This window comes from Polaromonas sp. P1_G1, from assembly GCF_056405595.1.
Genome location: NZ_JBFUBU010000010.1, coordinates 52,860 through 108,841, shown reverse-complemented (window position 1 = coordinate 108,841; position 55,982 = coordinate 52,860). Strand labels below are relative to the sequence as shown.

Genomic DNA, 55,982 nt, shown 5'->3' with positions numbered 1-55,982 from the left:
TCTTCGAAGCCTGCTGGCCCGACAGCGACGCATGCAGCGTGAAGCCGCCCGGCAGTGCCTGCAGGCGCGAAAGCGCCCAGTTGAGCTTGTTGAACTTGCCGGCCGTCTGGGCCGCGCGCGCGTCGAAGGCCGCGTCCGACATGGTGTCGCGGCTCAGGCGGCCGCGCGTCAGGCCCAGGGAATAACTCGTCAGCGCGGGGTTGCCGGTCACGCCGTCGCGCCAGTCGCCGTAGAGGTCCAGCCTGGCCAGGGTCGACGACTTCTTGACGTCCAGGCCGGCCTGGTTGACGCGGTCTATGTAGTTCTTCTGCTCCAGCGTCAGCTGCCCGGTCAAGTTGGACTGCCTGCCGCGCATGAAAGGGTAGGCGACAAAACCGCTGAGGCTTTCGCCCTCGCCGCTGGCATCCAGCGGCGCGAAGTCACGACCAATTTTATAGAGCAGGTTGGTGTAAGCCAGGCCCGCGCGCAGGCCGGAGCCGCCCAGGGGCGCGGACACCCCCAGCGTCTGGGCCGTCAGGCCCTCGAAGCTCGTGATGCCTTTTGCGCTCCAGGYCTCGCCCAGCCCCAGCCAGTCGTTGGCCGACAGCTCCACCGTGAGCCGGTTGCGGCCGGTGTAGCTGTTGCCCTGGTTGTCGAAACCGAAGCGCGCCTGCGCCAGTGGGCTTTCATTGACGCGCACCACCAGGTCGGCCGTTCCGGGCTGGGCGCCCGCGCGCAGCACCGAACGCACGGTGATGCCGGGGAGGTCCGACAGCAGCAGCAGCGCGCGCTCGATCTCGTCCTCACGGATCACCGCGCCGGGAACCAGGCCGTCTATGAAGCGGCGCGCGACCTCTTTGTCCAGGCGCACGTTTTTGGCGGGCTCCACGCTCACCGTGCCCAGCCGGCCCTCCTGAATGTCCAGCCTGACCGTGCCGCCCGCAATGTCCTGCGCGGGCAGGTTGGCGCGTGCCACCAGGAAGCCGCGCGAGCGGTAAAAGCGGGTGATGCGAGCGGCGGCCTCGGCCAGCGCCTCGAAACCGATCTCGCGGCCGGTGAAACCCTGCAGCTCTGCGGCCAGGGCCTGCGCGTCGATGGAGTCGTTGCCGCTGAACTCGAAGCGTGTCACCACAACACGCGCGCCGGTGTCGGTGGACACCGCGCGGCTTTCTTCCGCGGGCTTTTCAATCACAGCCGGCGCCGGGTTGCTGATGCCCGGCGCGCGTTCGCGGATGGACTCCAGCATGCGGCCGGCGTCGGGCGCCTGCGCGAAGGCGCCATAACCGGAAAGCGCCAGCAAGCCGCCGATGACACTGGGTTTGAAAGGCCGGCTTCTGGATCTGTTCACGTTGGTTGCTTGCATCTGTAGTTTTTGAAAGGCTCTCCACCGGTCCCGTGCCGCGCATGAAAGCTGGTTTCCCCCGCCGGATATTTGACTTGTATTTATCTGTAAGGGCCAGTTCGAAATACCCGCCCATATCCATAACCTGAGGTTATTTATCTACGCAGAAAATATGTATCCGCGTGCGCAAAGCGGGGGAGTGTGGCATCACGGTATGGCTCCTTCCCCCGCTGGGGGAAGGCTGGGATGGGGGCCCGCGGCGTCTGATGTTGCGCCGTGTGTGTATGCAGGCCGGCGGCCCTCACCCTAACCCTCTCCCAGAGGGAGAGGGAACAAGATGAGAGGACTTTGTGAGCGGTGCTCTGGAGCCCGTTAACGCGCGAGGAACTTGCCGAAAAAGGCTTCGGCGCGCTGCTTGCTGTCCTCGGCCGCCAGCTTGTTGGCCTGCACGGATTCGCGCTTGCGTGTGGGCGTGTCGTAGGAGTGCTCGACACCGGGATACAGCACAAACTGCCAGTCGCTGCCGTTGCGCTCGGCGATCCCGGAAAGCTGCGCGCAGCGTTCCGGGTTGACCTCCTCGTCGTCCGTGCCGATCAGCAGCAGCATGGGCGCATAGCTGCGGTAGCTGCTGGTGAACCTGCGCATGACCTGGGCGCAAGCCGGGTACATGCTCAGGAAGGCGCGGAAGCCGGTTGTCTCGGTCGGCGCCTCGATACCGGGCGCCGTGGTGGAGGCCGCGGACAGCGCCGTGCTGCCGCCGTTGGACCAGCCCTGCAAGAACACCTTGTCCTTGATCACGCCTGGCTGGCCGCGCAAAAATTTCAGTGCCGCGTAGGCGTCCAGCGGCCGCACCGTGATCTCGTTGACGCTGGCCGGCCGGCTACCGTCGTTGGTGCCGGCTTCAAAACCGCGCGCATAGCCACGGGGTCCGAAGGAGTCCACCAGCAGCGCGACATAGCCGCGCTCGACCCAGAACTTCACCCACATCACATGGCGCGAGGACAGCGAGTCGGCGTCAAAGGTCTGCTTGAGCGTCGAGTACAAACCGCCGCGCCCGTGCAGCATCACCACCGCCGGGTGCGGGCCCGGCGTATCGGGCGCGTACTGGTAGGCCACCAGCGTCGTCTTGCCGTCCTCGCTGGGGAAGTTCACGGTTTTCGCTTGTTGCGCCCACGCGGCCTGGCCCGTCGCCAGCAAGGCGAATACCAAAGCACAAAGTTTGAAACCGGCACGGAAAATAAACCGGAAGGCGGGCATGTTCATGAGGGCTCTTTCAGGCAAGCAGCAACGCAAAGGCGGAGTGCGCGGCCATCATGGCAAACGAAGCCCCGCGGCGTCAAGGCTTGCGGCCGCACGCCGGCCGCCATGCGCATCGGCTCACCAGAGGGGCCCATAACTTCAGGTTATCGGGCTCGCAGAAATGTGATGAGGGCGGGTCCGCAGGCCAACTTAGGATGAACTCATCCTCGGCCCCAAGCTCGGCTTTATCCGGCCGGGCCCTCTTTTCTGAAAGTACTTTTCATGATCCACACCTATAGCGATGAAGACGTCGCCCGCACCATCAGCTGGCGCGAAGTCCTGCAGGACCTGCCCGCCGCCTTCGAATCCCTGCGCAACGGCGACGCGGCCATCCAGGCGCGCCAGCGCATTGACTGCGGCAGCTGGAAGCTCAGCGGCATGGGTGCGCTGTGGGAAAGCCGCGGCGTCGCCGCGTACAAGACCTACACCAGCCTCAACGGCCAGTTTGACTTCCTGGTCAACCTCTTCGACCTGGCCCGGCAGGACCACCATGTCATGCCGGCGGCAGAGATCACGCGCGCCCGGACGGCCGCGATGACGGCCTGGGTGGCGCGTAAGACCACTCGCCTGGGCGCAAAAAAGATGGCGCTCTTCGGCCTGGGCATCCAGGGCCGCACGCACCTGGAGGCCCTGCAGGAAACGATAGGTTTTTCCGAGATCGCCGTCGTCGACACGGCCGACGTCTCACGCGCCTGCGAAGCGCTTGCCGCGCGTTACGGCATAGCGGTGCGCCAGGTGTCGCCACAGGAGGCAGTGGCCGGCGCGGACCTCGTCGTCACCGTGACGCGCTCCAAGCAGCCGCTGTTTGACGGCGCCTGGCTGCAACGCGGCGCGGCGATCTGCGCGGTGGGCACCAGCCTGCCCAACGGCACCGAGATCGACCAGGTCAGCCGGGCGCGCAGCGACCGCGTGATCGTCGAGTGGAAGCCGCAAAGCCTGGTGGAAGCCGGCGAGATCGTGATGGGCCTGGCCGACAAAAGCCTGGATGCCTCGCAGATCAACGACCTGCCGGAGTTGCTGGGCAGCGAAGCTCCCTGGCGCCGTTCGCCCGAGGAAATCATCTTGTTCAAGGCGGTCGGCGTCGGCCTGAGCGACCTGGTCGCCGCGCGGCGTGTGGTGGAAGGTTTGCGCGGGCAAATCGTCGCGAAAGATGCCGTCACCGCCAGCCAGTACTAAGGCTCGCTAGCCGGCCTCTCAAGCTCGCGGTCGCCAGGTTGCGTCCTGGACTTTCTGGAGTTCATCGCTCACGCACTGCGTGAGCGCACGCATGATGTCGGTGACGGCCGCCGCCTTGAGGTACATCGCGCAGACCGGAAACTCGGCGCGCGGCTCCAGCGGCAGGACCTTGAGCTTGTCGGAAAAGAAGTTGGCGCTGGCCGAATCCACGATGGCCACGCCCTGGTCCAGCTCGGCCAGCCGCACCGCCATCTGGTAGGTGCGCACCGCCGTCTTGCCCTGCTGCCAGCTGAAGCGGTTGGCGTACCGCGAATAGATGCGGCCCAGCGGGTCCTTGCCCGAAAGTTCTATCAGTTCCATGGTTGCCAGCGCTTCGGCCGAGATCGATTTGTTGCGTGCGTATTTGCCGAGTCGCGCGGGCAGGCTGGCAGCCACCAATTGCAGGTGGCCTATCTCCACGCAGTCCAGCGAAGGGTGCAGCGGCGGGTCGAAGGCGATCGCCAGGTCCACCTCGTGCATGAGCAGCTTTTGCATCATGTCCTCTGTGTGGCCGGTGTTGAGCTCGCTGCGCATTTTGGGAAACAGTTTTCGGGCGGCCAGCACCGCGGACGGCAGCACGCTGTTGGCCAGCGACGCGACGGCCGCCACGCGCACCGCCTTGTCGGCGCCCAGCTTGAGGTTGCGCGCGAGTTCGCGCACCGCGTCGAGGCCGCCCGTGGCCTGTTCCACGACGGGGGCCAGGGCATGTGTTTCCTTGGTCGCCACCAGCCGCTTGCCTTCGCGGTTGAAGAGCGCGAAGCCGACGGTCGCCTCGGCGTGCTGCAATGCCTTGGTCACGGCGGGCTGCGACACATGCAGCAGGCGCGCCGCGCCGCTGATGGTGCCGGTGCGCAGGATGGCCTGCAGGACTTCAATGTGGCGGGTTCTCATAGAAACAAGCGTTGTGGTTGGCGGCGTCCACGTTGGAAGGCAAAGGCCTGAAGCCGGGCAAGCCCGTCAAGGCATTTTGCATTGAAATCCGCGAGGGGCCGAGGTATTTGACACCCGCACGCTCTCGCGCGCCCTCAGGCTTTGTGTTGCCGCGCCAGGCTCTTGGCCAGGTCCATGAAATTCTTTTCGGCCGGCGAGTTGCCGTCGTCCCGGCTCACCAGCGTGATGGGCGCCACCAGTGCGGGCCTGGCATTGCGGATGCGGCAGTACACCACGCTCTCACGGTGGAAATCCTTCATGGATGCGGGAACGACCGAGACACCCGCGCCCGCCGCGACCAGGCTGATGTTGGTCAGCATGCGCTCCACCTCCGAGGCAATCCTGAGCGTGAAGCCCGCGTTCTCGCAAGCCTCGATCAGGTTCGAGTACATGCCCGGCGCGCCGTGCCTGCGCACCAGGATGAACTGCTCATCGGCCAGGGACTTCAAGTCAACGACCGGCATCTTGCCCTTGGCGGCACCCGCCACCAGCGCGTGGCCCACCGGGAGGACCAGCAGCATCTCTTCTTCGAGCAGGGACACAAAGCTCACGCCGCGCGGATGGCTGACGGGCGTGCGCAGCATCGCGACATTGACCTTGCCCCTGTCTATGCCCTCGGTCAGCTCGGCCGCATTGGCTTCCCTGAGGTCCAGGTGTACGTCGGGATAGGCGCTGCGGTAAGCCCGGATGATCCCCGGAATCAAGGGATGGGCCGCGGCCGAGCTGGTAAAGCCTATGGCCAGCGTGCCTTCAAAGCCCTGCGCGGCGCGCGCGGCGCGTGCCGCGCCCTGCTCGACGCCGCGCAGGATGGCCTGGGCCTCCTGCACAAACACCGCGCCGCCGGCCGTCAGCGCCGCGCCTTTGGGGTGGCGGCGGAACAACTCGAAGCCCAGTTCCTCTTCCAGCAACCGGATCTGGTGGCTCAGTGGCGGCTGCTGCATGTTCAGCCGCTCGGCGGCGCGCGTGAAATGCTGTTCCTCGGCAACCATCAGGAAGTAGCGCAGGTGTCTCAGTTCCATGAGGTCGGCCTATCTTTAAAGAACCTGTTCCAAGTATCGAAAGCCTTGCATCCAGAGTTTATGCATATACCGGCGGCGCCGGGTGACACCTTGGCGTCTTTGCGCGCACCGTCCATCCGCGAAAACCCACCGTATGGCGCGGCACCCGGGCCGCAGCGGCAGGTCACCCGTAGACTGGCTCATCGATGACCAGAACCAGAAGAACGCTTCGCCATCCCATTGCGCAGATGGCCCTCGCTTTTGCCGCCGGCATGCTGCTGGGGCACTTTTTCCCGTCAGCCGGCACGCAGATGAAGCCCTTTAGCGACGGCTTTCTGCGCCTGGTCGGCATGCTGATCGGCTTGCTGATTTTTTGCCTGGTGGTGTCCGGCATCGCCGGCATGCGAAACCGGCTGCAGGCCACGCAGGTGGGTGTCAAGGCCATCGTCTACTACGAGACCATGACCGTGATCTCACTGGCGGCGGGCATTCTGGGCGCCACGCTGCTGGCGCCCGGCAAGGGTTTTGCACCGATTTTTTCCGATGCCGCGACGGCCGCTGCCGCGCCGGCCGCCGCGGACAGCAAGACCGGCTTTTTGCTCGACATCATTCCCTCGACATTTACCGGCGCCTTCACGGGCGGCAACAGCCTGCAGATTCTGCTGCTGGCGCTGCTCTCGGGCATCGCGCTGGGGCGCGTGGGCGAGCGCGGCCGCGGGCTGCTGGAACTCATAGAGTCGGTGCAGCAGGTACTGCAAGGCATGGTCGGCATGGTCCTGAAGCTGGCACCGCTGGCGGCCTTCGGCGCCATGGCCTTCATGATAGGCCGCTACGGCATCTCCTCCATGCTGCCGCTGCTGCATTTTGTCGCGGCGATCTACCTCGTCAGCATCCTGTTCGTCTGCCTCGTGCTGGGCACGGTCGCGCGCGCCGCCGGCTGCAACATCTTCCGCCTGATCGCCTATGTGAAGGACGAGCTGCTGCTGGTCTTCTTCACCAGTTCATCGATCGCCGCCCTGCCGGGCCTGGTCGGGAAACTGGAAAAAATGGGCTGCGCAAAACCGGTGGTGCGCCTGATGCTGCCGACCGGCTACAGCTTCAACCTGAACGGCAGCAACATCTACATCGCCATGGCCGCGGTCTTCCTCGCGCAGATATCGCACGTCGAGCTGGGATTCTGGCCGCTGCTGTCCTTGCTGGGCATCTCGATGCTGACGTCCAAGAGCGCCACCAGCATCGCCGGTTCCGCTTTCGTCGCCCTGACCGCGACGCTGGCCAGCCTGAACATTATTCCGGTGGCCGGCATTGTCCTGTTGCTGGGCATAGAGCGGCTGATGAAGTGCCGCTCGCTCACCAATGTGATCGGCAATTGCGTGGGCTGCATCGCCGTGTGCGCCTGGGAAAAAGCGCTGGACCGCCAGGCCATGCATCAGGCCCTGACGGGCAAGGCCGCCTCCTCGCCCATCGCCGACCAGATCTGATACAGGCGATCGCCCAGGCAGTCCGCGCGGCCTTCGAACAAGGTGTTCAGGCATTCGGGCCGCTCAAGCCGCCGGTAGAGCTCAGCCCGTTCCGCGTAGCCGTCGGCCATGCGGATGGCGGCCGCGATGTAATCCTCCACGCTGGCGGCAATGCTCCAGTCCGGCAAGCCCAGGCGCCGGAACAGGGCTTCGTCGATGTGTTCGAACACCTCGGGCCCGGTCTTGCACACACCGGGCAGGCCGACCGTCACCGCGTCGGTGATGCCGTTGGTGTTGCCGAAGGGAAAAGGGCTCAGGAACATGTCGCAGCGGCTGAAGATGGCCAGGTAATCCGGATAAGGCTGGTGCGCGTAAATCTCGGCGTCCGGCAGGTAGCGGCGTATCAACCTGCGGACCTGCGGATAGATCAGGCCGGTCGCCTGCCCGATCAGGAAATGAAAGCGGACCTGCTTGCGCGCGCCCGCGCGTATCTTCTGGCAGGCCAGCAAGAACTTCGGGTTGAGCTTCATGGTGGTCGCAGCCACGGCGATGTTGACCACCGGCAAATCCTGCCGCTGCGGCCGCCCCAGCGAGACTTCGATGGCGGACGGGCGGTAGGGCTGCCCGTCTTTCGGCAGGCGCAGCAGGGTTTCGCTGAAGCAGGCGGGATCACCGACAAAATCGTCTTCCACGCTGATGTAGTCGATGCGGTCGGAATGCGTGGTGGCGGGATGGCCCAGCGCGGCCACCTGCAGGGGCGCCAGGCGCTGGTTGGCCGCGAACATGGTGATGGGAAACATGCCGACGCTGGGCATGTAAAACACGGCGGGCCTGAGGGCGCCGGCCAGCGCGTGCAGCTGGCGCAGGCAGGCGATCATGTCGTTGGGCGCGGCGAAATCAATCACCTCGTCAAACACCGCCCGGCCCAGTTCGTCGATGTTGCCGGGGTAGGCAATGGCCACCAGGCGGAAATGCCGGCGCGCGGCCGCCAGGCTCCTCGAGTGCGTGCGGTAAATCGAATGCCCGCCCGAGAACCACTCGAGCAGCACCAGCATGATGGGCTTGTCCACACTTTGCACGGCGAGCGCGGACGCAACGCGCTCCAGGCCCAGCGCTTCGAGCTTCTTGCGGACCAGGCGGTTGATGGGGCGCTTGATCTCGTGGCGCGCCGGCAGGTCGGCGTAGCTGCAGTGCATGTACACGTCGTGCAGGATACCCACCGGCAGGATGTCCAGGCTTTCGATTTCCTCTAGGTGGGCGGGCAGCCAGGCCAGCAGCGCCTCGCGCTTGGAATGCGCGGCAGGCGAGCCGAGGAAGCGCGGCGACAGCAGGGCCACAAACAGCGCGGCGGCCAGCTGTTTGTTCTGCCGCCACAGCAGTTCCACGTCCAGCGGGATTTCCGATTCGGGCGAATACAGGATGCAGAACTTCACGAGGTCCCGCTCGCTCACGTGAAACTCCGGCGAAGCGGAGCCCAGGAAGTTGAGCGACCTCAGGATGTGGTCGCAATGCACAAAGGCACTGGCGGCGAACAGCGCCGACAGCCAGCGCTGGAAGTTGATGAGCTGGCCGAAGCCACCGGGGGAGACGTGAAAGCTCGGGTCGGAAAACAAGGCCGAGATGGCGCTGGTGAGGCGGGTCAGGCCGTGCGCGTCGCGCTCCTGCGCGCCTATGGCCGCCGACAGGCTGAGCGCGAAATTTCCGTCGAGGTTGCCGTAATTCCTGTCGATGAGCAGCAACAGCTTGACCAGCTCGCGCGCGGCCGGCTCCTGCTGCCGCGAGTAGCACAGGTATTCAAAATTCTCGAGCGAAAAGATGTCATCGGTCATGTACGCCCCTGACGCGGAAGGCCGCAGGCCGCCGGCCCGGCAGCGCCAGTATCGCCGCTGCCGCCCATCCCGACTACCGCGCCCTTCCCGCTCACTGGCCCAGCCTGGAAAAAGTGCGGTCCAGGGTGTCCTGGGCGCGCGCGAGTTTGWCCTGCTGCGCCTTGAGCCAGGCCGCATCCTGCTCCAGCCGCTTCTTCTCGTCCGCCAGCATCCTCACGGTCTCCGCGCGCTGCGGGCCGCCCAGGCCCTTGCTGGAGGCCAGCATGTTCTGCGCGGTCAGCGAGGTGCGGAAGCGCTCCTGCGTCAGCGGAAATTCCGCCCGCGGGAAATCAAAGGCCTTCACCGCTTCGGCATACAGCTGCTTGACGACGTCGAAAGGGATCTCGGCCGGCTTGAGCTTGTTGGCGCGCCCGTAGTTGACCAGGTCCGAGGCGAAATGGTGGCCGACGCGGAAAGGGACGTCCGCGTCGCGCTGCAGGATGTCGGCCAGCTCGGTGGTGGTGGAGTACTCGGCGTCGACTTCCTGCAACGCGCGCTCGCGGTCGATGACGAGGTGGTCCATCAGGTCGGCCAGCTTCGCGAAGGCACCGGCCGTGAGGTCCAGCGTTTTTCCGACCTGGTCGCGTTTGTAATCGGGCATGCCGGGCGTGACGTTGTGCGCCTCCAGCTGGAAGGTGAAGGCCCCGCCCACCACTTCGCTGGCCTGCAGCCGCAGCACATTGAGGGCATAGGGGTTGCGCTTTTGCGGCATGATGCTGCTCGTGCCGGTGAGCCGCCCCTCCTGGATGGTGATCCACGGAGACACCTGGTGGTACTGGGTGTGCATGTCCTGCACCAGCAGGCCTATCGTCAACGCCGCGTTGCTGCACAGGCCCACGAGCTCCACGCCCTGGTCGAGCGCCCCGAGCTGGGCCGCGTCGTAGGAGTTTTCCACCACGCCGTCAAAACCCAGCAGTTCCGCCAGGCGCTGGCGATTGACCGGAAAGCTCGAGGTGCCGAGCGCGCCCGCGCCCAGCGGGCTCATATTGAGTCGCGCATAGGCCTCCTTCAGGCGCGCGCTGTCGCGCCCGAAAACCGAGGCAAAGGCCAGCAGGTAGTGCGCGTAGGTAGTGGGCTGGGCCTGCACGCCGTTGGTGTAGGCCGGCACGATGGTGTCCAGGTTGTTCCCGGCCACGGCCAGCAGCCGCGCCTTGGACTCAATCATCGCCGCCATCAGCGCCAGCGTGCGCTCGCGCTGCATCAGGCGCCGCGTGGTGGACAGGATGTCCTGGCGGCTGCGGCCTGAATGCATGCGCGAGCCGTCGGGGCCGGCCAGCGCCAGGATCAGCGGCTCATACTGAAGATAGTCCCCGGGGCGCTTGGCGCCGGGCTGGTTGCCGTCCCTGATCACCTGGTCGACCGCCCGCGCGATCTTTTTGCCAAGCTCGGGCGGGACGATTTTGGTCTCGACCACCATGACAGTTGAGGCCTTGTTCATCTCGCCGAGGAAATGAAAATTGTCGTGCTCGGGCTGGCCGGCCTGCTTGTCCGCGGCGATGGCGGCGGCGGACAGCGACAGCATCAGCAGCGGGATCAACGCCAGCCGCCCGGCGCGCCGTGACAGCCTGGAGAAACCGGCAGCCGCGGCGAATGAGGGTTCAAGAAGCTTCATTCTTCGCCTGTGCTGGGCAGACTGGATGAAAGCACGGAAATGGTGAGCTTGTCCGGGCCAGTGCCCGGAGGGGAGAACGCGCTGTCGGCCAAAGGCGCCATCCAGTCGCCGCCGGCCATGTCCGACTGCAGCGCGGCGGTGGCGGCGGCCGACGCCGCGCTGGTCAGGCTGTTATTTATCGTGCCGCCGAGATTGCGCAACACGGTGCCGGAGCCGGTGGCGGCAATCGTTGTCACATCCGAGGACTGGCTGAAGGGCTGCCCGTTGGGCGCGCTGGCGTTGATGAGCAAGAGGCCGTTTTCCACCTGCAGCTTGTTCCGGGCCGCTACTGCCGGTGACCGAGAGCTTGCCCGACACCGTCGAGATGGCGGCGGAACTCGTCGCCGTCGAGGGATAGATGGTGACGCCGCTGCCGTAGGTGGAACTGCCGGCGACGCTCACCGATCCACTGCCGGTGGCGCGAATCACGTTGTTGCCGGTCAGCACCCCCACGCCGTCGCCGTAAACGCTGCTGCCGGTGATCGCAAGCGCGCCGTTCTCTACGCTGAGCAAAGCCTTGCCGCCGCCGTAGATGCTGACACCGTTGCCCTGGTCGGCGGCGTTGCCGGTCAGCGTGACGTTGCCCGCGCCGGTGGTCTGGATGCGGTTGGCGACGTTCTGGATGGCAATGCCGTGGTCCAGCTCCGCGATGTTCGGCGAATGGAAATTGCCGACCAGCGTGATATTGCCGCCCTGCGAGGCGATGTTGTTGACCGAGTTGGTGCTGGTGGCGCTGCCACCCAGGGAAATGGCGTCCGAGGTGCCGATGGAATCGCCCCTAAAGGTGATGTCGCCGGTCACGGTGCTGACGTTCACGCCGCTCGAATTGCCGGTGGAGTTCAGGTAGATGCCGTAGCCGCCGAAGCTGCTGGTGCTGTTGCCGTTGACGGCAATGGCGCCGCTGCCGGTCGTGATGTTGATCGCCGCGTTGGCGCCGGAGGGCGCGATGTCCACGCCGCGCCCCGAGTAGCTGGTGCCGTCCACCGTGAGCGCGCCCGACTGCGTGCCCAGGTTGATGCTGGCATAGGCGCCGCTGGCGTCCAGCGACACGGCCTTGAACGAACCGGTGGTGGGATTGACCACGCTGTTGTTGGCCAGCAGCTTGAGCGCGCCCGCCGTGGTGTTGATGTTGATTTTCGAGGCGGTGGCCGCGCTGGCGCCGCTACCCGAGCTGAGCAGCCCCAGCGCGGGCGTCGTGCCTCCTGAGGTATTGCCGGCCACCGTGATGTTGCCGTCGGAGAAGATGCTGATGGATGAGCCGGTCCCCGTCGAGTTGAGTACCGTGCCGTAGCTGCCGGTGCTGCTGCCGCCCAGCGTGATGGCGCCGCCCGCCGTGGCATTGAGCACTACGGCGCCGTTGGTGCCCGAAGCCGCCAGGTAGACGCCGCGGCCGGCGCCGGCAAAGCCGTTGGCATTGGCCTGCACGGTCAGGTTGCCGCTGCCCACGGTAAGTGTTTGCGAGGAGCCGCTGGCTGTCGAGCAGATCAGCACGCCGAAGCCCGAACTGGCGTTGCCCCTGATCGTCAGGTTGCCCGAGCCGCTGGCGGCCAGGGTGTTGTTGGTGCTGAAGATGCGTGTGCCATTGCCGCTGCCCAGGTTGGTGCTGTCCACCGTGATGGAGCCGGCGCCGCTGGTGAGCACGTTGCTGCCGCCGGTGAGCACAAAGGCGTCGCCGGTCGCGGTAGTGCTGGCGACATTGGCCGTGATGGAGATATTGCCGCCACCCGCATTGAGCGTGGAGGCGCCGGCGATCTGCACCGCGCTGCTGTTGGAGTTCCCCGCGCTGGCGGCGACTGCGCCGCGTATCGTGATGTTGCCGCCGCCCGTGCTCAGCGTGGAGCCGCTGATGTTCACGCCGGCGGTGCTGTTCAGGATGGTGCTGGCCGAGCCCACCAAGGGGTCGACGCCGCCTATGGTGATGGAGCCGCCGTTGGTGGTGATGCTGCTGCCCGTCAGGGAAACCGAGCCGTTGCCGCTGTTGTTGTAGTTGGAGAACAGCGAGACGTTGAGGGTTTTGCCGGTACCGTTGGAAATGGTGCGGCCGCTGCCGATGATGATGTTGCGATGCGCCTGCAGGGTCAGGGAGGCATTGCCCACGCCCTTGACGTTGTCCAGCACGTTGATGTCGCCCGAGGTGCCGCCGAAGCTGTTGGTGGTCTGGACGATCACGTTGGCGCCTGTGGACAGCGAGGCGTTGAGCACGGCCGAACTCAGGTTGGAACTGGCCGCACCGCTGGAGGTGAAGGGGGAACTCCCGGTCGCGCCTACGCTTGCCGTGCTCGTGATGTTGATGTTGAAGGGGTCTATCAGCCAGGTGCCGCCCTTGCCGGAGGCCGCGCTGATATCCACCGAACCCGTCGCCTCCAGGCTGTGGCCCGAGGTCTCGACCAGGCCGCCGCTGCCGGTCTGCCCGCCGCCCAGCACGGTGATGCCGCCGTGAAACTGCGTGCTGGCGGTGGACCAAAGGATGACTTTTCCGCCATCGCCGCTGCTGAGCGCGTCGGCGTTGATACGGGCGTCTTCGCCCATGTACGTTCCGACGGCCTGGCGCTCGCTACCGCTGCCCTGGTAGTTGCCGCCCACCAGCACGCTGCCGCCGCCGGCGTCGCCCGAAGCATCGATGCGAGCAGCGTCGAACACGCCGACGTATTGGCCCAGGACCTTGACGCCGCCGCCGGTTTCGCCGGCGTTGCGGCCGGAGACATCGATGCGGCCGCTCACGGCGACGATGCCGGCATCGCCGCCATCGAGCAATACCGCGCCGTTGCGGCGCTGCAGGCTGGTCGCCTCGATCACGCCTTCGTTGTTGACCACGTTGGACAGCAGCGCATCGCCGGACCGCGCCGACATGACAACCACGCCGCCGTTGGCCTTGAGCAGCCCCTGGTTCACCACGCTGGCGCCCAGCGAAGGGTCGCTGACCTGCATGTTGATCAGGCCGTCGCCGTTGAAGTCCAGCGTGATTTTCTCGCCGGCGCCCAGCATCACGCTGCCCAGGCGGGCCGTGATGCTGCCTTCGTTGCGCACCTGCGCGCCCAGCAAGGCCACGTAGCCGCCGTCGGCCGCGACGATGCTGCCCTGGTTGATCACGGCGCCGCCCATGCCGCCTGCGTCAAAACGGTTGCTGCCGGCCATGAAGTTGGCGTCGGAGAGATTCAGCGAGCTGGCCACCAGGCCGCCGACGTTGACGGCCGAGCCCTGGCCGAACAGGATGCCCGAGGGGTTGATCAGGAAGACCTGGCCGTTGGCATTGAGCTGGCCCATGATCTGCGAGGCGTCGCTGGAGGTGACGCGGTTGAGCGCCACCGACGAGGCCGAGGGCTGCACGAAATTCACTTTCGCCGCGCTGCCGATGTTGAAAGTGTTCCAGGTGGCGGCCATGCGGTCGCTGCCCTGCACCACATTCATGACGTTGCCGCTCTGGCTGATGCTGCCGCTTCCGGCCGTGACCTGGCCGTTGGTCGGCAAGGCGCCGGCGTCCAGCGCATGCGCGTGCAGCGGATAGATGCCGCACAGCGCCGACAGGATGGCGGCGCACAGCGGCGTCAGCGCCGGGCGGTTTTTCCGGGTGAAGGGCAAGGAAGAGGCCGGTGAAGATTGGTGTGCCATGCGAGCTCCTCAGAATGTGTAGTTGATGCCGACACCGATCGCGCGGATCGTGGTGCCGACGCCTGCGGTGCCGAAGACGCCGGCGACGGCGTAGTTGTAGTTGGCCAGGGGCTGGTTGCGCAGCAGAACGAACTGCCCGAAGATCCTGACCTGCTTGCTCCAGGCATAAGAAAAGCCAACGGCCTGGGAGGTTGCGCCCATGCCCTCGGTCGAGCAGTTCACGCCGTTGCCGGAAATCATGCTGCAGTCGCCCGCGAAGGCCTTTGCATGGCTGGCGCGCAGCTGCCAGGCGCCTATCTTGTGCGAGATACCGAGCATGTAGGCGCGGCGGCGGTAGCTGGACATGTCGCTCGAGGTGACGCTGGTGTTGACCACGCCGGACTCGGCGTAGTTCAGCTCGTCGGCGATCAACGATACCTTGGTGGCGCCGAAATCGTAGGCCACGCCGACGCGCACGCTGTAGTCGTTGGACGACGTGCCCTGGGTCACATGGGTGTTGGTGCCGACGCCGCGCGCGTTGCGGCCCAGGCTGGCGATGCCGAAATAGTTCACGTGCTGCTCGGCCGCCACCACGGCGGAAAAGCCGCCGTTCTCATAGGACAGGCTGCCGCCGTAGAGATAGCCGGTATCGACGTCGGGTGCGGCCTTCATGCCGTTGTTCGAATACGCCAGCTTGAGCTGGAAACCGCCCATCTTCGGCGTCCAGTAGCCGTACATGCCGGCCTGGCGACGGTTGAAAGCGGTGTCGTCGTTGTTGTTCACCGCCGCCGTACCCACCGGCCCCGAGTTCCGGGTGATGCTGGTGGCAAAGCCCGGCGAGCCGATGATGTTGTAGTGAGCCGCGCTGGTGGTGCCGCCGAAAGGATCGAATGACGTGGTGCTTTCCTTGAGCGGCATGTCCCAGTTGCCGTACATCGCGGTGCCGGCGTCGGGATGGGCGAGGGCCACACCGGTGTTGCGCAACTCCTGCCGGTGTGTCCAGTCCGGCGTGGCGTCGACGCCGGCGGCGCCCGCGCTCAGCGACAGGCCCAGCTCCAGTTGCCACAGCGCCTTCCACTGTTCATAAATCGGGATGCCGCCGCGTGCGCCTACATACGACACGTTGTCGCGCGCGCGCCAGAAGCCCGACATGTTGCGCCCGTTGGGCGTGGCGAGTTTGCTCTGGTCGGCGGGCGCCGCGGGCGTCGCGCCCGAGCGGCTCACGTATTCGGGGATGATGCCCAGCGAGCCGTACAGCAACATGCCGTCTTCGGCTTCCTCGAAATCCTCGCCCCGGCTGCCGCTGCTGGAGGCCAGGCCGGTGAAGGCCTGCGGCGAACCCGAGACCGACAGCCACAGGCGGCGCGCGCTTTTCGGTTCGCTCGTGGGGTTGACGCCGGGCGAGAACGCGAGGCTCGCGTTGAACACCAGGTCCTTGTTGTAGACATTCAGGCCGACACCGTAGCCGTAGCGGCTCGCGCGGTTTTCGCTGTTGTCCCAGGGCTTCTTGTTGATCGTGACACGCCCCGCGTCGGCGAACAGCGCGCCTTCCACGACGGAGTTGCCCACCACACCCAGGGTCTTGCGCAGTTCCAGCCGCGCCAGCATGCCCTGGTCGCCCGCGGCTTCGCCGGCCGGGTAGGCGCGTACGCCGCTGGAGCCGCCCAGGCTCATTTTTTCCGACGCGTCCAGGTTCTTGTCGGCGTACTGCGCGCTGACCGAGCCCAGCAGGGAGAAGCCGCCGCCCAGCGGCTGCTGGCGGCTGAACGACAGGTTGAGCTTTTTGTAGCCGCCGGCCGCGTTCGCCGTGAAACGGTCCAGCGCGGCATCGTTGGGCGTTTCCTTTTTCAGGTGGCCCATGCCCAGGCGCGCACTCCAGCTGTTGCCGGCCGCCGCGCCCGTCCATTCGTCACGCCAGTCGCCGGACAGGCCGGCGCTCAGCACCTGGGCGGACTTGTCGACGGTGGTGCCGCTGGTGGTGTCCTGGAAATGCCGGTATTCCGCCGCCACCGACAGGTTGACGTTGGCGCGCCGGCTGCGCAGCAGCGCGGCGTTCAGGAACAGGGTGCTGATGCGGGCTTCGCCGTTGGCTTGCACCTCTTTGAGGTTTTTGCCGATGTTGTATTGCAGGCCCGCGAAGTTCGCGCCCACCGTCAGGCCGGTCGTGCCCAGGGGCTGCTGGTAGCCGACGCCGGCGATGCGCAGGCCTTCAAAAGTCTGCTGCGTGTTCAGGCTGAAGCTTTCGCCCATGCCCAGCGCGTCGTTGAGGTTCAGGCTGACGGACAGCCGGTTCGCGCCGGTGTAATAACTGCCGCCGTTGTCTATGCTCACGCGCGAGGTGATCGCGCTCATCTCGCTGAGCTTGACGATGATGTCGGTGGCGCCCGGCTGCGCCGATGGGCGCAGCACCGCCTTGACCGACACGCCGGTGATGTCGGACAGCCGCAGCAGCGTGTTTTCCAGGTCGAGCTCCTGGATCACCTCGCCCGGCCGCAGCCCCGCGAGATGGCGGTCTACCAGGTCCCGGTTCAGGCGCACGCTGGCGTCGGGCTCGGCCGTCACCCGGCCGATGACGCCTTCACGGATGCCGAGGGCGACCACACCGCCCTGTATTTCCTGCGCGGGCAGGTAGGCGCGCGCCACCAGGTAGCCCTGGGCGCGGTAGTAGGCCGTGATTTTGGCGGCGGCTTTGCCCAGCCCGGCGAAGTCCAGCTCACGGCCGACAAACTCCTGCAGTTGCTCCTGCAGCATGGAGGCCGGCAGGGAGCGGTTGCCGCTGAGCACAAAGCCCGTGACCTGGATGCCCGGCCCGCCGGCGGGCAAACCCTGGCCCTCATCGCTGCCCTCCGTCTCTTTCTCGATGCGCGCGGGGCGCTGCACCGCAGCCGGCGCACCGGTGCTTTCCGTGGGCGAGAGCTGCTGGCGGTTGGCGTCAAACAGGGTGCCGGCGCTGGGCGGGGTTTGCGCATGGGCGGTGAAAGGCGCGGCGGCCAGCATCGCGCAGATTTGCGATGCGAGGATTTTTCGCCGGTGCGTGGCAAGGCGTGGGGATTCCATCATGGTGTTCGTCTTCTGTCTTGTTGTTGTGTTCGCGCCTAGTTGCCGGCGGCCGGGAAAATTTTTCCGGCGACGTCGCGCGACTCAAAGATGTCGGCCGCCTCGTGGCCCGCTTGCGGCACGACCATGACCTCGCGCGTCACGGGTGTCTGCCACTTCCGGGCCAGAAACTGTTCGTAGCGCATGTAGTTCCTGTGCCGGTCCAGCCGGTCCGTGCCCTGCATGGCGGCGCCGCAGGATTTGTCGAGCGACTCGTAGGCGGGGTCGTTGTCTTCCGCGCCCACCAGGTAGAGGACGTTGCGCGCCGCATAACGCTTGAACAGCTGCTCGCCGTCCAGGCCCTGGCCGTAGGGAACCATGTTGGCCAGCCCGTAGCGGAAATTGTTGTAGCCGGGGCACAGGACGCTGGTCACCGGCTTGAAGTCCCCGCCCTCGGGACGGCTGGGGTCCAGGTACAGGTAGGAAGACGGGCTGGAGACCACGTAGCGCACGCGGATGCCCGCCTTGCGCAGCGCCTCCTCGCTGTTGTTCAGCACGGCATAACGCTGCATCAGCTGCCCGCCGGCCGAGTGGCCTATGAAGACGATTTCCTTGAGCAGGGGGAAACGCTTGCCCGTGCTCAGGTAGCGGGCGATGTCGTCCAGCACGCCGCAGGAATTGATGGCTTCCTTGCCGCGGGAGTCCTGGCACTGCATCCAGTTGCCGCCGCGCCAGAGCGGAATCTTGCCGTCCGGCGACGGGTCCGATGCCGTCAGGAAATGGGGCACCAGCAACAGGGTGCTGGATGCGTCGAGTTGCGCGGCCTTGAGCAGGCCCTGGCCCACGCCAAAGTAGCGGTCGGCATCGCGCTGCACACCATGCACAAAAATGACCGCGCGGCGGATGCCGGCGTCCGGCCGATGCATGTCGATGTTGGCGTAGACGGCGAAGGGATACGCGGCGCCCGCCGTTTCCAGATCAATCACCTGCTCCCGGGGCTGCTCGCCGGCGGCTTTTTCCGCCGCGGCAAAAAGACGCGCACAAAAAAGCGCCAGGCCTATTGCCACGATTACTTGTAACCATCTATTACTGATGCACGTCATAGCTGATCCCATCTTGTCGAAATTCGAATCAGAAAGGCTTGACGCGCGGTGTACGAATGCCCGGCTTCCGGGTATATGCAACACAAATGGATTACAAATCCAGCGTTCCTTCGCGACCTTCTGTTTGGCTACGGGAGAGGCGGTTTGTAACAACCTGCTAATCCCGGCGCCGTTTTTCGCGATTCTAGGAACGCATTTGCAGCATGTAAAATATCTTGATTCGCGTTATTTGATACTTTTAAAGTATTCAATGAGGTGAATTCCGCAGCCCGGGCCGCTAAAAATTCGTCCTCGCGCAGGGGACGGCTTAAGGGTCGACCCCAAAAAAAAAGGAGCACTCTCGTGCTCCTTTCCTATTGCCTTCAGGTTTTTCCTGCCCCTTCATTTCGTGAGATAGAAAACCTCGTGGGCCTCCCAAGGCATGGGAATTTCCCACCGGTGCAGCATGCGCGCCAGGTCTTTATTGGTGAGGGTCGTATCGCGCTTGCTGTTACGCGAAAACACCACCGACTCAGCGGCCTCCAGGTAGACAAGCTTGACGCGCGCGTTGTAGGCGTACAGCAGGTCCAGGGTCCTGGTCCGCATCTCCAGCGACAGGTGCGTGGCATTCCAGACAAACGGCAATCGGCCCCGCAGCAGGTCCTTGGCCTTGTCCACGGCATAGTGCGCGGCCTTTCCGTCGTTCTGCCCATGCTTCAGGCCGAGGTCCGCCTTCGCATCATCGAATGACACGACCGGCAGTTCACCGGCGTTGTTGCGCACCCAGGTGTCTTTGCCCGACGCCGGCATGCCGCACATCACAATGACTTCGCTGCCTCGCTCCTTGTGAAGCGGGAAGCTGGGGTCGATCTTCTTTCCCCTGGCGTACAGCAGGCGCGTGTGCGCATCCGCCGCTTCCCAAGGGCGATCCCAACAGCCTTGCTCGCGCGCCAACTCCTCGAAAAGCTCAATGTCGGCAAGATGGCTTGCCTGGTCTTCGCAGATGCGGCCGCGCATATCGGCCCGGGCCATGCAGGTGAGCTCGGAGACATCGAGTTCCCAGGACAGCCGTCGCACGATGAATTCAGGAGCCTCCGCGCGCCGGCTGTCAAACGCCCAGAATGGCAGCTGGTGAACGCTGATGATGCGGCAGGCCGCTTCACGAAGCTCGAATGGCATCTCCGCTTTCCACAGCAGGATCCGGGCATCGACGGCGCCACGTTTGGAATGGCCAGGCTGGCCAATGGCGCCCGTCACCGGATCGATGACCGTGGTATCCGGCTTCGCGATGTCGTGCAGCAGTGCTGCAATAAACATCACCTGTCGGCGAGGCTCTGCAGCGTTCTGCCACGCGTGATCAGACAGCAGCGCGTCAAGGACAAGCCGGGTGTGAATCCCAACGTTTCCTTCGGCGTGGTGGCGTGCGTCCTGTGGGGTGTGCTCAAGCGCAAGAAGCGCCGGGACCAACTCACAAAGCAATTGCCAATCGTAGGTGCCACCCGGCTCGGGAATCAGCGTTTTCAAGTCTTTCCAATTCATGATCTTTCTCCTTTCGGTACGACGCCTTGATCAGCGCCAACCACATCGCGAATGCACTCAGTCACTCGCGTCCAATAAATCCGTCAAGTCCGCTCACGGCATCGTCTCCACGAAAACCTTGGGATCGAACTCGCGCAGCTCTTCGAGGGACGTGATGGTCTTCAGCCCGAGCTGTTCCCAGCCGACGGTTGGCACCGGCGCATAGAGATCGGCACCTTCGGCCAGCAGATTGGGAAACATCGGCCTGGCAAGATGATGTGATCCCGAATCGAGAATGGTCTGGGTGAAACCTCGCCTCACAAACTTGTAGCGGGCCTCAACAAAATCGTCGTTCTCCACCTTCAGGTACAGGCCTTCGGACTCGTCCTGCGGGTTGGTCTGCTTCCATGTCAACTCGAGAGGCAGCCCTTCGCGCAACACCTGTCGCTCGAAGTTCACCCGCCAGTCGCGGCTCTTCGCCAGTGACCTGTAGATCAGCTTTTTCAGCTGCTTGAGGTCCGCAGGCATCGCGCCAGCGTAGAGCACCGGCACCGATACGACGGGCTGCCCCCCGAGCATTTCATGCCGGCGCTTCGTCGACAGAAATTTCCCTGTGCGTCGATCCAGCAGGTCGAATTCAAGCAGCATGTGCGGCAGCCTGTCATACCAAACGGAGTGCTTGGCATACATGGCTTCACCGTACAGCACCCAGCGGTCTTCGAGCTTGGACAGCAGTGCGTCGGCATGGGCATGAGCCCATGGCTTCAGCCAGTTGAACTGGCGTTCACTCCAGCCTCCCACCAGATAGTGGCCGCGAGACTGCAAAAGCAGCTCGCCACCATCGCTGAATGAAATGCCGCAGTTCGCCGCATCCATTTTTTCCTCAATGACAATTTGCTTTCCAGCCAGGGCCGCAAGCGGGATCTGGTCCGATCCGTCGTCGCCCTCTTGAAGGCGCGACCCCTCCAAATGCGCAGTACGCGGGTATTTCGCCAGTTCTAGCGATTGAATATGTTCCATGGTCGTCTCCATGCGGCAGTCCGCCGGCAACGCAATGAGTGCGTGCAGGAACGGGAAAGCCGCGGTTCAGTGATATGAACCGACGACGGGGAGTAGGAAAGGACGCTGGTGCGTCCCGGTCAATCATGGCGGCTAACGCACCATGTTGCTCATGTGTCTCGTCCGGGTCGCGAACCGTTTCAACTCCCACAGGTGCATGGCGTGCCTTGTGGAACGGTGAGGGTTCGCGTCTGGTAAAGACGCGGTCGTCGGTTAGGCGGTGACGGTTGCGCGAGACACGTTGAGCTCCAGGCCTCAGAGGGCGTAGGTGAATGAAGGCCGTGATCATAGCGGCTGCCGGAAGAAAGGAAGCGATGATCGTGCGTTGTGTGTCTAACTCGCCACAGGCGATGCAGCGCGTCTTCTATTTAGTAAATTGCCGGAATCCACAGCTTGGTCTGTATCCCTGGAACCAATAACCGTTCCGCCTTTGGAAGCAGAACCGTGCCCCGAGTAACCGAATCGCGCAATCGTTCCTGATCGCCTGAGACTCTGCCAAAGCTGTCGCCGATGGCAACCCTTGTTTGCCGCACAGCAAATAAGGGGCTATCGCTAACGTATACCGGCAAACCGCTACATTCCTAACATACCAGTCATCCGAAAGTCGAATTTGCATGCTGTCTAAGCTCCATCCCGACCAGCCAACGTGCCTATCAAACGCTGCGACCCCGGCTACGCCAGCCGGCTGGTATATCGCCTGCCGATCTTTCGAATTGAAGCGCTCGCCACTGGGTTTAAGGATTGCCGGTCGCTCACTGGTGTTTTTTCGGGATGACCAAGACCAACCCGCTGCGCTCGACGACCGCTGCGCACACCGCAACGCACCCTTGTCCGCCGGCAAGGTGTGTGACGGCCGCCTGCGCTGCGCGTACCACGGGTGGGAGTACACAGCGCAAGGTGAGTTGGCACGCATACCTGCATTGCCGACAACTGCTGTAGTAGCGCACATTCGGGTTGCTCACTACGTCGTTGAAGAGAAGCAGGGCTTTGTCTGGATCTGGTTGCCCAATGCGATACAACCTGCACCAAAGGCCGGTGCACCTCTATTCCCCCATTACAAGGAGCCTGGCTGGACCAGCTTTGTGATGCACACCCGGTTTGAAGGGGGTGTCGAGGCCTGTCTGGAGAATTTTCTGGATTGTCCCCATGCAACGTTTGTGCACCGCTACTGGTTTCGTTCACCGACGGCGAAAGCCGTCAAGTGCGTGGTGCGCACATTGGCGGACGGGGCGAAGGCGGAATATTTTGAAGAGCCACGGGAAAAGAGCCTGGTTTGGTGGGCGCTGGCGCCTGCCCGAGGCAACATGCGCCACACCGATCGCTTCATTGCGCCCAACACCAGTCAGGTGGACTATGCATTCCCGGGTGGCCTGCACTACACCATCACCTCTTCTTGTACGCCCATCCATTCGAATGCGACCCAGGTTACGACCGTCATCAGTTTTCGCTATAAGAAGATTGGTTTCCTGGTTCGCTTATTCTTTGAGCCCTTGTCACGTTTGATTATTCGGCAGGATGTCAAAATGTTGCGCTTGCAGGCGCAAAACATTCAACGCTTTGGGAAAGCTGAATTTTGTAGCACCCCTGCAGATCTGCTCGGCCCCCACATTGTTGCCTGGCGTCAAGCGCTGTCCCGTGGTGAACCAGTACCCCAGGAAGCAAAAGAACGCAATGTTGAAATTTTCCTCTGAATCGACGCTACGACTGGCCGTGTGCATTGTGTTGCTACTGCTCGCGGGGCTGACCGTGGGTTTCTACCTCATGCAAAATCACACCGGCTTGATCGGTGGGGAAATCGCTTTATCAAAGGCCGTTTGGCTGGCGCTTGCGATTTTGTTCTGGTTGCTGTTGCCAGCCTTGATACTGATGGACGGAAGAACGGTCAACGCATGTCGGCTGCCGTTTGCCTGGCTGCTGGGTCTCATGGCGGCGCGTGGCGTGATTGAAGGCTTGATGCTGTATGTTTACAACAATTGGTCGCCGCTGTATGGTATCGCTCACGATGCGATCTGTCTTGTGGTGATGGGCGCATTGGCCTTATCAATGTATGGCCGGGGAAGGCAGCATCAGCCGACGTCGACACGCCGCCTGGGGTTGCACGCCATGGTGACAGGCCTGATGTTTTTGCCGGAAATGTATTACGCTTGGTACATGCGGGCAAACTTCCATACGCAGGGCAACCATGCCATCTATTTTGTGCCGGATAATGGCCAGCATACGCTGGTGCTGGGCGTCACCACAACGGTCAATCTACTGCTGATTGCCTATCTATTCTGGTTCGTGCCTCGTTGGCTTCATGACAAAACTCAAAGCGACAATCCGCAAGCGGTGTGAACTCAACGCGCGGGATGTGGCTGCGATGTATGCACTCTACCGTGCGTATTACGCGCAAACCGATGAGCGTCTTTTCGAGCAGGATATGGCTGGCAAAAGCCATGTCATTGAACTGCATGGCGACACTGGGCTGCAGGGTTTTTCCACGCTGGAACTACTGCGCCTGGAATCGGACGGAGCGTGTCAGATGGTAGTTTTTTCCGGTGACACCATCATTGACCAGGCCAGTTGGGGTGAACAGGCGTTGTCGCTGGCGTTTTGTGAGTTTGCCGGGCGCGTCAAAGCCACATTTCCCATTGACCCACTGTACTGGTTTTTGATATCCAAAGGCTATCGCACCTATCGCTATTTGAGTTTGTTTGCGCGTGACTACTATCCCAGTTACACGGCCCCGACACCGCACGCGATGCAATCCCGGTTGGATACCATTGCACGGCATAAATTTCGCAGTGCCTACGACGCCGCGTCCGGCCTGATTCGGTTTCAGTCCCCCCACGGACATTTGAAGCCGCAGTGGGCTGGGATTCGCGAAGGATTGCGCCGACGACCCGAAATCCAGTTTTTTCTGGAGCGCAATCCGCACTACGAGCAAGGGGATGAACTGGCCTGTCTGACCGAACTTGAAGCCGGCAATCTGCGCTCACTGGCACGGCGCGCTTTTGTGGCAGGTCTGGCCCGCCCGCTGACGCAACTGGATGTCCATTAGTCAAGCCGTAGCGGGTCACGCTGCGCGATTTCATTATCTGCTGGATGATCCCGCGGCCGTTCAAGCACGCCAACTTGCCACACTGGTGGCAAACAACGCACAGTCGGCCTGGGGTTTGCAGCACCAATTCGCGACTATTGGGGACTACCGTCAGTACGCGCAGAACGTGCCAATTTCGAAGTGGGACGATCTGGCACCCTGGGTGGACCGTGTCGCAAAGGGAGAGCGAGCGGTCTTGACCAGTGCCCCGGTTCTGGTATTTGAGGAAACCGGTGGCAGCTCCGGGGGCGCCAAGTTGGTGCCCTATACAGAAGATGGTCTGGCATCATTCCGCAAAGGCCTGTTACCTTGGTTGGATGATTTGTTGGTGTCGTACCCAGCCCTTGGGCAGGGAAAGTTCTACTGGGCCATTTCACCGGCCTGCCGCGTCCCTCGAACGACCCCTGGAGGCGTACCGGTGGGCCTGGCCAGTGACGCCGCCTATTTTGGCGCCGAACTGGCACCCTTGGTGATGGACGCGCTGGCGGTGCCGCCCACAGTCGGTGCGATTGCTGACTTTACGCAATGGGTGGCTGCGACGGTTGAGCATCTCATGGCCTGCAGGGAATTGACCATGATTTCCGTTTGGAGCCCGACCTTTTTGTCTGAGTTGCTGCGCCTGGCGGGGCCCGGGCTGGACTACAGAACATTGTGGCCCCAGCTGAAAGTCATCAGTTGCTGGGATCAGGCGAGCGCGCGGCCGCAAGCCCAGGCATTGCAAGACTTGTTTCCGGGCGTCGTTGTGCAAGGCAAGGGCTTACTCGCGACCGAGGGGCTGGTCTCGATTCCGCTGGTGGGCTTTGAATTTCCGGTGCTGGCAATAGAGTCAGGCTTCTGGGAGTTTCTCGACGCGAGCGGCCGCGCGCTGCGCGCGCACGAAGTCGAGAAAGATGCCGACTATACGTTGGTGATGAGCACCTCGTCCGGGCTGTACCGCTATGTGCTGGGCGACCGCGTCAGAATTCCGGGCTTTGCCGGGCGTACGCCGATGATTGAGTTCATTGGCCGCGGCGACACATCGAGTGACTTGTGTGGCGAAAAGCTGGTTGACGAATTCGTGGCCCGGGCATTGGCGCCGCTGGCCTTGCGGTTCGCGATGCTGCGCCCGGTTTGCGCACTGGGCAATACGCCAGGATACGCATTGTTGTTCGACGTCGATGAGGTGCCGGAGCAGACGGCCGTGGCATTGGCGCACCAGGTTGAGCAAGCGCTGTGTGCCAATCCCCAATATGCCTACGCGCGCAATCTGGGGCAATTGGCGGCTCTGATACCGGTTGGTATCCACCAACCACTTGCGCGCTGGCTTGCTCGCGGGTTGGCCCGTGGCCAGCGTCTCGGCGATATCAAGCTGCCCGCGCTAGGACCCGACGATGATTGGTACCGGCCATGAGCCGCTTTGCCTTTGCGCTGGCAACGCCCGATGACGACGCACAACTGCGTGCGCGCATGGCTGCAGACTGGATGGAAGGTGACATTGCCGTGAGCTTTCGCCGCGAACCGTCCTACTTCGCGGGTTGCAGCTTGCAGGGCAGCCTTGCACAGGTGATCAAATGCACCGAGCTGTCCAGCGGACGCATCGTCGGGATGGGCGCACGACTGAAGACCATGGCCTTCGTCAATGGCGCGGCGTGCCAGATCGGCTATCTGAGTGACCTGCGGGGTGCGCCAGAGTACAGGCGCGGAACGCTGCTGGCGCGTGGCTATCGTTTTTTGCAAACTTTGCATGAAGCCGATCCGTTGCCTTTCTACTATTCGATCATCTTTGCCGGCAATGACGCAGCCACACGCAATCTGGTAGGTGCGCGCGCAGGATTGCCGGAATACACCGACAGTGGCGCAATTTTGACGCCAGCACTCCACCTCGATCTGCCAAAACGGGTCTTACAGGTCCCTGGCGTTGAATTCAGCCGCGGCAGCGACGCGCAAGGCGACGACATTGTGACCTTCTTGAATCAGCAGATGGCGCGCAGACAGTTGGCACCGTGCTATGCGGTGGCCGACTTTCTAGCCGGGGGTCGTCTTGAGAATCTGTCGTTTTCTAATTTCTTCATCGCCCGGCGTGGCCCGAAGATCGTGGCTGCATTGGCCGCCTGGGACCAAGCAGGCATTCGTCAAACGCATATTGAGCGCTACTCGCCCGGCCTGCGTGCGCTGCGCCCGCTGTACAACGTGTTGAGTGCGCTCACTCCGTTAAAACCTTTGCCTGCGCCCGGCGACAGAGTGCCCTATTTGTACTTCTCCTGCGTTGCAGTGGCAGAAGATGACGGCGCATTGTTTGCTGGCCTGTTGCGCCATGCGTATCGTGCATTGCGCACCGGGCCCTGGCACTATGCGATCATAGGACTGCATGAACGTGATCCGTTGCTTGAGGTTCTCGATGGCTACCGCGCTATTGCAGCCGCGGGTCGTCTCTACGTCGTGCGCTATCCGCAGGCCGCAACGGAAATCATGGCTTTGGACGCCAGGGTTCCGTATGTGGACATGGCGCTTGCCTGAACGGAAGCTGCAATGAAAACTTGGCTGCGTGTACCTGATTGGCGCGACCCACGGCTTCCGGTGGCTGCCATTTTGTTGACCTATGTGCTGTTGGGCATGACGGTACTGGGCTTTAACCGCAGTCCACTGCAGGTTTGCACCACGGTTGCTGCCGCGGTTCTACTTGACATGGTTTTCCACCGCATTTTTCGCCCTCAGGAACCACCGTTGTTCCCGTTCAGTGCGCTGATCACTGGGTTGGGGCTGAGTATTCTGGTCAACTATGCGCATGGTCTATGGCTGGCAGCAATGCCGGCTTTTTTTGCGATCTCGTCCAAGTATGTGTTCACCTGGCGTGGTCGCCATCTGTACAACCCAGCCTTGTTTGGTGTGGTCGCCAGCTTGTTGCTGACCGACGGCTTGATCAGCGACTCACCCGCCTACCAATGGGGTGGCTCCTACGCCATTGCGGCCTTCATCGTCACGCTGGCACTATTTTTCGTGTTTCGGATCCAACGCTTTGCCCTGATTGGCTCGTTCCTGCTGTTCTACGCCATCAGCCTGTGCGTGCGTGCTTGGTTTACGCGTTGGCATATGCCGATGGAAACCTGGTTTCTGGGAACTCTGACCTCGCCACCTTTTTATCTATTCACCTTTTTCATGGTGACGGACCCACAGACTTCACCTGCCACGCGGCGCGGCCAGGTGCTGCTGGCGTTTTGCATTGTTGCAGTCGATTTTCTTCTGCATTTGCGCGAGACCTTGTCGACACTTTTCTACGCGGCGTTTTTGTGCGCAAGCCTGCGATTGCTGTGGACGCACGGCCAGGCCATTCGCGATGGGGTCGGCGCCTTGCGCGTTCGGTTGGCATTCAGCTACAGACGCTGGGCGATGGTCGGCTGCATGGGGGCGGCTGCCTGGCTGGGCGTTCACAGCCTGTTGGCCACAGACAGCGATTTTTCGCCGGATTTTGAATTCAAGGAGATCATTGCCGAGCAGGCTGGCATCAGCTCCCAGCCGGGGCAGGTGCTGCATTCGGTGGACCCGCGCATTGCCCATATTGCGAAATGGGTGCTGTCGGTGGGCGATGCGGTGGCGGCGGCGGACGTCGACAACGATGGCTTGCAGGATATTTTTCTGACCTATCCGCTCAAGGATGGGCGCGACCGGGCGGCGCTGTACCGCAACCTTGGCAACTACCAGTTTGAGCGCGTCGCCATACCTGCATTGGATGGCATCTTCGACCACCCTGAGATTCACGGCCTGCCGTCGGGGGCCATCTTCTTTGACTACGACAATGACGGCGATCAGGACTTGCTGATACTGGTGGGCTATGGCAAGGTACGCCTGCTGCGAAACCGCCTGGTCGAAGATGGACATTTATCCTTTGTCGATGTCAGCGATGCGATGGGGCTTGGTGACTACGGCATCAGCGTTGCCGCAAATGTGGCGGACTTTGGGCATTCGGGCAAACTCGATGTGGTGATTGGCAATGCATTGAACCCCCTGTTGCCGGACTATGCCAAGCCAACACCGTTCAATATTTTCAAACTGCCGCAGCCCGAGTACCCCGGGGACCGACGGATGTTCAATTTCATGCACCGCAATTGGCACAGCGCCAACAACGGCGGCGGCATGATCCTGTTTCGCAACCAAGGTGGGCGATTCGAAAAGGCCGATGCACAGGCCTTGGGGCTGGCCGGTGAAAAACGCTGGACCACGGCCATAGGCGCGGCTGACCTCAATGGGGATGGCTGGCCGGACCTGTATGCGGCCAACGACTTTGGACCGGACCAATTGTTGGTCAACCAACGCGACGGCACGTTTACCATGGTCAAGGGCAATGTCGCCGGAGAGATTGGCCGAGACACCTACAAAGGCATGAACGTGTCGGTAGCCGATTTTGATGGCAGCGGTCGGCCTGGTATTTACGTATCCAATGTTCATGAAAAATTGCAGGCCGAAGGCAGCCTGCTGTGGATGAACAACGGCAAAGGTGACACAGCGTCCAGTTGGGTCGACCAGGCCATGCAAAAAAACGTGCTCAATGAAAAGCGGTTTGGCTGGGGCGCGGCTGCCGGCGATCTGGACTTGGATGGTCGGGTCGATATCTTGCAAGCCAATGGCATGGTCGACAACGCCTACGACAAAATCTACCCCGACTGCCCTGACTACTGGTATTGGAACGACAAAATTGCGTTGACGCGGCCCGATGTGCATGGCTACGCGGACCGTTGGGCCGACCTGCGCGGCCGCTGCATTTTTCCGTTTGAGCGCAACCGGGTGGAGCTGAACCGTGGGCGCCACTTTGTCGACGTCGCCCAACGTGTGGGCTGGGACAAGCTGGGAAATTCGCGTGGCATTGCGCTGGTCGATCTCGACAACCGTGGCCGGCTGGACGTACTGGTGACCCACCAGTTCGCGCCGCTATCCATTTACCGCAACCAGTCCGTTGCGGGCGCGGCGCCAAAATCCTGGATTGGCCTGTCACTGGCAGGTGATGGCCAGAGCTGCAACCGCGACGCCATTGGCACCCGTGTGGATATTGAATACACCGCCCAGGGCACGCTGCATAAGCAATGGCGTGAAGTATTGGCTGCCAACGGTTTTTCGGCGCAAAACGATAGACGCCTGTTGTTTGGCCTGGGTGATTACCGTGGCGTCGTCAACCTTTCGATTCATTGGTGCGGTGCCCCCACGTCACAAAAACTGACGCTGGAGCCTGGGCGATACCATGCGCTGAAAATTGCCGCGCAAGACACGCTTGCCGCGGTCGGACAGAAAAAGTGAGCATGCTCAAGCACCGTGCCGATGTTCGTAGCCTGGCATTTGCCATGGCGGCGTTGCTGCTGTTGGGGTTGCCGCACGCGTGGCTGCCAACACCGGGCCTGGCTGTGCCGTGGATTGCGTGCGCCAGTCTGGCCTGTTTCATTGCCAGCATCATCAACCACAACCACATGCACCAGCCCGTGTTCACGGATCGCAGGTGGAATATTTGCTTCAACCTGGCCTTGAGCCTTGCGCGTGGACACAGTGCCAGCGGCGTCATCGTTCCGCATAACCTGAACCACCATGTGCAAGCCGGTGCCGAAGACGATTGGATAAGTCCACGACTTGCAGGCCAGGGGCTGGGATGGTGGCGTTTGTTGCGCTACGTCGTCGTGGCAAGCGGCAACATGATGATTCAGCGCCAACGCGCAGATGCCCCGCGTTTACCGAAGTCCATGCGTGCCAGCCTGATACTGGAAAAGCTTGTTTTGGCTATCGTCGTGGCGTTGGCGTGCCTGCATGACTGGCAGATATTTTTGGCCTACAACGTTGTGCCCTGGCTGCTGGGCCTGGCGCTGTTGGTGGGCGTGAATTTGCTGCAACACGATGGTTGCGATCCAGGCTCCGTACTGGGAGAGTCGCGAAACTTCACCGGAAAATGGGGGAACTGGATGTTTTTCAACAATGGTTTTCACAGTGCACACCACTACCAGCCCGCACTGCATTGGAGCCGACTGCCGGCCCTGCATGCCACGCTTGCGCAGCGACTGCCTGGCAATGACCTGACGCATGCCTCGATTGTTGTCTACCTGTGGCATTTTGGTTGGTCACGTCCCGGCGTGCGTTGATTCATGGGCAAGCTGTACATATCCGCTCCGGTTGACGACGTTCAATTGGCCACTCACGTCGCACCAACCGTTGCCGAACTGGCTGGCCGTTTGCCCACCGAACAAGAGCTGTGCCACTTGGCGCGTGCGCAGGGCCTTGATTACGCGACCATGGTGTTGTACCAGGCGCTGCATGCATCGGCAGAGCACCGCCCATTCATTGATGCCGTGAACGCCGAGCCGGTTCACACATCACATCCGCCATTGGATGCCAAGGTCCTGATCATTCCCGCTTTGTTCCATGGCCACTTTCCGGAAACCGGTGCCGACGCCAAGTTGGTGGCCGATATTGCGCGCCACTGTGGTTTTGCCGTTGAGACGCTGCCCATTCGCAGTGTTGCGTCCAGCACGGTGAATGCGCAGATCATTGCCGAGGCGCTCAGTCGCGAAACGGCTCGCAACCTGTGGATTTTTACGGTAAGCAAGGGCACCGCGGATTTTCGACTCTTCCTGCAACGTCATCCGGACCATCCGGTCATTGACCGGTTGAGTGGCTGGGTGAACGCCTGTGGCATTGCCGGCGGCTGTGAAATCGCCGACTACGACACCGCAACAGCATGGCGTCGCCTCAAATACTGGTTTATTTGCCGCCTGTTTGGCAATGGCCCGGAGTTGCTGCGAGAAATGCGCACCGACCACCCGTATTGGCAAGTGCCGATTCAACTGCCCAAGAGCATGCAAGTGTTCAATTTTTCCGCTGTGCCCTTGGGTGCCCACATGCAGACTTCCTTGATTGGCCGCTATCAGGCGATCAGCCAGTTGGGTCCCAACGACGGCATGGTGCTGTGCCGCAATTCCATGTTGGAGCACGGTCCCTGCTATCCTGTGTGGGGATGTGACCATTTCTTTCGCAGCCCATTGGTGGCCCCGTTGTTGTATCGCTTTTTCGGTTTTTTGCGACGGCAGTGATCGTTCGTTATAGTTCACCATCTTCCAACAGGAGAACACTATGCGGCAAATTGGCATTGGGAAACTGACCCGCAACTTTTTGCTGGGTGCGCTGCTGGTGTCCTGTGGGTGGACCTGGGCTGCGACAGCGCCAGTGCTCGATCCCAGTGCGGGCAGGGTCGAAGACCGGCTGCAATTGCGAACGCTGCTGGACCAGATGGAAAAAGCCATCAGCAATCTGGACGTAGAGGCCGCCATCAAGCAGATGCAGCCGGACGCGGTGGTGACTTGGCAAAACGCCGAAGTGTCACGTGGCCCCGAACAAATTCGCGCGTACTACAACCGCATGCTCAAGGGCGGCGCCCCTATCGTGAAGAAATTCAGCACCAAGGCGACCTTGGGTGGGCCCGCCGTGTTTTACGGCGACAGTGCGGTGGCCTACGGGACCACGGTGGACACCTATGAACTGTCCGATGGACTGAGTTTTCAGTTGAAGGCGGCGTGGAGTACCACTGTCACCAAGACCGATGGGCAGTGGAAAGTGGCGGCACTGCATTTTTCAACCAACCTGTTTGACAACGCGCTGCTCAACAGTGCCGAGCGATTGATCTGGATTGCCGGTGTCGCGGCCTTTGCGGCCGGTCTGCTGCTGGCTTGGCTTGGGCTGCGGCTGACACGCAAGAAATGAATGCGGTGCCGCAGTTCCGCGTGAACAACGCTGACAAAGTGGCGATCCGGCCATGGATTAACCTGGCGATCATCGGCACCGTCTATGCCGCGGCGTTGTCCTTGCTATGGCTGGGATCACGGGCAAACCTGGAAGTAACGCTGCTGTTGGGCATCGCCTTTTCGTTTGTGCTGCTTACCAATTACGCGCTGATTCACGAAGCCACGCACGACAACTTGCATCCCAATGCCCGTTGCAACCAATGGCTGGGGGTTGTCACTGCCTTACTATTTCCAATACCCTTTTCCATGATCAAGGTAACCCACACGGTGCACCACTGCTGCAACCGCACGGATCATGAGATGTTTGACCTGTACTACCCGGGCGACAACATGTTCCTTAAACTGGGCCAATGGTACGGACTGCTCTCCGGGTTTTTCTGGCCCACCATTCCGGTGGGCATGGTGATCCTGGCGACTTGCCCGGCGCTGCTCAAGACGGCACCCTTTCGCAAGGCGCGTACCACGGCCGTACTGTTTGATGATTTTCAGAAAAAAGGAGTGGGTCGCATCCGTGTGGAAGTGTTGCTGCTGATAGGTTTCTGGGCTGCAATGTTCGTGCTGCTGGATTTGAAATGGCAGAGCGTCTTGTTGATGTACGCCTGTTTTGCTTTTAACTGGTCAACAAGGCAGTACGTGACCCATGCCTTCACGCCGCGCGACGTCGTCAACGGGGCCTTGAATCTGCGTGTCAGCGCGCCGATGTCGTGGCTGTTGCTCAAAGGCAATTGGGACTTGGTGCACCACCAAAAACCGTGGCTGCCGTGGACAGCTTTGGCAGAAGAAGGCCGGCGCAGCGTGGCACCCGTTGGTTTTTGGCGGCAGTATGCGCGCATGTGGGGCGGGCCCGTGCCGACGCATGAACCCTCACCCGAGCGTCTGCCGAATACTTCGGCTGTCGCCAACCAAGGGCACCAGTCGCCACCGAGTAGGGCCAGCAATCTTCCGGGTTGATGGGCTTGGCGTTCGTCCGTTCGTGGGTTTGCATGGTGCTGCTAGCTTTCGTGGGCAGTACCGCCGCATCGGCCGTACCTGAAGACCAAGCGTCCGAGGTTGAGCGTATCCATGCCTTGTTGCATGAAATCGAGGAAGCCACCAATACCCGGGATATCCAGCGCCTGTTACGCCACGCTACCGACGATATCGTCATGCTGTCCAAGAACGGCGAGACTCTGGTCGGCAAGGCCGCAGTGGACGCCTATGTGAACAAGATGCTGAGCGCAGCGGGGCCAGTTCTGACAGGCATGCACACTCGGGTGATACAGGACGGGCCACCACTGATCCATGGTGCAGTGGCCATGGCCCACGGAACGTCTGACGATGCGTACGAGTTCCAGGGCGGCATGCGGCTAGCCATCGTGACATCGTGGTCGGCTACCCTGGTGCGCCAGGATGGGGAGTGGAGAATAGCCAGCCTGCATTTCTCCTTCAATCTGTTTGACAACCCCTTGCTCAACGCTGCGCGCTTTAGTGTCATCGTTGCCTCTGGCATAGGTTTGGTGTGCGGACTGTTGACCGGTGTTCTTTACATGCGCAGGCGGGTTAGATTCAGATAGCGGTTGTAGCAGTAGCGGCCCAGCGCAAGGCCCGCCAGAACGTCCAGCAGATGATGTTGGTGTACCAGCAGCACCGAGGCTGCGATCAAGGTCAACCAACCGCGCAGTAAGGTGGTCCATAGACGGCCGCGCTGGCTATCGGCCAGCGCATGGGCGATCACCCAGACGATCAGACTGCTGTAGGTAATATGCAAGGACGGGACCAGGTTGTGGCTGAGGTCTAGTTGGTACATTGCCTCAAAGACCGGTGCAAAGTCGGGAACGGTCGTCGGGCGGGTGTGCCCCAAGTGGCCAGGTATCAGCAAGAAACAGATGCCGCCGATGACGGTGGCCAGCGCAAATACTCGGGCCAAGGCGCGCATTTGTGCTGGGCTCAAGCAGAACATCGGTAGCCAGAACAGCGCCGAAATGGAGAAGTAAACGAAGACCATGGACGGAACAAATGGGATGGCCAGTTCCCACTGCGTGTACATTCCCCACGTCGATTCACGTTGTGCCGACAGCCAATTGCAGCCACCATAGACCAGTACAAACAATATGCTCAATTGCACCAGCAGGCGCACATACAACATGGCGCTCGCCCTGTCTGGTGTGGCAAAGGCGCTCTTCGTCATTGCGCGCGCCAACGTGCCATGTCGCGGAGCAAATGCCGGTCCAACCAGGCATTGGCGAGGTTCATCGATTGTGTAACCACAGGATGTTGCGTTGCAACGCGGTGCTGAAAATCCAGCAGGTCGCTACGCTGCTCGGGTCTATACCCCAACAGACCGGCATAGAAGAGTGGCGCATTCAGTGAAATTTTCTCGGCCATGATGCGTTGATGCAGATGGCGCACATGGTTGCCGACGTCAGCGGCCGACATCGTCGCATGTTCCCAGTACGGTGCCACGGTATGGGGGTTGCTGTCCGTGCGCAGGTCGAAGCGGTCGCGGTTGAAACTGTTGAGAATCGGAACACCGGCAACGCGCGTGCTAAAAGTGGCCAAGAAATAAAAATCTGGGGGCGTGGCAGCTAGAAACGCCAAGGTGGTGTCCATGGTTTGCGGCGTTTCGCCCGGGAAGCCGACTATCAGCGACACCACGCTGGTCAAGCCCACGGCGCGACAATTGACCAAGGCCTGATGGTTGGCCTCCACCGTGCATTGCTTGTCCATGTTGTCGAGGATGCCTTGATCGCCGGATTCCACGCCAATCTGCACCTGGTGTGCGCCGGCCTCTTTCATCATGGCGGCAATCTCCGGGTGGGCCAGATCGTCGGCGCGGGCATAGCAGATCCACTTGAGCCCAAGCTGACGTTTCACCAGTTCACCGCAGAGTTCAACCAGCCGACGCCTGGGCATGGTGAACAACGAGTCCAGGCAAGTCACATATTGCGCACCAGTTTCCTCGCGATAGCGTTGCCAGTCGTCAGCGATTTTTTTGGCGCTTTTATAGCGAAACCGCGTGTCATCGAACAAATAGGGATAGTTGCAAAAGTTGCAGCGGTAGGGGCATCCGCGTACGCTTTCGTAATACACCATGGGAAATTTTCTACCGTGGTCTCGCTCGGCTTGGGCCCAGTCTGGTGTGGGTAGAAAGTCCAGGTCACTGCCCTTTGGTACGCCGCTGCGCAAAACGTGGGTACTTGCGCGTTTCTCCAGGCTACCCGATGCGGGTGCCACAAGCTTGGTGAATCCTGAGCGGATATAGCGCACCAGCTCCGGCACCAGCATTTCGCCATAGCCTACTGCCAATACATCGACTTCCGGCATGCCAGGCCAATCGTGTACCAGCGTGCCACCCAGGGCGCCACCGATGACCACGCGATTGTGCGCACGCTTGAGGCGCTTGACCAGCGGCTCCACCTCACTCAGATCGCGCAGCAAGGTCGCGGACAGAAAGACACAGTTGCACTCCGCCAGCAAGGACCGGGCGTGAGTGGTATTGGCAAATACTTCGTCGACGGTAATGGCGCCATAGGCCATGCCCTCCTGCGCCAACAGGGTCTGCAGCACCACCTCGGTCAGTTCCGGCGCTGACAGATTTTCTGTGTTGGCGAAATATTCGCGAACCAAAGGCGACAGACGTCGCCGGCCGAGCAGGCGCTCGACTTGACCAGCGATCATGGGCTCGGCCATCACCAGCTTGATTTTCAAATCCAGCCAGGCGGCCTGTGCGGCGCGCCATTGCAGCGACTGCTTGCGCAAGGCGCGCAGCACAGAAGTTTCCTTCTCATTGAGCAGGCCGCCAGTCACAACCAATACTTTTTGCATCATCGCACCCTGCGCAGCGTGGGCCCACCCGAGGGCACGATGAGAACCATTTTTCGCACCGGTCTGACTTTTTCCGGCTCTACCGTCTCCATTTGGCTATGTGTCAACAGCGTGGCCGCGATCAAAGTCATTTGCCGTTGGGCCATGGGCATGCCCGCGCATAACCTTTGACCCAGACCGAACGGAAAATAGGCATGGCGCCATTCTGGCTTGGGGTTGAGAAACCGTGTCGGTTGGTATTGCGTAGCTTGCTCAAAGACAGCCGGATTGCGATGCGCCAAGTACTGGCATGGCAAGACCCTGCTGCCAGCGTGCACGACGTGCTCACCGACCGCCGTGTTGGCTGTAGCGTGCCTGGTCAAGTGAACCACGACCGGACACAGCCGTAAACTTTCCTGAATCGCCGACTGCAGCAACGGCAAGTTTTCCGGCAGTGCTTCTGCATGGGCGTTGGTCAGGGTGCTGACCTCGTTCTGCACCGCGGCCAGGGCGTCGGCATGATTCCACAGATGGTGAAAGACCCAGCCCATGGCCTCAGCGCTGGTGTCGTGGCCGAATAGCAGAAAAGTCACGGTCTCGGAGATGATTTCGTCATCCGTCAGTGCATGGTCGCCAGCCATGCGGGCACGCAATAGCGCGCCCAATACACCACCGTCGACGGCGTGGGCTGCCTTGCGGGTCATTTGCTCCCGGATAAAGGTGTGCACCTTTTCCCGGTTGATCAAAAAACGGCCCCAGCCCGACCAGGCGCCCAGATTCACATGCAAGGGTTTCAAAAACAGAATGGCCGGATTGCGAAACGATGCCAGCCAGGTTTGGATGTGCGACACCATTGCCTGGTGTTGCTCGGTGTTCAATGCACCAAAGAGGATTTCCACCATGGCATTGAGCGTTATGGTGCTGACCAAGCGACTGCCCTCGAATGTCTGGCCTTGCGATATCTCTTGCAATGCCTGGCAGGCCCATTTGCGCGTGAGTATGTCGTAGCGCGACAGGTCTCCGTAGAAGAAATGCGGCAATAGGGCCTTGCGGTGCGCCTGATGGCGCTCGCCTTCAATGGCTATCAGGCTGTGTTGGCCGACGACCGGTCGCAAGGCCTCGGTCCCGCGACCACCTATGAGATCGCGATTCTTCGTGATCTCGGCAACCAGTGCTGGATCGCCAGTGACCAGACAATCGCCCATCACGGGGAGGCGCAGACGCAGTGTCAATTCTCCGCGCTCCAGCGAACGATCCAGCAGCGCGTAGGGTGAGCGCAACCACGCCAGCGCGTTTCCAAGCGGGCCGAGCAGGTCAGCGTTCAGATAGTGTCCTTATGCATGTCGCGACCCGCAAAATAAGTGTTATCGTGAAAAACCAAGGTTTGCGCATTCTACGGGGCAGCTTGATTCTGTATTCATGGGTTTGTCCCATGGTGACGCAGCCCTGAGCATGGGAGATATTTGCTTCAAGGAGGGAGAATCAAGAGCATGTCGAAAGCTAAACACACATTCACCCCTGATCCTGCGCAAATGGCGTTGTGGCCCACAGTGTCTGGCAATACCATCAATGGTCTTGGTGAAGCTACTGCCGAGCGCCCCCGCCCCATCTATTGGCACGACCCGAACAGCACGCCGCACGGCCCCCTGCAACGGTGGTTCTATGCGCGCAGCGCAGACAACCCCGTGCTGGCCAGCGCCAGGGCGCAACGCCAGGCGATTCTGGATACCCCATTGGCGCCTCTGGCGCAGCAGACCGTGGCGTTACAGGATTGGGAATGGGTCGCCAAGCTGCGGCAAGCCGCCACAGAACTAGGCGCCGACCTGTTTGGCATCACGCCGATGCGGGGGGAGTGGGTTTTCGAGGGCCATACGGTCACGCAGCGTTGGATCATCATGATCGGCGTAGCCCACTCATTTGATGCGATGAAGACGGCTCCTGCTTCACATGCCGCGGCAGAGGTGGTGCGCCAGTACGGTCGCGGAAGTCGCATCGCCAAGGGCATTGCTTCTCTCATTCGCGAACATGGTCACGAGGCTCAACCGCACGGTGGGCCCATGGCCGGTCCCATGGTTCTAATTCCACCCGCGTTGGCATGCGGGTTTGGTGAACTTGGTAAACATGGCTCCATCATCAACCGGCAGTTTGGTTCCAGCTTTCGGCTGGCCTGCGTCTTGACGGATATTCCGCTGGTGGCGGATCGATCGGACACCTTTGGCGCCGATGACTTTTGTGTGAATTGCCGTGTCTGCGTTGACGCCTGCCCGCCAGATGCCATCTTCGCGTCAAAACAACTGGTCCGCGGCGCGCAAAAGTGGTATGTCGACTTTGACAAGTGCCTTCCCTATTTCAATGAAACCATGGGTTGCGGCATTTGTGTTGTCACGTGTCCATGGAGCAGGCCTGGCGTCGCATTGAATCTGGTCAAAAAGATGGCGGCACGCCGTCCATCGAAGCCTCTTGTAGAAAGTAGCAGTCCGTAATAACGAAAATGCTGGCTGCATCCGGCGGCTCGACCTGAGCGAACCCCAAAATGGTCAATAAATCTTTTAACAAAAAGCACTTGTCTGGACTTTCAGCGGCCAGGTTATACGGCAGGGGCGATGTTCTACGGCAGACCTGCGGTATACATTACGTTAGAGCCTCTGGCGGACACTCTCGGCTTCTTGTGTGATACCGCCAGTTTTCACAACTTTTCTGTAGGAGGAATTATGAGAAATCAGATCGCCGGTGGAGGCGCAGTCTTAATTGGCATTGCTATCGTACTTGTCGTCCTGCTCGGTGACGGACCTGTACCGGTTAAACCTCTATTGGGTGGGCTTGCATTCATCGGTGTTGGAGCCTACTACCTCTTAGTGGGAAAAAAAGCCGCATCGCTGAAGGAGTTCGTAGTGGACGGAAAGATGGTGACCGATGAAGCCGACGGCAAGAAGGTCTAACCGGTCGCTCGACACGGAAACGCCCCTGCGGAGGTCGCTGCGCGACATGTGCTGCGTTCCGGGCAACTCCAACGTTAGGCTCACACATGCCACGCTTTCGCCTATGCGTCACGCTCCTGATCACTGCCGCATCTAGCTTGTTTGCGTCCCCGGGTATCGCAACCCCGACAGCACAGAAATTCAAGGTCTATCACGTGGCTGCTCTGATTCCTCCGGCAAAGATGCCGGGAGAGGTACAGTTGGAAGTACTCAAACAGTGCAAGTCGCAAAGTCTTGATGCAGCCACGGTGGCTCAGAGCTCTCGCGAGGATATGAAGTTTCTTCGTGGGCGTGCCTCGATAGAGTTTTTCGCAGAGGGACTCCCCCAACTCTCTGAGGCTTGGTATCCGGCAGCGTTGGTGGACGCCAGTGGAAGCCACGCTGCGCCTGGAGTCACGGCGGCGGCCGCCGACGCGTTTGTCATCTGCTTCCTTAAGAAGGGCTACAAATATGGAACCTACAAGCAGAAGCTCCTCTCCCGATGAGGCCTAACCCTTCCTTCAAGCGGACCCGCATTCGGCGGTCCGCTTAAGTCAAACGTTATCCCTCATGAGTCAGATCACCATTTTCGTGGCAACCGAGGAAGAGGTTAGATCCGGGGATATTGGCAAGCGCCTGCGGCAGTTTAACTACGGGCACGTTGGCGAATACCCGGAAGTGCAGCCCATCCGATTGAACGCGAGGAACGAGGCTGGCGCAGTGGTTGGCGGCTTGCGTGCCTTCGTCTTTCTCTACTGGCTTCGTATCGAAGTGCTGTGGGTAGACGAGACGGCACGCGGCGTAGGTCTCGGGTCAAGGCTACTTCGGCAGGCGGAAGACCAAGCTAGGGCTCTTGGCGCTCAAAATGCAGCGCTCGAAACCTTTGAGTGGCAAGCGCCTGCGTTTTACGCGAAACAAGGCTACGAGGAGGTGGCTCGCATTGACGGCTATGCAAAGGGCTTCTACCTTTGTCTCATGAAGAAAAGCCTATGAGCCGCAACAAAACAACCGGGGATAACATTTCAATCGACGCGGACCCAGAACAGCAGGAGGCGGCTTCGCCGCTCGTGTTGGTGGTCCGGTCATCTTCACGTTAGACCTCATGACACCATCTGCTTGTATGGTGAGGTGCTGGGGTGAGGAACCACGCATTCGCAATCGGCCGTTGCGCGGACCGACAGTTTGATGGTTTGAGCGCCTGAAACGCTTTCTTGGGACCAACGGCGCTGTAAATTGACCGAAGCATAAGCGTGCCGTTCCGGCCCGCTTATGCTTCGCGGGACGCTAAGTCATTGGTATAGAACAAGAAATTGGTGCGGCTGGCGGGGATCGAACCCACGACCCTTGGCTTCGGAGGCCAATACTCTATCCACTGAGCTACAGCCGCAACGCTGGAAACGGTTTGCGCCGGAATTCGCGGCCGGGAGGCGCGGAATCAGGGCGATTTGCATTGCGCAAGCGGCTCACGCCGCGCAACGTGCCCGATTCTACCAGCCGGCCGCGGCGCCCCCTTGGCCCCGCAAGGCCCCAGTTATAATGTGAGGTTGCTGAGCAAGCGCTGCACAGGCGCGCCCCACCAATACGCGATAGCCCCCGATTTTTAGTTTTTTGAGGACGCCATGAGCGCAAACGACCACACCACGGCCCACGAAGAAGCCCACACTGGCCCGATCAAGACGCCCCAGCAACTGCTGGCAGCGGTTTTTTTCTCTTTTGTCGTCCCCGTTTTTGCCATCATCGGCCTGGTTTATTACGTCGCCTCGGCCAACAAGCCTGCCGCCGGCGCCGACGAAGATGCCAAGTCCGTCGCCCAGCGCATCCAGAAAATCGGTTCGGTTGAAATCCGCGATGCGAACCGCCCCCTCAAATCCGGCGAAGAAGTCTATAAAGCCCAATGCGTGACCTGCCATGGCACGGGCGCCGCCGGCGCACCGAAGTTCGGCGACGCGGGCGCTTGGGCCCCACGCATCAAGACCGGCTTCGATGCCCTCTGGCATTCGGCCCTCAAGGGCAAGGGCGCGATGGGCGCACAAGGCGGCGGCGACTTTGAAGACGTCGAAGTCGGCCGTGCCGTGGTCTATATGACGGCATCCGCCGGCGGCAAGTTCGCCGAACCCGCGGCACCTGCCGCAGCGGCATCGGCTCCGGCCGCCGCAGCTACGGCCGCAACGCCGCCGGCAGACGTCGTGGCCGCCCTGGCCGCTGCCAACAAGGGCGCCGCACCTGCTGCAGCGCCGGCCGCCGCCGCTGGCGCCGTCCCCGCGCTGTACGGCCAGGTGTGCGCCGCATGCCACGTGGCCGGTGTGGCCAACGCCCCCAAGCTGGGCGACAAGGCCGCCTGGGCCCCGCGCGTGGCTGCGGGCGTCGATGCACTGACCGCCAGCGTGGTCAAGGGCAAGGGCGCGATGCCTCCCAAGGGCGGCTCCGCAGCCCCCGACAGCGAGATCAAGGCCGTGGTGCAGTACATGGTCAACGCCGCCAAATAAGCGCCCGCGTCCCCCACAAAAAAAGCCGGTCAATGACCGGCTTTTTTGTTGCCCTCTGCAAAAATCAAACGGCGGCGGGCTGCTGCTTTTCGTTCAGGGCCTGCGGGCTGCGCACATAGGCAAAGCGCGCCGGCAAATCACGGGCGGGATATTCCTCGGGCACCCACAGGCCCTGCTCCACCGCGTCGGCGGCATGCGTCATGTCCTGGGTGTGGACCAGGCCGAAGCCCAGGTCGGTTTCGAGGTAGACGCGGCCCACCTCATCGACGATGCAGCGCTGGGTGCGCGCGGGCGCGCCGGTGTGCGCGGCGACCGCGAACGAGGGCGCCGGGCCGACGCGCCAGACCAGCGGCGTGGCTTCGAGTTCCACATACACGCGCTGCGGGCCGTTCTGGAAGAACCAGCGCCCGGCGGCATCGCTCTCGTAGTTGCGCTGGATGAAGTCGATCAGTTTGTCGTGCTTGAGCAGCGAGCCTTTGGCGGCCTGCTTGCGCGCGGGATCGGCGCCGGGCACACCGCTGAAAGGCCCGGCGGCCTGGGCCCTGTCGTCGCGCATATACCAATTGCCGCGCGCGTCCAGCCCGAGCCAGCCGTAGCAGTCGGGAACGTTGGGCCACTTGGCGATCGCTTGCCGAACTATGTCATCCATGGGTGTATTTTGCGCCGGACCTTATAACTGCACCGCCAGAAAGGCGGTGACCGCGTCGGGCATGGCGCGCACGTGGCCCGGAAACGGCGCGGAGGGAAAGCCCACATGGCCGCCCTGGGCCGGCTGCCACAGCGTGACATGCGGGCCGGTTTCCGCAGCCTGCGGCAGGCTGGACGCCGGCACAAAGGGATCGTTGAGCGCATTCAGGGCCAGCGCGGGCACGGCGATCCGATGCAGGTGCGGCTTGGCCGAGGCCCGCGACCAGTAGTCGTCGGCGTCCTTGAAGCCGTGGACGGGCGCGGTGAAGACGTTGTCGAAGGCGTAGAGGTCGCGCGCGGCCAGCAGCCGGTCGCGGTCGAACAGCCCGGGGTGCTGCTCGAGCTTCAGCAAGGCCTTGGGCACCATGGTCTTGAGGAACATGCGGGTATAGACTTGGCGGTTGAAACCCCGGCCTATGGCCCAGCCGCTGGCGGCAAGGTCCAGGGGCGAGCACACGGAGGCGATGCCGGCAACGACCTGCCGGGCCTCGGCGCCCATCTCGCCGGCCCAGCGCATCAGCGCGTTGCCGCCCAGGGAAATGCCGACTGCCATCACCGGCCCGCTGCGCTGGCCCACGAAGCGCCGCAGTATCCAGTCGATCTCGGCGAAATCGCCCGAATGGTAGGCGCGCGGCGCGAGGTTGAGCTCACCCGAGCAGCCGCGGAAATGCGGGATCGCGCAGGCCCAGCCGCGTTCGCGCGCGGCATCGGCGAGCGCTTCGGCATAGTGGCTGGCGGAAGAGCCCTCGAGGCCGTGGAACACCACCAGCAAGGGCTTTTGCGCGGAGCTTGCGTCATCGGCCGAATCGCCGGTGACCAACCAGTCGACGTCGACGAAATCTTCGTCGGGTGTGCTCCACCGCTCACGGCGAAACACCGGCTGCGGGCCCAGGAAGCGGCGCGAGCGCAACGCGGCCCAGATGGTTTGCAGATTGCCACCCGGGAGCCACCAGGGCGCGGCATAGTTCATGGAGGGTTCCACGCGATGGCCGTATCAGTGAAGAACGGTGGGTGTTTCCGACACTTCCTGCATTTCGCGCGGCGTGCCGGGACTGGCATGGTGGGCCACCAGGCGCCAACCCTGGGCGGTCTTGTGGTACACGTTGGTGGCGATGACGTAGGCGTGGCGCGGGCCTTCTTCGGTCAGCACCTCGATGCGCTCGAGCACGCTGTGCACGCTGGCGCTCATGGTTTCGACCTTGCGCACCTTGATGGCCTGCGCGCGTATGGTGCCGTTGGAGAACATCGCGTCAAAGGTCGCGCGTATGGCCGCCGGCCCGACCAGCCGGGCGCCCCCCGGGTGCACGCAGACGATGTCGTCATCGTCGCCCCAGCAGGCCATGAGTTTTTCAATGTCGCCGCTTTGCAGCGCCTCGTAAAAAGCCGCTTCGATGTCATCGGCGTTGCCGGTGCTAGCGGGCGGGACTCTGGGTTTGGGCATGGAGGCGATCAAAAGGGTTCGGGCAAGGGAGGCGCCGGCGTCAATCCTGCCCGGCATTTGGTGTTGAATTTTGCGCGGGATTGCGCGCCGCAGCAAGCCAGGCGTGGACCACGCCTTGCATGCTGCCGCCGCCCAAGCGCCCGCCGCCGCTCTGGTTGGCCTGCCACAGCAATTCCGGCGCGGCCACATGGGTGCCTGGCGGCAACACCTGCAGCGCGGCATCGACAAATTCGGCGAGCTTGGCGGGCCGCACCGGCTGCTCGGCCTGGGGGATCATGAACTTGAGGGTGGACAGCATCCAGGCCGCGACCTTCTCCAGAAAGCTCTTCCCCGCAGCGTCCTGCGCCTTGCGCGCCGAGCGCACCAGCAGCAGGCGTTCGAAGCCCAGGGCGGCGACGGCCTGCTCGTCGAGGTTGGCCAGGCCGCGCTTGAGCGCATTGGGCAGGCGCCCGGTGGCATGCGGCACCACCACGACCAGGGTCTGCACGCCGCAGCGCTTGAACCACTGCGCCAGCGCGGGCAACTCTGAAGGCGCCGGCGTCCAGAGCGTGCGCTCACGTCCGTAGTACATGCGCGGCGGCTCGAACATGACCAACCCGGTATGCGCCGGCAGCGGCCTGGCGGCCCATTGCGCTATCGGCAAGGGTGCGCCCGTCAGCGCGATGCCGACGCCGGACAGCCCGGTCGCCATGGCTTCGGTGGCCAGCACTTCGGTATGCGCATAGCGGCCGCTGCCGGCGAGGCGGCGCAGCACCTCGTTGCCCAGCACACCGGTGGCGCCGGCCACCAGCAGGCGCGGCTTGCCGGGGGCGGCAACCGCGGGGCGCATCGCGGACTGCAAGGCCTGCAGCGGGCCGCCAGTGGCGGAAGGCGGGGGAGGAAAGGACATTCGACTATGTTAGTGTTGCGGCTTGCATTTTCGGAGGCACCGACATGACGATATCCCGCTTTTTGACATTCACCTTCGCGGCCCTGCTGGGCCTGCTGCTCACAGGCTGCGGTTACAACGACTTCCAGCGCCTGGACGAGCAGAGCAAGTCGGCCTGGTCCGAGGTGCTGAACCAGTACCAGCGCCGCGCCGACCTGGTGCCCAACATCGTCGCCACGGTCAAGGGCGAAGCCCAGTTTGAGCAGGACACGCTGACCAAAGTGGTGGAAGCGCGCGCCAAGGCGACGTCCATCCAGGTGACGCCCGAAACCCTGAACAACCCGGCGGCTTTCAGCAAGTTCCAGGCGGCGCAGGGCGAGCTCGGCAGCGCGTTGAGCCGCCTCATGGTGGTCAGCGAGCGCTACCCAGACCTCAAAGCCAACCAGGGCTTTCGCGACCTGCGCGTGCAGCTCGAAGGCACCGAGAACCGCATCACCGTGGCGCGCAACCGCTACATCCAGACCGTGCAGGAATACAACGTGCTCGCGCGCAGCTTTCCGAGCAACCTGACGGCCATGGTCTTCAGCTACCAGGTCAAGCCCAACTTCTCGGTGCAGAACGAGGCGCAGATCTCCACGCCACCGGTGGTGGACTTCAACAAGAAATAAAGCACAGCGGACCCTGCCGTGCAGCGACCCGCGCTTCTCCTTCACCGTGGCGCCCGGCTGGTGCTGGGCCTGCTGCTGGCCGCCTGGCTGCCGCTGGCGGCCTGGGCGCAGGGCGGCGTGCAGGCGGTGCCGGCGCTGACGGCCCATGTCATGGACAGCACCGGCACGCTGGACGCGGCGCAGCGCGAGGCGCTCGAAGCCAAGCTCACGACGTTTGAACAAAGCCGGGGTGCGCAGGTCGTGTTCCTCATCGTGCCCACGACCCAGCCGGAAGACATCGCCGCCTACGCACAGCGCGTGGGCGACAGCTGGAAGATAGGCCGCAAGGGCGTCGGCGACGGCCTCTTGCTGGTGGTGGCCAAGAACGACCGCAAGGTGCGCATCGAAACCACCAAGGCGCTGGAAGGCGCAATCCCCGACCTGGCGGCGCGCCAGGTCATCGACACCGCCATCACACCGCGCTTCAAGCAGAGCGACTTCGCCGGCGGGCTCAACGCCGCGGCCGACCAGCTTATCGCGCTGATCAGCGGCGAAAACTTGCCCGCGCCCGAGCACAGCGGTAGCAGCGGCGGCAACGAGGGTTTCGAATGGACGGACCTCGCCGTCTTCCTGTTTTTTGCCGTGCCGATAGGCGGGCGGATCGCCGCCATGGTCCTGGGGCGCAAGTTCGGCTCCCTGGCCACCGGCGGCGTGGTCGGTGTGCTGGCCTGGATTTTCACCAGCAGCCTGATCGTGGCGGGCCTTGCCGTCCTGGTCGGCACGATGTTCGCACTGGTCGCCAGCATTGGCGCCCTGGGTGGCGGCGGGCGCTCTTCAGGCGGTTGGACCAGCGGTGGCCTGGGCAGTGGCGGTGGCGGCTGGAGCGGCGGCAGCAGCAGTGATGGCGGCGGTTTCAGCAGCGGCGGCGGTGGTGATTTTGGTGGCGGCGGCGCCTCGGGAGACTGGTAGGCACATGCTCAACAAACTTAAAACTATCCTCAAGCATCTCTGGCTTGACGCATCCGACGCCAGGCGCGCCATTCCGCTCGACATGCTGGAACGGCTCACGCGGCGCGTGGCGGCCAGCGAGCGGCGCCACAGCGGCGAGATCCGTATCTGCGTGGAGGCTTCGCTGCCCCTGAGCTATCTGCGGCGGCTGGGCAAACAGCTTTCCATCCCCACGCTCACACGCCAGCGCGCGGTCACGATGTTCGGCAAGCTGCGAGTCTGGGATACCGAACACAACAACGGCGTGCTGATTTACGTATTGCTGGCCGAGCGCGCGATCGAGATCGTCGCCGACCGCGGCGTGGCACGGCGGGTGAGCCCGGATCAATGGCAGGCCATGGTGGCCCGCATGGCGGCCGCGTTTCGCGAGCAGCGTTATGAAGACGGGCTGACGCAGGCGCTGGAGGAGACCTCGGCGGTGCTGATGGAGCACTTCGCGGTGGATGTTTCGCAAGATGGCGGGGCGAACAACAATGAGTTGCCGGATACGCCGCTGCTGCAGTAAGAACGGCTCAGGGCGACAGCAAAACGCCCAGGACGAATAAAGCTGTCAGCACGACGAGTACACGCCGCACCCAGGTCATGCGCGAACGCTTCCCCCTGCGGTGCGTTGAAAGTTCGTCCCCCCACGTCAGACTGTCCAGCGCGCTGTTCATAGTCCCACCTCGTTGCTTCGGTTGAAATCCTGTGCCAACGATAAGGCGGGGATATGCCGGCTGGCTGTCATTTAGCGTGTCGAGTTGTTATTTGCGGCATTTGTGCAACAGCATGAACGCTAAAGGCCTACCGGCCGCGTACCGCCCACAAAAAAGCCCCTGGCTTTCGGCAGGGGCTTGATGCGATCCGGTGGAACCGGAGGCGTGTGTATTACTTCTTCTGGCGATACTTGCGCAAGGCGGCGATCTGCGCGGCCATGACGGCGAGTTCAGACTGGGCCATGGCGATGTCGATGTCGCTCTTGGCGTTCTTCAGCGCCTCTTCGGCGGCCGCGCGGGCTTCGCTGGCCTTGGTCTCGTCCAGGTCCTTGCCGCGGATGGCGGTGTCGCTCAACACCGTCACGCAGTTGGGCTGCACTTCGAGCAGGCCGCCGGCCACGAAGACGAACTCTTCGGTGCCGTCGGCTTTTTCAATGCGCACGGCACCCGGTTTGATGCGGGTGATCAGCGGCGTGTGGCGCGGGTAAATGCCCAGCTCGCCGGCTTCGCCAGGCAATGCCACGAACTTGGCCTCGCCCGAGAAGATGGACTCTTCCGCGGATACGACGTCGACGTGAATGGTGGTTGACATAAGCGATCCTTAGTGAAAAAAGTTTCGAGGCCTGGGCCTTAGACCTTCTTCGCCTTTTCGAAAGCTTCGTCAATCGTGCCGACCATATAGAAGGCTTGTTCCGGCAGGTGATCGCACTCGCCGGCCACAATCATCTTGAAGCCGCGAATCGTTTCAGCCAGGCTGACGTACTTGCCGGGCGAGCCGGTGAACACTTCAGCCACGTGGAAAGGCTGCGACAGGAAACGCTGGATCTTGCGCGCGCGGGCCACGGCCAGCTTGTCTTCAGGGGCCAGTTCGTCCATGCCCAGAATCGCGATGATGTCGCGCAGTTCCTTGTAGCGCTGCAGCGTGCCTTGCACGGCGCGGGCCGTCGCGTAGTGGTCTTCACCGACGACGTTCGGGTCCAGCTGGCGGCTGGTGGAGTCGAGCGGGTCGACCGCGGGGTAGATACCCAGCGAGGCGATGTCACGGSWCAGCACCACGGTGGAGTCCARGTGGGCRAAGGTSGTGGCGGGCGACGGGTCGGTCAAGTCATCGGCAGGAACGTAAACGGCCTGGATGGAAGTGATGGAGCCGACCTTGGTGGAGGTAATACGCTCTTGCAGGCGGCCCATTTCTTCGGCCAGCGTGGGCTGGTAACCCACGGCGGAAGGCATACGGCCCAGCAGCGCGGACACTTCGGTACCGGCCAGGGTGTAGCGGTAGATGTTGTCCACGAAGAACAGCACGTCGCGGCCTTCGTCACGGAAGGACTCGGCGATCGTCAGGCCGGTCAGCGCGACGCGCAGGCGGTTTCCTGGGGGCTCGTTCATCTGGCCGTAGACCATGGCCACTTTGGATTCGCCGAGGTTCTCGAGGTTCACGACGCCGGAGTCGGCCATCTCGTGGTAGAAGTCATTGCCTTCGCGGGTACGCTCACCCACACCGGCGAACACGGACAGACCCGAGTGCGCCTTGGCGATGTTGTTGATGAGTTCCATCATGTTCACGGTCTTGCCGACGCCGGCGCCRCCGAACAGGCCCACCTTGCCGCCCTTGGCGAACGGGCAAACCAGGTCGATCACCTTGATGCCGGTTTCCAGCAGTTCCTGCGATGGCGAGAGTTCGTCATAAGCAGGCGCCTTGCGGTGGATGGGGGCGGTCAGGGTCTGGTCGACCGGGCCGCGCTCGTCGATGGGTGCGCCCAGCACGTCCATGATGCGGCCCAGTGTGGCCTTGCCCACGGGAACCGTGATGTTGGCACCGGTGTTGTACACCATGTTGCCGCGGCGCAGGCCGTCGGAGGTGCCCAGCGCGATGGTGCGCACGATGCCGTCGCCCAGCTGCTGCTGGACTTCCAGCGTCAGCGCGGAGCCTTCCATTTTCAGCGCGTCATAGATCTTGGGCATCTGGTCGCGCGCGAATTCCACGTCAACCACCGCACCAATACACTGAACAATCTTGCCTTGAGCTTGAGCCATGATTGAATCCTCTTTCGTTTCTAACGTTTCTTTAAATCTGGAATCGGCTGTGGCGGCTTAAACCGCAGCAGCACCGGCAACGATTTCCGAAAGTTCTTTCGTGATCGCCGCTTGACGCGTTTTGTTGTAAACCAGCTTGAGTTCGCCGATCACGCTGCCGGCGTTGTCGGTGGCGGCCTTCATGGCCACCATGCGGGCGGACTGCTCGGACGCCATGTTCTCGGCGACCGCTTGGTAGACCAGCGCTTCCACGTAGCGGACCAGCAGGTCGTCAATCACGGTCTGCGCGTCGGGCTCGTAGATGTAGTCCCAGCCGTGCTGGTCCTTGTCGGCCTGCAGGTGCGCCGCCGTGAGCGGCAGCAGCTGCTCGACCACCGGTTCCTGGCGCATGGTGTTGATGAACTTGGTGTAGCACAGGTACACCGCGTTGATCTTGCCTTCGCTGTACGCGTCGAGCAGCACCTTGACGGGGCCGATCAGCTTTTCCAGGTGCGGCTTGTCGCCGAGCTGGGTCGCGTGCGACACCACCTTGGCGCCGACACGGTTGAGAAAGCCGAGGCCCTTGTTGCCGATGGCGACTGCCTTGGCATCATGGCCGGCGGCCTGCACTTCCTTGAGCTTGGCCGTCACGGCGCGCAGCACGTTGGTGTTCATGCCGCCGCACAGGCCCTTGTCGGTCGTCACCACGATGAACCCGGTGGCCTTGGCGTCGTTGGACTCCATGAACGCGTGGGTGTACTCGGGGTTGGCCTGACTCAGGTTGGCCGTGATGTTGCGGATCTTGTCGCTGTAAGGACGGGCAGCGCGCATCCGTTCCTGCGCCTTGCGCATCTTGGAGGCGGCCACCATTTCCATGGCCTTGGTGATCTTCTTGGTGTTTTCCACCGATTTGATCTTGCCGCGTATTTCCTTGCCTGCTGCCATATGGATTCCTAAGGGGTTCCTGAGGGTTGCTTAATTACTTGCTTGACGATGAGTCAGGCGAGATCAGGCAAACGACTTCTTGAACTCGGCCACGGCCGTGTTCAGTTCAGCCTCAGCGTCCTTGTCCATGGCCTTGTTGGCTTCGAGCTTGGCCATCAGGGCCGCGTTCTTGTCCTTGAGGTAGGCATGCAGGCCGTGCTCGAAAGCCAGGACCTTCTTGACTTCCACGTCGTCCATGAAGCCCTTGTTCACGGCGAACAGCGTGGCCGCCATGTTGGAGATGGACAGAGGCGAGTACTGGGCCTGCTTGAGCAGTTCAGTCACGCGGGCGCCACGGTCCAGCTGCTTGCGGGTGGCTTCGTCCAGGTCGGAAGCGAACTGCGCGAAGGCAGCCAGTTCACGGTACTGGGCCAGGTCGGTACGGATACCGCCGGACAGGTTCTTGATCAGCTTGGTCTGGGCTGCACCACCGACGCGCGACACCGAGATACCGGCGTTGATGGCGGGGCGGATACCGGCGTTGAACAGGCTGGTTTCCAGGAAGATCTGGCCRTCGGTGATCGAGATCACGTTGGTMGGMACGAAAGCGGACACGTCGCCGGCCTGCGTTTCAATGATGGGCAGCGCGGTCAGCGAACCGGTCTTGCCTTTGACCGCACCCTTGGTGAAGTCTTCAACATACTTCTCGTTCACGCGGGCTGCGCGCTCGAGCAGGCGGCTGTGGAGATAGAACACGTCGCCGGGATAGGCTTCGCGGCCTGGCGGACGGCGCAGCAGCAGCGAAACCTGGCGGTAGGCCACGGCCTGTTTGGACAAATCGTCATACACGATCAGCGCGTCTTCACCGCGGTCGCGGAAGTATTCGCCCATGGTGCAGCCGGAGTAGGCGCTGACGTATTGCATGGCGGCCGACTCGGAAGCGGAAGCCGCCACGACGATGGTGTACTCCATGGCACCGGCTTGTTCCAGCGAGCGCACCACGTTCTTGATCGAGGAAGCCTTCTGGCCGATCGCGACGTAGACGCAGGAAACGCCTTTGCCCTTCTGGTTGATGATGGCGTCGATGGCCACGGCGGTCTTGCCGGTCTGGCGGTCGCCGATGATCARTTCGCGCTGGCCGCGGCCSACGGGMACCATGGAGTCGATGGACTTCAGGCCGGTCTGCAGGGGCTGGTCGACGGATTTACGGGCGATCACGCCGGGCGCGACCTTTTCGATCACGTCGGTGAGCTTGGCGTTGATCGGGCCCTTGCCGTCGATAGGCTGGCCCAGGGCGTTCACCACGCGGCCGAGCAGCTCGGGGCCGACAGGCACTTCCAGGATGCGGCCCGTGCACTTGACGGTGTCGCCTTCGGCGATGTGTTCGTATTCACCCAAAATCACGGAACCGACCGAGTCGCGCTCGAGGTTCAGTGCCAGGCCGTAGGTGGGGGTGCCGTCGGCGGTTGCGGGGAATTCCAGCATTTCGCCCTGCATCACGTCGGACAGGCCGTGGATGCGGACGATACCGTCGGTGACGGACACCACGGTGCCCTGGTTGCGGATGTCGCTGCTGCCGGTCAGGCCTTCAATACGGCTCTTGATCAGTTCAGAAATTTCTGCGGGATTGAGTTGCATGACTCTTTCCTTCTTTCTATGTTTGTTGGCTTAAAACCTGCGGATGGCGCCTGGACACCGGCTCAGGAGATCAGCGCCACTTTCATTTGCTCTAAACGGGCTTTGACCGAGGTGTCCAGCACCTCGTCACCCACCACGACTCGCACGCCCCCGATCAGGGCCGGCTCCAGCTCAACCTGGAGGTTGAGCTTCTTGCCAAAACGTTTTTCCAGCGTTGCCGACAGGCCGGCCAGCGCTGCGCCGTCGAGCGCGAAAGCGCTGTAGACGGTCGCATCGGACGAACCGCTCTGCGCATTTTTCAGGACACGGAACTGCGCGGCGATTTCCGGCAGGGCGCCGAGGCGGCCGTTCTCGATCACTGTGCGCAGGAAGTTTTTCGCGGCGTCCGGCAGCTTGGTTTTGGCAACGCCCGAAATCACGTCGAACGCCTGCGCCGAAGTGACGCCGGGGTTGCCGGCGAACTGCTGCAGCTGCGCGTTGGCAGCGATGGCGGCCAGCTCGTCGAGCCAGACGGCGGTGCCGCCCAGGTCGGAGCCGGAGGCCTTGAACAGCGCTTCAGCGTAGGGACGGGCAATGGTGGCTAGTTCTGCCATGTTGATGCTCGCTTAGAGTTCGGTCTTCAGGCGGCCCAGCAAGTCAGCATGCACACCGGCATTGACTTCCTTGCGCAGAATCTGCTCGGCGCCCTTGACGGCCAGCGCTGCCACCTGCTCGCGCAGGGCTTCGCGTGCCTTGACGGCTTGCTGCTCGGCTTCGATCTTGGCGGCGGCAATGATCTTGCCGCCTTCTTCGGTGGCCTTGGCCTTGGCCTCTTCGATCAGGGCCTGGCCCCGGCGCTCGGCTTCAGCCAGGCGCACGGCCGCTTCGTTGCGCGACTTGGCCAGCTCTTCTTCCACGCGCTTGTTGGCGACGGAGAGTTCGGATTTGGCTTTGTCGGCAGCAGCAAGGCCGTCAGCGATTTTTTGCGCGCGCGCGTCCAGGGCCGCCGCGATGGGAGGCCACACAAACTTCATCGTGAACCCGACCAAAATCAGGAACACGATCAGCTGGACAATTAGGGTACCGGTAATGCTCACTGCTCATCCTTTCCCTTGGGGCCCAGCCAGAAGCCGGCCCGAAGGAATGACATTCTTGGGACTTTGATCAATGCTTACTTGGGCAGGTTGGCGATTTGCGCCAGGAAGGGGTTGGCGGTGGCGAACCACAGCGCGATACCCGTGCCGATAATGAAAGCGGCGTCGATCAGACCGGCCAGCAGGAACATCTTGGTCTGCAGTTCGCCCATCAGTTCAGGCTGGCGTGCAGCTGCTTCGAGGTATTTGCTGCCCATGATGCCGATGCCGATACAAGCGCCGACTGCGCCCAGGCCAATGATGAGGCCGGCGGCCAGAGCGACAAAACTAATAACTTCCATGATGACTCCTTAGGACTTGGTTACGAGAGAAAAACAGAAACGAAAAACGGGAACAACTGATTAGTGGTGATCGTGCGCCTGGCCGATGTACACCAGGGTCAGCATCATGAACACGAAGGCTTGCAGCGTGATGATCAGGATGTGGAAAATCGCCCAGGCCGAGCCCGCGATGATGTGGCCGATGGCCAGGCCGATGCCGGTCGCCGACAGAGACCAGGCGCCGCCCATCAGGGCGATCAGCAGGAAAATCAGTTCGCCGGCATACATGTTGCCGAACAGTCGCATGCCGTGGGAGACCGTCTTGGCGACGAACTCGATGACCTGCATCAGGAAGTTGAAGGGGTACAGCGCCCAGTGGTTGCCGAAGGGCGCGGTGAACAGTTCGTGAATCCAGCCGCCCACGCCCTTGATCTTGACGTTGTAGACCAGGCAGGTGATCAGCACGCCCATGGACAGGCCCATGGTGATGGAAAGGTCGGCGGTGGGCACCGAGCGCATGTAAGCGTGGTGCGCGTCATGGCCGGCGACGCCGTAAATCCAGGCCCAGACCACCGGCAGCAGGTCGACCGGCAGCAAGTCCATGGCGTTCAGCAGGAAAATCCAGACGAACACGGTGAGGGCCAGCGGTGCGACCAGCTTGCGGCTTTCGGCGTTGTGCACGATGCCCTTGGCTTGCGCGTCGACCATTTCGACGAGAATTTCAACCGCGGCCTGGAAACGGCCGGGAACGCCGGAGGTGGCCTTGCGGGCGGCTTTCCAGAGCAGGAAGCAACCGATCACACCCAGCAAAATGGTGAAGATGGTGGAGTCGATATTGATGACGCTCAGATCGAACGGGCCAACAAGTTCCTTGTTACGCCAGTGCGTCAGGTGGTGAACGATATATTCACCAGCGGTTGGACCGCCATGTCCAGCAGCATTCTCAGCAGCCATTTATTGCTCGCCTCAAAGTTTATTTTTCCTGACCGCGAACAACAACGCGATCCAGGACGTTTTCATTGTCACCACCAAGCCGACCAGCATGGCCGGCCAACTCAGCATCGAAACCAGCCTTGGCGCGGCAAACAGCATTGCCACCGTCAAGGCGATCTTGACCATTTCCCACAAAAAGAATCCAGCCACCGCAGTGCCTGGATTCAATGACCACACTTTGCCGGTCAAACCGCGCGCAAAAAGCGCCGCCGGAATCACCACCGCCAGCGCCCCGTAGAGCGCCGACCAGCCGGCGGACCGCTGGCCTGTCAGGGCCCAAGTAGCACATGCCACCAGAACACCAACCGCCAACTGCCCCGCCAACACCGACCAGGGGGAAAGAAGCGGAACCGTTTCACGAAGCTTTTGGGCTTCTTCACGGGTCAGGGGCTTGAAAGCCTCCACATCCGCCTCAAACTCATTTGTAACTGCCCGGGAGACCGGGTTCGTTGCCGACTTCGCCGAATTTGTCATTTTCAAACCTACAAATTACGGGAAGGTTACAGGGGCCGTTATTAGCAAAGCCCTTGATTATACGTAGAAACCCCTGCACTCCCAGAAAAACCCCGGCCCGGGGTTGAATTAGGGGCCTTCCTCGCGTGCATCGGGGTAAACACCAAGCGGCTGGTTCACAATGGGCCGACAACACGGCCCGACGGCCGGCGCCGCTCCACCCCACTGAAAGATCCCCCCATGCACGCCCTGATGAAATTCCTGCACCTCGCCGCCGCCATCGCCTGGCTGGGCGGAATTTCCTTCATGCTGTTCGCCCTGCGTCCCGCCGCCGCCGAGCAACTCGCGCCGCCGCAGCGCCTGCCCCTGATCGTGCAGGTCCTGCGGCGCTTTTTTGTGGGCGTGTGGGTTTCCATCGCAATCCTGCTGCTGACCGGCCTGGCCATGCTGCTGGCCGTCGGCATGAAAAGCGCGCCCACCGGCTGGCACCTGATGTTCGGCCTGGGCCTGTTGATGTTCGCGCTGTTCGGCCACCTGTATTTCGGCCCTTTCCGCCGCCTCAAGCTGGCTGTCAGTGCCTCCGACTGGCCCGAAGGCGGTCGCCGCGTCGGGCAGATCGCCACCCTGGCCATCGTCAACCTCGCACTGGGCGCGCTGGCCATCGCCGCCGTCATTTTTCTCGCGTGAAGAAGAAGCCGCGGCACAAACCCCGAAAACCCGCCGGCTGGCTGGAACGCCTGAAGGCGTCGGTGCCGACCCGCGAGGCGCTGGCCGCCCATCCCTGGCTCAGGCCGGTGGCGCACCGTGTGCTGGACCCACAGCTGTGGCGGCTGCAGCACGAAGCCGTGGCGCGCGGCGTGGCCATCGGGATCTTCTGGGCTTTTGCGCTTCCGTTCGCGCAAATCGTGGCGGCCGCGGCCCACAGCGTCTGGTGGCGCGCCAACATCCCGGTCGCGGCCGGCATCACCTTTATCACCAACCCCTTCACCGTGGGTTTCTGGCTCTGGCTGGCCTACCAGGTCGGCAGCCTGGTGCTCGATGCCCCGCCGCCGGTGCATATCTCCGAAGGCGTGGGCGTGGTCGCCTGGCTGGCGTCCTTCGGCGGGCCTGCCATACTGGGCATGGGCCTGTTTGCGGTGCTGGGCTCGACCGCCGGCTACCTGCTGGTCAAGCTGGCCTGGCGCCTGCGCGTCTGGTTCAAGCGCCGCCACCGCTAAACACCGGACAATCCGGCATTCACTTTTCTCTTCTTCAACTTCACCCATGACCACGCCTTCCCCCAGCCTTCCCGACACGCCCTGCTACCTCAACGGCGAATTCACCCCCCTGAAAGACGCCAAGATCAGCGTGATGGACCGCGGTTTCATCTTCGGCGACGGCGTGTACGAAGTGGTGCCGGCCTATGGCGGCCGGCTGTTCCGCTTTGAGCAGCACATGGCGCGCCTGGAACGCAGCCTGGCCGAGCTGCGCATTCCCAACCCGATGACGCGCGGCGAATGGCAGGCCATGGCCCTGAAACTGGTCGCGGCCCACGCGCAATCCACCGGTACGCCGGCCGAAAGCGGCAACCAGCTTGTCTACATCCAGCTCAGCCGCGGCGTCGCCATGCGCGACCACTCCATGCTGCCCGGCCTCACGCCCACCGTGTTCGCGGTGGCCAATGCCATGAAACTGCCCAGCGCGCAGCAGCGCGAAGCCGGTGTGGCCTGCGTGACGGCGAATGACTTCCGCTGGGAAAAAGCCCACATCAAGAGCACCAGCCTGCTGGGCGCGGTATTCGCGCGGCAGATCAGCGTCGATGCCGGCGCGGTGGAAACCATCATGTTCCGCGGCGAGCACCTGAGCGAAGCCTCCTCGAGCAACGTCTGGATCGTCAAGGACGGCAAGGTCATGGGCCCGCCCAAGGACAACCTGGTGCTCGAAGGCATACGCTTCGGCCTGATCGAGGAGATCTGCCGCGCCGCCGGCATCCCCTTCGAGCTGCGCCGCATCACCCGCGACGAAGTGCTGGCGGCCGATGAAATCCTGCTGTCTTCGGCCACCAAGGAAGTGCTGCCGGTCACCCTGCTCGACGGCCAGCCCGTAGGCCACGGCCTGGAAAAGGGCAAGCCCGGCCCCATCTATGCCAAGCTGTACGCCCAATA

Annotated in this window: 52 protein-coding genes and 1 tRNA gene (2 of these 53 cut by a window edge); 24 read left to right on the top strand and 29 right to left on the bottom strand. The window is 62.4% G+C overall.

Annotation, left to right across the window (positions count from 1 at the left end):
• Together AC1D1Y_RS06925 and AC1D1Y_RS06920 are read right to left on the bottom strand one after the other, a co-directional pair.
• Positions 1–1,327, bottom strand: the beginning of a protein-coding gene (locus AC1D1Y_RS06925; protein ID WP_477681685.1) for a porin. Its footprint begins 1,691 nt before the window's first position; the window shows 1,327 of its 3,018 coding nt (coding positions 1–1,327); it begins with the start codon at positions 1,325–1,327; the stop codon falls past the left edge of the window.
• A 366-nt stretch (positions 1,328–1,693) separates the two neighbouring features.
• Positions 1,694–2,584, bottom strand: a complete 891-nt coding sequence (locus AC1D1Y_RS06920; RefSeq protein WP_477681684.1) for a dienelactone hydrolase family protein — start codon at positions 2,582–2,584, stop codon at positions 1,694–1,696.
• Between the two features lie 258 nt (positions 2,585–2,842).
• On the opposite strand from AC1D1Y_RS06920, the gene AC1D1Y_RS06915 reads away from it, so the two are divergent.
• Positions 2,843–3,796, top strand: a complete 954-nt coding sequence (locus AC1D1Y_RS06915) for an ornithine cyclodeaminase family protein (RefSeq protein ID WP_477681683.1) — start codon at positions 2,843–2,845, stop codon at positions 3,794–3,796.
• Between the two features lie 18 nt (positions 3,797–3,814).
• Here AC1D1Y_RS06915 and AC1D1Y_RS06910 read toward each other — a convergent pair whose 3' ends face one another.
• Together AC1D1Y_RS06910 and AC1D1Y_RS06905 are read right to left on the bottom strand one after the other, a co-directional pair.
• The gene (locus tag AC1D1Y_RS06910) at positions 3,815–4,726 is read right to left on the bottom strand and encodes a LysR family transcriptional regulator (protein ID WP_477681682.1); all 912 of its coding nucleotides are present in this window, start codon (positions 4,724–4,726) and stop codon (positions 3,815–3,817) included.
• Positions 4,727–4,860: 134 nt separating this feature from the next.
• Positions 4,861–5,784, bottom strand: coding sequence for a LysR family transcriptional regulator (locus AC1D1Y_RS06905; protein WP_477655738.1), 924 nt, complete (start codon positions 5,782–5,784; stop codon positions 4,861–4,863).
• Between the two features lie 227 nt (positions 5,785–6,011).
• Between AC1D1Y_RS06905 and AC1D1Y_RS06900 the strand changes: the two genes are divergently transcribed.
• Positions 6,012–7,244, top strand: coding sequence for a cation:dicarboxylate symporter family transporter (locus AC1D1Y_RS06900; protein ID WP_477681681.1), 1,233 nt, complete (start codon positions 6,012–6,014; stop codon positions 7,242–7,244).
• Here AC1D1Y_RS06900 and AC1D1Y_RS06895 read toward each other — a convergent pair.
• From AC1D1Y_RS06895 to AC1D1Y_RS06860, 8 genes are all read right to left on the bottom strand, one after another.
• Positions 7,193–9,052, bottom strand: a complete 1,860-nt coding sequence (locus AC1D1Y_RS06895; protein WP_477681680.1) for a peptide transporter — start codon at positions 9,050–9,052, stop codon at positions 7,193–7,195. The two genes, AC1D1Y_RS06900 and AC1D1Y_RS06895, sit on opposite strands and share 52 nt — an antisense overlap.
• A 91-nt stretch (positions 9,053–9,143) precedes the next feature.
• Positions 9,144–10,703 carry an argininosuccinate lyase gene (locus AC1D1Y_RS06890; protein WP_477681679.1) on the bottom strand — a complete coding sequence of 520 codons (1,560 nt, stop codon included), beginning with the start codon at positions 10,701–10,703 and terminating at the stop codon, positions 9,144–9,146.
• Complete coding sequence (locus AC1D1Y_RS06885; protein ID WP_477681678.1) at positions 10,700–10,939, bottom strand: hypothetical protein; 240 nt, start codon at positions 10,937–10,939, stop codon at positions 10,700–10,702. Before AC1D1Y_RS06885 ends, AC1D1Y_RS06890 begins: the two co-directional genes overlap by 4 nt.
• Positions 10,875–14,351: a beta strand repeat-containing protein gene (locus tag AC1D1Y_RS06880; protein WP_477681677.1), complete on the bottom strand. Its 3,477-nt coding sequence runs from the start codon at positions 14,349–14,351 to the stop codon at positions 10,875–10,877. Before AC1D1Y_RS06880 ends, AC1D1Y_RS06885 begins: the two co-directional genes overlap by 65 nt.
• Positions 14,352–14,360: 9 nt before the next feature.
• Positions 14,361–17,390 carry a porin gene (locus AC1D1Y_RS06875; RefSeq protein WP_477681676.1) on the bottom strand — a complete coding sequence of 1,010 codons (3,030 nt, stop codon included), beginning with the start codon at positions 17,388–17,390 and terminating at the stop codon, positions 14,361–14,363.
• Between the two features lie 35 nt (positions 17,391–17,425).
• Complete coding sequence (locus AC1D1Y_RS06870; RefSeq protein WP_477681675.1) at positions 17,426–18,433, bottom strand: alpha/beta fold hydrolase; 1,008 nt, start codon at positions 18,431–18,433, stop codon at positions 17,426–17,428.
• Between the two features lie 417 nt (positions 18,434–18,850).
• Positions 18,851–19,987 carry an AAA family ATPase gene (locus AC1D1Y_RS06865; RefSeq protein WP_477681674.1) on the bottom strand — a complete coding sequence of 379 codons (1,137 nt, stop codon included), beginning with the start codon at positions 19,985–19,987 and terminating at the stop codon, positions 18,851–18,853.
• A gap of 93 nt (positions 19,988–20,080) precedes the next feature.
• Complete coding sequence (locus tag AC1D1Y_RS06860; protein WP_477681673.1) at positions 20,081–20,986, bottom strand: RNA ligase family protein; 906 nt, start codon at positions 20,984–20,986, stop codon at positions 20,081–20,083.
• A gap of 653 nt (positions 20,987–21,639) precedes the next feature.
• Between AC1D1Y_RS06860 and AC1D1Y_RS06855 the strand changes: the two genes are divergently transcribed.
• Genes AC1D1Y_RS06855 through AC1D1Y_RS06805 form a run of 11 tightly spaced genes read left to right on the top strand, consistent with a single transcriptional unit; the run spans position 21,640 to position 33,405 of the window.
• Positions 21,640–22,716 (top strand): Rieske 2Fe-2S domain-containing protein, encoded by a 1,077-nt coding sequence (locus AC1D1Y_RS06855; protein WP_477681672.1) that lies wholly within the window; start codon positions 21,640–21,642, stop codon positions 22,714–22,716.
• Positions 22,697–23,359 (top strand): hypothetical protein, encoded by a 663-nt coding sequence (locus AC1D1Y_RS06850; RefSeq protein ID WP_477681671.1) that lies wholly within the window; start codon positions 22,697–22,699, stop codon positions 23,357–23,359. The genes AC1D1Y_RS06855 and AC1D1Y_RS06850 overlap by 20 nt, the downstream gene beginning before the upstream one ends.
• Entirely contained in the window at positions 23,322–24,065 is a 744-nt protein-coding gene (locus AC1D1Y_RS06845) for a hypothetical protein (RefSeq protein WP_477681670.1), read from the top strand. The genes AC1D1Y_RS06850 and AC1D1Y_RS06845 overlap by 38 nt, the downstream gene beginning before the upstream one ends.
• Positions 24,055–25,494, top strand: a complete 1,440-nt coding sequence (locus tag AC1D1Y_RS06840) for a GH3 family acyl-acid amido synthetase (RefSeq protein WP_477681669.1) — start codon at positions 24,055–24,057, stop codon at positions 25,492–25,494. The genes AC1D1Y_RS06845 and AC1D1Y_RS06840 overlap by 11 nt, the downstream gene beginning before the upstream one ends.
• Positions 25,491–26,600, top strand: a complete 1,110-nt coding sequence (locus tag AC1D1Y_RS06835; RefSeq protein WP_477681668.1) for a hypothetical protein — start codon at positions 25,491–25,493, stop codon at positions 26,598–26,600. Before AC1D1Y_RS06840 ends, AC1D1Y_RS06835 begins: the two co-directional genes overlap by 4 nt.
• Before the next feature lie 12 nt (positions 26,601–26,612).
• The gene (locus AC1D1Y_RS06830; RefSeq protein ID WP_477681667.1) at positions 26,613–29,369 is read left to right on the top strand and encodes an FG-GAP-like repeat-containing protein; all 2,757 of its coding nucleotides are present in this window, start codon (positions 26,613–26,615) and stop codon (positions 29,367–29,369) included.
• A 2-nt stretch (positions 29,370–29,371) separates the two neighbouring features.
• The gene (locus tag AC1D1Y_RS06825) at positions 29,372–30,196 is read left to right on the top strand and encodes a fatty acid desaturase (protein ID WP_477681666.1); all 825 of its coding nucleotides are present in this window, start codon (positions 29,372–29,374) and stop codon (positions 30,194–30,196) included.
• Between the two features lie 3 nt (positions 30,197–30,199).
• On the top strand, positions 30,200–31,144 hold the full coding sequence (locus AC1D1Y_RS06820; protein ID WP_477681665.1) for a hypothetical protein: 945 nt from the start codon (positions 30,200–30,202) through the stop codon (positions 31,142–31,144).
• Between the two features lie 40 nt (positions 31,145–31,184).
• The gene (locus tag AC1D1Y_RS06815; RefSeq protein WP_477681664.1) at positions 31,185–31,811 is read left to right on the top strand and encodes a nuclear transport factor 2 family protein; all 627 of its coding nucleotides are present in this window, start codon (positions 31,185–31,187) and stop codon (positions 31,809–31,811) included.
• Positions 31,808–32,803, top strand: a complete 996-nt coding sequence (locus AC1D1Y_RS06810; protein ID WP_477681663.1) for a fatty acid desaturase family protein — start codon at positions 31,808–31,810, stop codon at positions 32,801–32,803. The genes AC1D1Y_RS06815 and AC1D1Y_RS06810 overlap by 4 nt, the downstream gene beginning before the upstream one ends.
• 32 nt (positions 32,804–32,835) lie before the next feature.
• Positions 32,836–33,405, top strand: a complete 570-nt coding sequence (locus tag AC1D1Y_RS06805; protein ID WP_477681662.1) for a YybH family protein — start codon at positions 32,836–32,838, stop codon at positions 33,403–33,405.
• Here the strand turns inward: AC1D1Y_RS06805 and AC1D1Y_RS06800 are convergent.
• The 3 genes from AC1D1Y_RS06800 to AC1D1Y_RS06790 are packed head-to-tail and all read right to left on the bottom strand — an operon-like array spanning position 33,375 to position 36,915.
• Complete coding sequence (locus AC1D1Y_RS06800; RefSeq protein WP_477681661.1) at positions 33,375–34,019, bottom strand: phosphatase PAP2 family protein; 645 nt, start codon at positions 34,017–34,019, stop codon at positions 33,375–33,377. The genes AC1D1Y_RS06805 and AC1D1Y_RS06800 overlap by 31 nt on opposite strands.
• Complete coding sequence (locus AC1D1Y_RS06795) at positions 34,016–35,659, bottom strand: B12-binding domain-containing radical SAM protein (RefSeq protein WP_477681660.1); 1,644 nt, start codon at positions 35,657–35,659, stop codon at positions 34,016–34,018. The genes AC1D1Y_RS06800 and AC1D1Y_RS06795 overlap by 4 nt, the downstream gene beginning before the upstream one ends.
• Complete coding sequence (locus AC1D1Y_RS06790; protein WP_477681659.1) at positions 35,656–36,915, bottom strand: cytochrome P450; 1,260 nt, start codon at positions 36,913–36,915, stop codon at positions 35,656–35,658. The genes AC1D1Y_RS06795 and AC1D1Y_RS06790 overlap by 4 nt, the downstream gene beginning before the upstream one ends.
• 210 nt (positions 36,916–37,125) lie before the next feature.
• Between AC1D1Y_RS06790 and AC1D1Y_RS06785 the strand changes: the two genes are divergently transcribed.
• The 4 genes from AC1D1Y_RS06785 (at position 37,126) to AC1D1Y_RS06770 (ending at position 39,585) form a co-directional block, all read left to right on the top strand.
• Positions 37,126–38,118 carry a 4Fe-4S dicluster domain-containing protein gene (locus AC1D1Y_RS06785; protein ID WP_477681658.1) on the top strand — a complete coding sequence of 331 codons (993 nt, stop codon included), beginning with the start codon at positions 37,126–37,128 and terminating at the stop codon, positions 38,116–38,118.
• Between the two features lie 228 nt (positions 38,119–38,346).
• Positions 38,347–38,574 carry a hypothetical protein gene (locus AC1D1Y_RS06780; RefSeq protein ID WP_477681657.1) on the top strand — a complete coding sequence of 76 codons (228 nt, stop codon included), beginning with the start codon at positions 38,347–38,349 and terminating at the stop codon, positions 38,572–38,574.
• Positions 38,575–38,660: 86 nt separating this feature from the next.
• Complete coding sequence (locus tag AC1D1Y_RS06775) at positions 38,661–39,098, top strand: hypothetical protein (RefSeq protein ID WP_477681656.1); 438 nt, start codon at positions 38,661–38,663, stop codon at positions 39,096–39,098.
• Between the two features lie 64 nt (positions 39,099–39,162).
• On the top strand, positions 39,163–39,585 hold the full coding sequence (locus AC1D1Y_RS06770; RefSeq protein ID WP_477681655.1) for a GNAT family N-acetyltransferase: 423 nt from the start codon (positions 39,163–39,165) through the stop codon (positions 39,583–39,585).
• A gap of 318 nt (positions 39,586–39,903) precedes the next feature.
• On the opposite strand, the gene AC1D1Y_RS06765 is transcribed toward AC1D1Y_RS06770, so the two are convergent.
• Positions 39,904–39,979, bottom strand: a tRNA-Arg gene (locus AC1D1Y_RS06765).
• A gap of 232 nt (positions 39,980–40,211) precedes the next feature.
• On the opposite strand from AC1D1Y_RS06765, the gene AC1D1Y_RS06760 reads away from it, so the two are divergent.
• The gene (locus AC1D1Y_RS06760) at positions 40,212–41,078 is read left to right on the top strand and encodes a c-type cytochrome (RefSeq protein ID WP_477681654.1); all 867 of its coding nucleotides are present in this window, start codon (positions 40,212–40,214) and stop codon (positions 41,076–41,078) included.
• Between the two features lie 64 nt (positions 41,079–41,142).
• Here the strand turns inward: AC1D1Y_RS06760 and AC1D1Y_RS06755 are convergent, their stop codons facing one another.
• Genes AC1D1Y_RS06755 through AC1D1Y_RS06740 form a run of 4 tightly spaced genes read right to left on the bottom strand, consistent with a single transcriptional unit; the run spans position 41,143 to position 44,095 of the window.
• Positions 41,143–41,727 carry a DUF2946 family protein gene (locus tag AC1D1Y_RS06755; protein ID WP_477681653.1) on the bottom strand — a complete coding sequence of 195 codons (585 nt, stop codon included), beginning with the start codon at positions 41,725–41,727 and terminating at the stop codon, positions 41,143–41,145.
• A gap of 21 nt (positions 41,728–41,748) precedes the next feature.
• The gene (locus AC1D1Y_RS06750) at positions 41,749–42,735 is read right to left on the bottom strand and encodes a YheT family hydrolase (protein WP_477681691.1); all 987 of its coding nucleotides are present in this window, start codon (positions 42,733–42,735) and stop codon (positions 41,749–41,751) included.
• A 24-nt stretch (positions 42,736–42,759) separates the two neighbouring features.
• Positions 42,760–43,206, bottom strand: a complete 447-nt coding sequence (locus AC1D1Y_RS06745) for a YybH family protein (RefSeq protein WP_436155868.1) — start codon at positions 43,204–43,206, stop codon at positions 42,760–42,762.
• A 40-nt stretch (positions 43,207–43,246) separates the two neighbouring features.
• Positions 43,247–44,095 carry a hypothetical protein gene (locus tag AC1D1Y_RS06740; protein WP_477681652.1) on the bottom strand — a complete coding sequence of 283 codons (849 nt, stop codon included), beginning with the start codon at positions 44,093–44,095 and terminating at the stop codon, positions 43,247–43,249.
• 44 nt (positions 44,096–44,139) lie between these two features.
• Here AC1D1Y_RS06740 and AC1D1Y_RS06735 point away from each other — a divergent pair, with 44 nt between their 5' ends.
• Genes AC1D1Y_RS06735 through AC1D1Y_RS06725 form a run of 3 tightly spaced genes read left to right on the top strand, consistent with a single transcriptional unit; the run spans position 44,140 to position 46,234 of the window.
• Positions 44,140–44,742, top strand: coding sequence for a LemA family protein (locus tag AC1D1Y_RS06735; RefSeq protein ID WP_477681651.1), 603 nt, complete (start codon positions 44,140–44,142; stop codon positions 44,740–44,742).
• Positions 44,743–44,760: 18 nt separating this feature from the next.
• Positions 44,761–45,690: a TPM domain-containing protein gene (locus AC1D1Y_RS06730; RefSeq protein WP_477681650.1), complete on the top strand. Its 930-nt coding sequence runs from the start codon at positions 44,761–44,763 to the stop codon at positions 45,688–45,690.
• A 4-nt stretch (positions 45,691–45,694) separates the two neighbouring features.
• Entirely contained in the window at positions 45,695–46,234 is a 540-nt protein-coding gene (locus AC1D1Y_RS06725; protein WP_477681649.1) for a TPM domain-containing protein, read from the top strand.
• A gap of 362 nt (positions 46,235–46,596) precedes the next feature.
• Here AC1D1Y_RS06725 and AC1D1Y_RS06720 read toward each other — a convergent pair whose 3' ends face one another.
• The 9 genes from AC1D1Y_RS06720 to AC1D1Y_RS06680 all read right to left on the bottom strand — a co-directional run bounded on the left by AC1D1Y_RS06720 (position 46,597) and on the right by AC1D1Y_RS06680 (position 53,859).
• Complete coding sequence (locus AC1D1Y_RS06720) at positions 46,597–47,016, bottom strand: F0F1 ATP synthase subunit epsilon (protein ID WP_477655757.1); 420 nt, start codon at positions 47,014–47,016, stop codon at positions 46,597–46,599.
• Positions 47,017–47,054: 38 nt separating this feature from the next.
• The gene (gene atpD / locus AC1D1Y_RS06715; protein ID WP_477681648.1) at positions 47,055–48,458 is read right to left on the bottom strand and encodes a F0F1 ATP synthase subunit beta; all 1,404 of its coding nucleotides are present in this window, start codon (positions 48,456–48,458) and stop codon (positions 47,055–47,057) included.
• Between the two features lie 57 nt (positions 48,459–48,515).
• On the bottom strand, positions 48,516–49,382 hold the full coding sequence (gene atpG / locus AC1D1Y_RS06710) for a F0F1 ATP synthase subunit gamma (RefSeq protein WP_477655760.1): 867 nt from the start codon (positions 49,380–49,382) through the stop codon (positions 48,516–48,518).
• Between the two features lie 63 nt (positions 49,383–49,445).
• The gene (gene atpA / locus AC1D1Y_RS06705; protein ID WP_411884717.1) at positions 49,446–50,999 is read right to left on the bottom strand and encodes a F0F1 ATP synthase subunit alpha; all 1,554 of its coding nucleotides are present in this window, start codon (positions 50,997–50,999) and stop codon (positions 49,446–49,448) included.
• A gap of 62 nt (positions 51,000–51,061) precedes the next feature.
• Positions 51,062–51,592: a F0F1 ATP synthase subunit delta gene (locus tag AC1D1Y_RS06700; RefSeq protein ID WP_477655761.1), complete on the bottom strand. Its 531-nt coding sequence runs from the start codon at positions 51,590–51,592 to the stop codon at positions 51,062–51,064.
• Positions 51,593–51,604: 12 nt separating this feature from the next.
• Complete coding sequence (locus AC1D1Y_RS06695; protein ID WP_477681647.1) at positions 51,605–52,075, bottom strand: F0F1 ATP synthase subunit B; 471 nt, start codon at positions 52,073–52,075, stop codon at positions 51,605–51,607.
• 74 nt (positions 52,076–52,149) lie between these two features.
• Positions 52,150–52,413 carry a F0F1 ATP synthase subunit C gene (atpE, locus tag AC1D1Y_RS06690; RefSeq protein ID WP_007868969.1) on the bottom strand — a complete coding sequence of 88 codons (264 nt, stop codon included), beginning with the start codon at positions 52,411–52,413 and terminating at the stop codon, positions 52,150–52,152.
• Between the two features lie 60 nt (positions 52,414–52,473).
• Positions 52,474–53,346, bottom strand: a complete 873-nt coding sequence (atpB, locus tag AC1D1Y_RS06685) for a F0F1 ATP synthase subunit A (protein WP_477681646.1) — start codon at positions 53,344–53,346, stop codon at positions 52,474–52,476.
• Positions 53,347–53,358: 12 nt separating this feature from the next.
• Entirely contained in the window at positions 53,359–53,859 is a 501-nt protein-coding gene (locus AC1D1Y_RS06680; RefSeq protein ID WP_477681645.1) for an ATP synthase subunit I, read from the bottom strand.
• Between the two features lie 219 nt (positions 53,860–54,078).
• Here AC1D1Y_RS06680 and AC1D1Y_RS06675 point away from each other — a divergent pair, with 219 nt between their 5' ends.
• The 3 genes in view from AC1D1Y_RS06675 to AC1D1Y_RS06665 are tightly spaced (at most 46 nt apart) and all read left to right on the top strand, a layout consistent with a single transcriptional unit that may run on beyond the window.
• On the top strand, positions 54,079–54,525 hold the full coding sequence (locus AC1D1Y_RS06675; RefSeq protein WP_477655765.1) for a DUF4149 domain-containing protein: 447 nt from the start codon (positions 54,079–54,081) through the stop codon (positions 54,523–54,525).
• Complete coding sequence (locus AC1D1Y_RS06670; RefSeq protein WP_477675926.1) at positions 54,522–55,055, top strand: DUF2062 domain-containing protein; 534 nt, start codon at positions 54,522–54,524, stop codon at positions 55,053–55,055. Before AC1D1Y_RS06675 ends, AC1D1Y_RS06670 begins: the two co-directional genes overlap by 4 nt.
• Before the next feature lie 46 nt (positions 55,056–55,101).
• Positions 55,102–55,982, top strand: partial view of a D-amino acid aminotransferase gene (locus tag AC1D1Y_RS06665; protein ID WP_477681644.1) — the 5' portion only. 22 nt of this gene lie beyond the right edge of the window; the window shows 881 of its 903 coding nt (coding positions 1–881); its start codon is at positions 55,102–55,104; its stop codon lies beyond the right edge, outside the window.

What these genes read in the sequence shown, in the direction of transcription:
- AC1D1Y_RS06795 (WP_477681660.1), bottom strand. Translation starts at nt 35,659, where the DNA reads ATGATGCAAAAAGTATTGGTTGTGACTGGCGGCCTGCTCAATGAGAAG.
- atpB (WP_477681646.1), bottom strand. Translation starts at nt 53,346, where the DNA reads ATGGCTGCTGAGAATGCTGCTGGACATGGCGGTCCAACCGCTGGTGAA.
- AC1D1Y_RS06830 (WP_477681667.1), top strand. Translation starts at nt 26,613, where the DNA reads ATGAAAACTTGGCTGCGTGTACCTGATTGGCGCGACCCACGGCTTCCG.
- AC1D1Y_RS06860 (WP_477681673.1), bottom strand. Translation starts at nt 20,986, where the DNA reads ATGGAACATATTCAATCGCTAGAACTGGCGAAATACCCGCGTACTGCG.
- AC1D1Y_RS06780 (WP_477681657.1), top strand. Translation starts at nt 38,347, where the DNA reads ATGAGAAATCAGATCGCCGGTGGAGGCGCAGTCTTAATTGGCATTGCT.
- AC1D1Y_RS06775 (WP_477681656.1), top strand. Translation starts at nt 38,661, where the DNA reads ATGCCACGCTTTCGCCTATGCGTCACGCTCCTGATCACTGCCGCATCT.
- AC1D1Y_RS06875 (WP_477681676.1), bottom strand. Translation starts at nt 17,390, where the DNA reads ATGATGGAATCCCCACGCCTTGCCACGCACCGGCGAAAAATCCTCGCA.
- AC1D1Y_RS06825 (WP_477681666.1), top strand. Translation starts at nt 29,372, where the DNA reads ATGCTCAAGCACCGTGCCGATGTTCGTAGCCTGGCATTTGCCATGGCG.
- AC1D1Y_RS06680 (WP_477681645.1), bottom strand. Translation starts at nt 53,859, where the DNA reads ATGACAAATTCGGCGAAGTCGGCAACGAACCCGGTCTCCCGGGCAGTT.
- AC1D1Y_RS06700 (WP_477655761.1), bottom strand. Translation starts at nt 51,592, where the DNA reads ATGGCAGAACTAGCCACCATTGCCCGTCCCTACGCTGAAGCGCTGTTC.
- AC1D1Y_RS06785 (WP_477681658.1), top strand. Translation starts at nt 37,126, where the DNA reads ATGTCGAAAGCTAAACACACATTCACCCCTGATCCTGCGCAAATGGCG.
- AC1D1Y_RS06880 (WP_477681677.1), bottom strand. Translation starts at nt 14,351, where the DNA reads ATGGCACACCAATCTTCACCGGCCTCTTCCTTGCCCTTCACCCGGAAA.
- AC1D1Y_RS06850 (WP_477681671.1), top strand. Translation starts at nt 22,697, where the DNA reads ATGTTGAAATTTTCCTCTGAATCGACGCTACGACTGGCCGTGTGCATT.
- AC1D1Y_RS06740 (WP_477681652.1), bottom strand. Translation starts at nt 44,095, where the DNA reads ATGTCCTTTCCTCCCCCGCCTTCCGCCACTGGCGGCCCGCTGCAGGCC.
- AC1D1Y_RS06760 (WP_477681654.1), top strand. Translation starts at nt 40,212, where the DNA reads ATGAGCGCAAACGACCACACCACGGCCCACGAAGAAGCCCACACTGGC.
- AC1D1Y_RS06755 (WP_477681653.1), bottom strand. Translation starts at nt 41,727, where the DNA reads ATGGATGACATAGTTCGGCAAGCGATCGCCAAGTGGCCCAACGTTCCC.
- atpG (WP_477655760.1), bottom strand. Translation starts at nt 49,382, where the DNA reads ATGGCAGCAGGCAAGGAAATACGCGGCAAGATCAAATCGGTGGAAAAC.
- AC1D1Y_RS06840 (WP_477681669.1), top strand. Translation starts at nt 24,055, where the DNA reads ATGTCCATTAGTCAAGCCGTAGCGGGTCACGCTGCGCGATTTCATTAT.
- AC1D1Y_RS06835 (WP_477681668.1), top strand. Translation starts at nt 25,491, where the DNA reads ATGAGCCGCTTTGCCTTTGCGCTGGCAACGCCCGATGACGACGCACAA.
- AC1D1Y_RS06855 (WP_477681672.1), top strand. Translation starts at nt 21,640, where the DNA reads ATGCTGTCTAAGCTCCATCCCGACCAGCCAACGTGCCTATCAAACGCT.
- AC1D1Y_RS06900 (WP_477681681.1), top strand. Translation starts at nt 6,012, where the DNA reads ATGGCCCTCGCTTTTGCCGCCGGCATGCTGCTGGGGCACTTTTTCCCG.
- AC1D1Y_RS06915 (WP_477681683.1), top strand. Translation starts at nt 2,843, where the DNA reads ATGATCCACACCTATAGCGATGAAGACGTCGCCCGCACCATCAGCTGG.
- AC1D1Y_RS06920 (WP_477681684.1), bottom strand. Translation starts at nt 2,584, where the DNA reads ATGAACATGCCCGCCTTCCGGTTTATTTTCCGTGCCGGTTTCAAACTT.
- AC1D1Y_RS06905 (WP_477655738.1), bottom strand. Translation starts at nt 5,784, where the DNA reads ATGGAACTGAGACACCTGCGCTACTTCCTGATGGTTGCCGAGGAACAG.
- AC1D1Y_RS06845 (WP_477681670.1), top strand. Translation starts at nt 23,322, where the DNA reads ATGACAAAACTCAAAGCGACAATCCGCAAGCGGTGTGAACTCAACGCG.
- AC1D1Y_RS06865 (WP_477681674.1), bottom strand. Translation starts at nt 19,987, where the DNA reads ATGAATTGGAAAGACTTGAAAACGCTGATTCCCGAGCCGGGTGGCACC.
- AC1D1Y_RS06805 (WP_477681662.1), top strand. Translation starts at nt 32,836, where the DNA reads ATGGTGCTGCTAGCTTTCGTGGGCAGTACCGCCGCATCGGCCGTACCT.
- AC1D1Y_RS06675 (WP_477655765.1), top strand. Translation starts at nt 54,079, where the DNA reads ATGCACGCCCTGATGAAATTCCTGCACCTCGCCGCCGCCATCGCCTGG.
- AC1D1Y_RS06725 (WP_477681649.1), top strand. Translation starts at nt 45,695, where the DNA reads ATGCTCAACAAACTTAAAACTATCCTCAAGCATCTCTGGCTTGACGCA.
- atpE (WP_007868969.1), bottom strand. Translation starts at nt 52,413, where the DNA reads ATGGAAGTTATTAGTTTTGTCGCTCTGGCCGCCGGCCTCATCATTGGC.
- AC1D1Y_RS06800 (WP_477681661.1), bottom strand. Translation starts at nt 34,019, where the DNA reads ATGACGAAGAGCGCCTTTGCCACACCAGACAGGGCGAGCGCCATGTTG.
- AC1D1Y_RS06735 (WP_477681651.1), top strand. Translation starts at nt 44,140, where the DNA reads ATGACGATATCCCGCTTTTTGACATTCACCTTCGCGGCCCTGCTGGGC.
- AC1D1Y_RS06720 (WP_477655757.1), bottom strand. Translation starts at nt 47,016, where the DNA reads ATGTCAACCACCATTCACGTCGACGTCGTATCCGCGGAAGAGTCCATC.
- AC1D1Y_RS06750 (WP_477681691.1), bottom strand. Translation starts at nt 42,735, where the DNA reads ATGAACTATGCCGCGCCCTGGTGGCTCCCGGGTGGCAATCTGCAAACC.
- AC1D1Y_RS06910 (WP_477681682.1), bottom strand. Translation starts at nt 4,726, where the DNA reads ATGAGAACCCGCCACATTGAAGTCCTGCAGGCCATCCTGCGCACCGGC.
- AC1D1Y_RS06895 (WP_477681680.1), bottom strand. Translation starts at nt 9,052, where the DNA reads ATGACCGATGACATCTTTTCGCTCGAGAATTTTGAATACCTGTGCTAC.
- AC1D1Y_RS06810 (WP_477681663.1), top strand. Translation starts at nt 31,808, where the DNA reads ATGAATGCGGTGCCGCAGTTCCGCGTGAACAACGCTGACAAAGTGGCG.
- AC1D1Y_RS06820 (WP_477681665.1), top strand. Translation starts at nt 30,200, where the DNA reads ATGGGCAAGCTGTACATATCCGCTCCGGTTGACGACGTTCAATTGGCC.
- AC1D1Y_RS06815 (WP_477681664.1), top strand. Translation starts at nt 31,185, where the DNA reads ATGCGGCAAATTGGCATTGGGAAACTGACCCGCAACTTTTTGCTGGGT.
- AC1D1Y_RS06745 (WP_436155868.1), bottom strand. Translation starts at nt 43,206, where the DNA reads ATGCCCAAACCCAGAGTCCCGCCCGCTAGCACCGGCAACGCCGATGAC.
- AC1D1Y_RS06770 (WP_477681655.1), top strand. Translation starts at nt 39,163, where the DNA reads ATGAGTCAGATCACCATTTTCGTGGCAACCGAGGAAGAGGTTAGATCC.